This is a genomic window from Caproicibacterium sp. XB2 (genome assembly GCF_044880635.1).
Taxonomy (GTDB): domain Bacteria; phylum Bacillota; class Clostridia; order Oscillospirales; family Acutalibacteraceae; genus Caproicibacterium; species Caproicibacterium lactatifermentans.
This window is the reverse complement of record NZ_CP173227.1, coordinates 57,672-115,342: the sequence shown is the minus strand read 5'-3', so window position 1 is coordinate 115,342 and position 57,671 is coordinate 57,672. Positions and strand designations below refer to the sequence as shown.

The following is a 57,671-nucleotide window of genomic DNA, read 5'->3' as shown; positions in this document are numbered from 1 at the left end:
CCGTATTCTTTCAAACTTTTATAGTATATCATATCCACTTTTTGGGGTCAATCGGCCTTTCCCGCATACTGCCGCCCCGTACAGGCAATACTGCAACTGGAAGGGAGCGGTAAGATGCAGAACAATAAAGTGGAAATCTGCGGTGTCAACACCGCGGACCTCAAGGTACTGACAGAGGCCGAAAAAATGGATTTGCTTAAAAAAATGCACGCTGGTGACAAAAGCGCCCGTGATAAGCTGATTCGCGGCAACCTTCGTCTGGTGCTAAGCGTTATCCAGCGTTTCACCAACCGAGGTGAAAACCTGGACGACCTGTTTCAGGTCGGCTGTATTGGCCTGATGAAAGCTATTGACCACTTCGATACCAGCCAGGGTGTCCGCTTTTCAACCTACGGGGTTCCTATGATTATCGGTGAAATCCGGCGATATCTGCGGGACAACAACTCCATCCGTGTTTCGCGCTCCCTGCGCGACACTGCCTACAAAGCCATGAAGGCGAAAGAAGCGTTCCTCACCAAGCACGACCGGGAACCAACCACGGACGAGCTGGCCGCCATTTTGGATATAAAGCGGGAGGATATTGTGCTGGCACTGGAATCCGTTGTGGACCCTATTTCCTTATATGAACCGGTTTTTTCGGATGGCGGGGATACCATTTATGTCATGGACCAGGTGGGCGATAACAACGATGACAATAATTGGATTGATGAAATTATCCTGAAACAGGCTATTCATGATCTTTCGGACCGAGAAAAAAACATTCTGTCCATGCGTTTCTTTCACGGAAAAACACAAATGGAAGTTGCAAAGGAAATCGGCATCAGCCAGGCACAGGTTTCTCGGCTGGAAAAAGCCGCCCTACAAAAGGTGAAAAGGGACCTGTAAATTCTCCTGATGTCCCGTTAATGGTCAGGCAGTTTCTTTACGATAAAAACCAGCAAATGGTCTTTCCTGCCCGCTGTGCTCATGATTGAATCGTGAATCTCCGTTTTTTGGGAACCCGCATGAAGAAATGATGATTGCAGGAAAAAGCAAAAATATGGCGGGCCGGGCCCGCGTTCTGGGTTCTTTTGGGCATCCTTGCACTGTCCTTTTTCTTGGATCTCTGGAACATCGGGCAGAGCTGCATCACACAGGCAATTCGAAAATCCGCTGCCAGCAGTACAACAGAGAACTGCCCCGCAGAATGGGTAGTCCGGCAGCACCCAGCAGAGTGGATAGCCGCAGAAATCTTCTATGGACAGCAGCCCTTCCTCTTCCGGGAAAAACGCCGGTACGCTCTATCCCTCCTCCAGATAAACCGCATATGGGGCCAATTTTGAAAAAGGACCGGCCCTTTTGCTGCTCTGACAAAAAGCGATGCTTTTTATCCAAAAAATCCTGTAGAATAGCAGGCAGGAGTTGATGGACAAAATGCGAAACGTCTGGATTCTGCTGAGAAAAAAATGGATACAGCAAAAACAAATGCTGCACTATGGCCGCCGCAATTCCCCGAAGGAATGTGCCGCGCGTCTGCGCCGCAAATGCTTAAGCCTTCTTCTGGTAAGTACCGTCGGTTTCGGCACACTGGGATTTTTCCATGCCAGCGCAATGCCCCGAACCGGCAGTGAAAAGGGAAGCCGCCCCGGAACGCCGCCTGTTTCACTGCAGCTGCAGCTTCCCTACTGCAGCGCCACGAACCTGCTGCCGTGCGGCAGTGAATCTGTCAGTGAGCTGATGCTGCTGCACTACTGGGGCATTCCGGCTAGTTTGGACAGCGTCGTGTCTTCTCTGCAAAAGGCACCGCTGCAACAGGCAAAAAGCGGTGGTCTGCTCGGTCCAAACCCCAATACGGCCTTTGCCGGTAACCCGCGCAAAAAAGGCAGTGCCGGCTGTTTTGCCGATCCTGTCGCCGCGTCGCTATCCCAGCTGCTGCCGCCGCAGCTGCGGGCAAAGGACGCAACCGGTGCCTCACTGGACAGTCTTCTGCAAAAATATGTTGCGAATGGTGAACCGGTGCTTTTGTGGGCAACGGTCAATATGGACAAGCCCTCTGTCCCGCTCAAATGGAATACACCGGAGGGTGGCACCTGCTGCTGGCCAAGGAACACCGACTGCATGGTTCTGGTCGGCTATGACCAAACCTGCTGCTGGCTGGAGGACCCGGAAAACACCGCCGGTCCCACCCGCCTGACACGGCAGCTGACCGAAGAACGCTACAATCAGCTTGGCCGCCACTGTGTAACAGTAAGCCGGACAAGGGAATGACCTTCCCGGCATTTTCCATATCCCTTTTGCATAGGCATTGATAAGAGGTGATTTGCGTTGCACAGCAGAGTATATGACCTGCACCGCAAGGAAGTAATCAATGTACGTGACGGAACCCGTCTGGGAAATGTTGGGGATGTGGAAATTGACACCGACACGGCCTCGGTGCTGGCGCTGGTCATTTACGGCAGGCTGCGCTTTTTCGGTTTGTTCGGCCGGGAAGACGACAAAATTGTGCCGTGGTCGGACATTCGGCTGATTGGGCAGGACATCATTCTGGTGGATACCTCATCTCCGCTGCGTGACAGCAAAAAAAAGGGTTTGGCCGTAAAAGAAGAAGGGCCGCCCTCTCCGCATGACTCCTCTCTTTAAATGATGCACATACAAAAGCCCGTTTTGAACTGCACCCCCAAAGTGAAACAGTATGGTATGCTGTAACTACTTTGGGGGTGTTTTCTATGCTGTCACGAAATCACCGTGAAATATCAAATGCCATGTTCGCGTGTACAGTTTTGTCAGCTTTACCGTATGGCATAAAAAGTTTTCTGCACTTACTTGACAAATTTCCTGCAAGTATATACAATCATATATAAATTTATATATTACCATTTTGCTTATAATTTAGATTGTCAGGAGTGGTACACAATGATATGCCAAAAAAGAATTACAGAAGCCTTTTGCAGCTTGACGAAAATTGACAGCCCGTCTTTTGGGGAACGCGCCATGACGGACTTCCTGACAAAACGCCTACAAGAATTGGGGCTGACCGTTGTGGAGGATGATGCCGCCAAAAAGACAAATGGCACCGCCGGCAACCTGCTGGCAACCCTGCCCGGCACGCAGGAGGGTGAGCCGCTTTTGTTTGCTGCGCATATGGATACTGTGGCACCAGCACTTGGGAAAAAAGCAACGGTTCACCCGGATGGCACCATCACCAGCGATGGCACTACCGTGCTTGGTGCGGATGATGTCAGCGGGCTTTCCATCATTCTGGAGGCACTGGAATCCATCAAAGAGGACTCTCTTCCCCATCGCCCACTGGAGATTCTATTCACGATTGCGGAAGAACCCTATGACTGCGGCAGTGAAGTATTCGATTACAGCAAGGTCCACGCAAAGGAAGCCTATGTGCTTGACCTCAGCGGCGCGGTGGGTGGCGCAGCTTATGCCGCACCCACCATCTGCTCCTTTACGTTTGAGCTGACCGGCAAGGCCGCGCATGCCGGATTTGCCCCGCAGGAGGGTATTCATGCGGTTGCGGCGGCGGCCTTGGCAGTCAGCAAGTTGAAAATGGGAAAATCGGATGAAGAAACAACGCTGAATATCGGCACCATTCAAGGCGGAACAGCAACCAACATTGTACCGGATAAATGCGTAGTCAGCGGAGAACTGCGCTCCTACTCCCACCAAACTGCCGAGCGGGTTCTGCAAAATGTGATTACCGTGTTTCAGAATGCTGCAAAATCATTCGGCGCGTCCTGCCGTGTCAGCAGCCGCTTTGGCTGCTATGCCTATGAAATTTCCAAGAGTCATCCGGTTGTGCAGCGCTATGCCGCTGCCTGCCGCGCATCCGGCGTGGAGCTAAATCTATTTCGTACCTTTGGCGGCAGTGACGCAAACCAGTTTGCGCGGCACGGCATTTCGGGGCTGGTCATTTCCAGTGCCATGTATCGCTGCCATTCCTGCGATGAATACACAACCACGAAAGATTTGCAGAAAGCGGCGAAAGTTACACAGAAACTCATGACAGCGAAAATTTAAAAATTTTTGCTTATGGTGGATTTTGCTCCAACGTTCCAAACATGGCGGCGAACGAAACCGCCAAAGTAGTACAAGCTCCCATAAAGACAACAAAACGAAGCGGCAGCCGCAGTTTTCGAGTATTGCGGTTGTCGCTTCGTTTTGAGAATAATATGGAAAAGTGTGTTAGAAGCGTGCTTTATTTCTTGCTGTAATCAGGTACCGTCCACAGACCGTTGTTGTTTTTGTCGAGGTATGTCTTAAATTCATCAGACTGGTAAGCGGCGGCAATATCCTTTGCCCACTGGCTGTTTTCATCGGAATCTTTTACAACCAGATGCAGCATCAGGTCGGGCAGAATGTCCTCCTCAAGCAGTGCGGTGGAGGGGTCAATTTTTGCATTGTATACGATAGAGCCGGTAATAACAATGAAATCAAAATCGGAGCGCACAGATGGAATATTTAGGGATTTCATTTCTACAAACTGGATGTGGTACGGGTTTTCTGCAATATCCTCCTGTGTGGCCTTGGTAGGTTCTATACCGGCTTTCAGTTTAATCCATCCAGCTTTCTGCAGCAGCACATAGGCGCGTGCGGTGTTGGCAGCGTCATTTGGAACAGCAATCTTGGATCCATCGGTAAGCTGTTTCAGCGCAGTTTTGGAACCGGAATAGATACCGGCCGGAACCGTTGGAATCGGTGTGACCGCCGCAAGATGTCCGTTTTGCGTTTTGTTAAAATTGTTCATATAGGCTACATGCTGTTCTACATTAAAGTCAACCTCGCCGTCATTTAGAGCAGAATCGGCCTGCGAAAGGTCAGACATATCGACGGCGTTAATTTTGTATCCTTTTTTCTCCAGAATGGGCTGAACTCCTTTTTGGAAAAGTTCGCTGTACGGCCCCTGCGATTTACTGAATTTTAATTCCTTTTTTGCCTGCGCGGTAGAAGCAGTGCTTCCGGACGACGAGAAGGCAGTTTCACCGCAGCCGGTAAGGGAAACGGACGCAAACAATGCAGCAAGTCCGAGTGCGGTAATTTTACGGATGATAAAATCCTTTTTCATAATGAAATACCTCTCCTCTCAAATTTCTTCTGTGTTTTGAAAATGTGCATTTTTATATCATGACTTTGCGTTGTAAAAAGTCTTGAGAACCTTCCTTGCAGGTTCTCTCTGTCTTGTTGCTTCCTGTTTTGCTGTTTATTTATGCCGCAGCCTGCGGGAAAGAAAGTTTCCCAGCACTTGAATCAGCTGCACAAAAACAATGAGCACAATGATAGTGAACAGCATCAGCGGGAAATTCATACGCTCATAGCCGTAGGTTAGCGCCAAGTCACCAACACCGCCTGCACCGATAGCACCCGCCATTGCGGTGGCACCCAAAAGGCCAATGGCGCCGTTAGTCAATGCAAGGATAAGCGAACCGCTGGATTCCGGCAACAGGAAATGCCAGATGATTTGAAATGTGGTGGCACCCATAGACTGCGCCGCTTCTACAATGCCACGGTTTACTTCCAGTAAGGAACTTTCCAGCAAACGCGCAAGGTACGGAGCAATGAACACGACCAATGGAACAATGGCGGCTGTTGTACCGATACGTGTGCCAACAATAGCCTTCGTCAGCGGCATAATAAAAACCATTAAGATAATAAACGGAATACTGCGCACCACGTTAATGACAGCATTCAGAATGCCGTACACGATTTTGTTTGGGCGGATGCCGCCTTTTCGAGTCAGCACAAGGATAACTGCCATGGCGGCGCCAAGAATGGTGCCGATAATTAAAGCAATGCCGACCATATAAATAGTCTGCTGTGCCGCCAGCAGGATTTTTTCATTTGGTATGTCAAGGTCAATCATACGGCTACCTCCTCAAAGTCAACATCCGATTTTTGGATATACGTTTCCGCTGCCGCAATTTCTTCCCGCGGGCCAACCAGCTGAAGCACCAGTGTGCCAAGCACGGTTCCTTGCAGTTCATGTACAGAAGCAAACAGAATGTTGGTTTCCACATCAAATTTTTTATTGATGGCGGAAATCAGTGCTTCACGGGAATTGCTGCCAAGAAAGTGCAGTCGCATAATGGTGCTGTTCCGTGTCTCGGTGGCAATGGATTTTTTAATACTTTCCGGTATGTGGTCATCAATGACCGTGGAAACGAAATCTTTGGTAATGGATTCTTTCGGGTGGCTAAAAACATCCAAAACCGTCCCCTGCTCAACAACACGGCCGCTTTCCATAACAGCAACACGGTTGCAAATTTTTTGAATAACGTTGATTTGATGCGTAATAATCAGGATAGTAACGCCCAGCTCCCGGTTGACCTTTTGCAGCAGTTGTAAAATGGAATCGGTCGTTTTGGGGTCGAGCGCGCTGGTGGGTTCGTCACATAACAGGATGGACGGCTGTGTCGCCAGTGCGCGGGCAATGCCGACACGCTGTTTCTGCCCTCCGGAAAGCTTTGCGGGGTAGGCATCCCACTTATCAGAAAGTTCAACGAATGTGAGCAGCTTCTCCACCCGGTCGGCGATTTGTACTTTGGATATATGGTTTAATTTCAGCGGCATGGCGACGTTGTCAAAGACCGTGCGGGAATCCAGCAAATTGAACTGCTGAAACACCATGGCAATCTTCTTGCGTTCCTTGCGCAGTTCGGCAGGGGGAATCTTTTCCAAGTCTTTTCCCTGCACCAATACCTGACCGGCAGTTGGTGTTTCCAGTGCGTTTACCATACGCAGCAAGGTGGATTTTCCCGCGCCGCTGAAACCGATAACACCGAAAATGTCGCCCTTTTCGATGGTAAGGTTCACTCCGCGCAGTGCATTAACATTTTCGGTGCTGCTTGAAAATTCCTTGCTGACATTTACAAACTGAATCATGCTATCTGGCCTTCTTCGTTTCGCTAATCTATACAATTATTATATGAATTGTCTATATTGTATGTAAAAGTGGAGCGTCTGTCAAGTAAAAAATCCCAAATAAAAGCACTGAGAATTTATATACTATTTTAGTAATGTATCAAATGGAAGCGAAAACAGTCTGCAAAAATACATTTTACAGCTGTTATAAAATACTTTCATGAATCATGATTACACAAACAAAAAGGCAGGGCCTGCTAAACAGGGCCTGCCTTTTTGTTTGTATCCGTTTGTATCAGCCGTCTTGTCTGGCGGCCGCAATCACTTTTTCCGCAATCTGCGGCGGGCACTGTTCATACCTTGCGAAAGCAAAAGTATAAGTGCCCTGGCCCTGAGTCACCTGACGCAGGAAGGTAGAAAAGTCCGCCATTTCTGATACCGGCACTTCTGCTTCAATCGTTTGGTAGCCGGTCTGTGCCGGTTCCATGCCCTGCACACGGCCGCGGCGCTTGTTGACAGCACCCATTACATCGCCCATATTGCCATCCGGAACGGTTGCTTTCAGCGTACCGATTGGCTCCAGCAGAACCGGGTCCGCCTGCGGCATACCGGCTTTATAGGCTAAGCTGGCCGCTGTCTTAAAGGCCATTTCAGAACTGTCCACCGGATGGTAGGAGCCGTCATACAGGGTCGCGTGCAGTCCCACCACCGGGTATCCGGCCAGCGGCCCGCTGGAAATGCACTCCCGCAGCCCTTTTTCTACGGCGGGGAAATACCCCTTCGGCACGCTGCCGCCGACAACGTGCTCGTCAAAGACCATATCTTTGCTGTCGCAGGGGCTAAACGCAATCCATACATCACCGAACTGCCCGTGGCCGCCGGTCTGCTTTTTGTGGCGTCCCTGTACCTTTACAGTCTTGCGGATTGTTTCGCGGTAGGGCACACGCGGTGTTTTTAGAACCGCCTCTACGCCGTAGCGATTCTGCAGTTTGGAAAGCACAACGTCTAGATGCTGTTCACCCAGACCGGAAATAACCATTTCATGTGTTTCCACATTATTTTCATACCCAATGGTCGGGTCCTCTTCCATCAGGCGGAAAATAGCCTGCGCAATTTTATCTTCCTCGCCCTTCTGCTTTGGCAGAATAGCCATGCGCAGCGGCGCGTTGGGATAGTCCACGCCGTCCAGCGTCACCTTGCGGGCAGGCGCACACAGGGTATCCCCTGTAGCAGTTCCGGACAGCTTCAGCACTGCACCGATATCGCCGGCGGGAATCACACGCATATCTTCCTGCTTTTTGCCGCGCATCAGCACCACCTTGCCGATATGCTCACTTCCACCTGTACGCATATTGATAAGGATGCCGTCCTGTTCCACTTTTCCGGAAACGCACTTGAGGAAACTGACCTTGCCGACAAAGGGGTCCGCAATCGTCTTAAAACAAATTGCCGCCGTTGCCGCTTCTTCATTTACCTGCAATTCCACCGGGTCGTCGTTGACATCCGTGCCGATTTCAGCGGCTTTTTCCGCCGCGCTGGGCAGCAGCCAGACAATCCCATCCAGGAACTGTTCCATGCCGCGCATCAACAGTGCATCGCCGCAAAATACCGGCATAATGGTGCCGGCCTTTACGCCGTGGGACACGCCGACAATGACTTCCTCCGGTGTAAATTCTTGTCCAGAAAAATACTTTTCGAACATCTCGTCACTTGTTTCAGCAACAGCCTCACAGATGGCCGTGCGTAGTCCCTGCAAACGGTGGTCCCCCATATCCGGCATTTTCACCTCGACCGGTGCGCCGTTGGAGTAATCATAGGCCTTGTATTCCAGTAAATTAATATAAATATTTGCCTGCCCGTCCTGTATGTACGGCACGACAACCGGGCAAACCGCCGGACCGAAGCTCGCTTTCAAATCCTCAAACACATGGTAAAAGCGAGCGCTCTCATCGCACAGTCCATTGACAAAGAAAGCTTTGGCCAGCCCGCGGCTGTCTGCCGCGGCAACGGCCTTTTTTGTGCCGACACACACGCCGTCACGTCCACTGACGGCAATGAGCACACTGTCCGCCGCACGCACCGCTTCGGCAGCTGCACCGGCAAAGTCGAACAGCCCGGGAGCGTCCAGCAGATTTATTTTATATCCCTTCCACTCCAGCGGTGCCACTGCGGCGGAAATGCTTACCCCGCGGCGAGCCTCCTCCGGGTCGTAATCACATACGGTATTGCCGCTGTCCACTTTGCCGAGGCGGTCAGTCGCGCCGGAAAGCTTCAGCATAGCTTCCGCAATACTGGTCTTGCCGGCGCCGGAATGGCCTGCCAGCGCAATATTTAAAATGTTTTTTGCAGAATACGATTTCATTGCTCTTTCTCCCTTCACGGGTAGTTGTTTTTAATAAATATCTATTATCATATTGCCATAATTATATATCATATTACCACACAAGGCAAGAGATTCAGCAACATTTGATAACTAATACATATGTATATAATCCTTTTTGTGCAAAATATCAAAATGCATTCCGTGTGCAGCGTCTTTCGTGGGCAAAAGCAGGCCGCTGCTAACCATAAAAAAAGCCGGTGACCCACACGGGGCCATCAGCTTTCCTATATTCGATTGGTTACGGTTTCCGCAATTTTGGTACCAGCCAAATAGCCAAACACCAGAACGCTTCATAAATAAATATGCCCAAGGTACTGACCTGCTGCATACCTTTCTGCCAGCACAGGAAGGCTACCAGAACAAAGCCCAGCACTGCACTGACGTTCTGCAAAACCACGGCAAGCGAGATGTTCGACCGCTGCCGCACACAGGCTGTTACCAGACGCATCATCGTTGTGGTGCGCCCTCTGGTCGCAATCAGCGCATTTGCTTCCTTCTTCGGCTGCTTTTCCATGGACTCATATACCTGTCCCAACCGGTCCGGCAGGACACGTACCGTATGCGTATCCAGCCCAAACAGAGCCGCCAGAAACGGTGCCGTCACATTGGGGTCATTGCTGCGCACAATCAGGGAAATGCCATTATCTTCCATGCGCTGCAGTTCCTGTGAACGGTGACGGTCCGCTTTATAAGTGATGATAAACATAGCAGACAGCTCACCGCTGACTGAAAGGTAAACAACCTGACGGCCGCCCTTCATGTATTTCTTTTCCAGTTCTTCACTGGACGGCGTCACATTGTGGTGGGACAGCAGCTTCCGGCTGCCAATCAGCACACGGCGCCCGCCAACCCAGCCGGAAATGCCAAGGCCGTCCTCATACTGGATATTTTCCACTTTGGGCGCACCCGCCATCTGGCTGCGGGTAATTTGACTGAACAGACTGCTCAGCGGGCCGCCCGCTGCCTGCAGCAGGGCCGCCGCATCGATAATAGCAGAATCCATCTGCTGGCCGCGGAACGTTTTAATGCCGTTCAAAACAATGCTTCCGCGCGGGAATAAGTCCTTTGCGTCTACCAGCACTGCATTGGCACCCGAAAAATACTGCACAGCCGGGAAGCCGATAATCATGCCGCCGCACTGTGTCGCCACATGGCTGACACGCGACAGCGGAAGGTTAACTGAAAGCATATTCATCAGCGGAATGCTTGCACAGGTTGCCGCCGCAAAAGCGGTCAGCGCGCTGCCCACGTCCCCCGGCTGAATGAACAGCAGCATCAGCAGGAACAGTATCAGGCTGGCACAGAACAAAACCGGCGCAAGGAACTGGCTGCTGCGGTCACTGGGGTCATCGCTGTAAGACAGGCGGAGGAAGTTTTTCAGGAATCCGGTTTCCCGCTGGCAGGCAATTTCCGGTGTATCTATGGTAACACCTTCTGCCATCTGCAGGGCCGTGTTGTGGTCATCAAACTTTTCCACCGCATATTTTTTACCCGGTGACGTGATATAATGGAAATTCTTATTTACGCGGCGTACCATCAGCAGTTTCCCAAGCGTATTGAGGAACAGCGCTGCACAGACAACCACTGTATACAGGTACAGCTGACCCTTGCCAAAGGCGTTTTGCGCAAATAAAGAATACACGCCCTGTATCAAACCGACGATACTGGCAACTGCCACACCGCTGTCCGCGTTGGCCCGCAGTCGGACCAGTGCTTTCAGTCCGCCAAACACGGTGACACCGCAAAAAGCGACCGCCACTGCAAGGAACACAAGGCTACTTAATAGGTAAACGGTTGTTCCAAGTGCCGAAGTACCCAGAATACCAAATTCACCCATCACACCGAAAATCAGTTCCAGCACACTGCAGATTCCGGTAATGGAAAGCCGAAGCGCCAGCTCCCGCAGAGCCCCGCCAAGCTGGTGGAAAATAGCTGCTGCGTCTTCCGGCGCATTGTAGTCGTCCAGTTCTTCCGGCCTTCCCGCAATATGCAGCGGCTGCGGTTTTCTCGCTGCGGGCTTTTCCACGGGTGGTGTTCGGTGCTGCGGTTCCTGTATCTTTTTGTCCGGCTGTACAGGTGTACGGCTGGATGACTTCTTTTTGGGCAGCTCCGCTTCTTTAACCGGCTCCTGCGGCTGATCGGCCGGTGCGCTTTTTTCTGTCAGCTGTACAATCGGACGGCCAGACGCCTTTTTCTTCAGCGGCTTTTCCTTCACATCTGTTTTGTCTATCGGGACAGCCGCGTCTGCAAAGCGGTCCGGCACCTTCGCCGGAACAACCGGCCTGCTAACCGGTATCGCTGTTTCTTCCTGTTTCTCCGCTGCCGGCGCCGCAATCACTGGGCGGGAAGCCCGTTCCTCTTTGCGGGGCATCTTCTCCTCTTTGGGTGCGCTGCGGCTGACACGCGGATAAGCGCGGGACTCATTAAAAACAGGCGTTGTCAGGTCATTCAGCGGTACAATATGTACCGGCGTACCAGTGGGCCGGTACGTTGTCTTTTCACCTTCCGGCAAATGTGCATCTATCTGCGGATTCTGTACCGCCTGCATAGGCAGTGGCCGTTCCTGCGGGTCCTGTATGGACGGCTTGTCTTCTTCTTTCCGGGGACGTTCCCGCGGTTTCTGCGGCTCTTCCAGCGGAATTGGCTGCTGGCTGATGTCCACGCCCTTTTTTGCCGCCTCTTTGCGGATATCATCTAAGCTGATGGCCGTTGTAATGGAATAAATATCTTCTTTGGCCACGTCATTGGTGCCGGTTTCTTTGACCACTTCATTGACACGGCGGCGGCGCTTTTCATGCAGGTTCTTCAGTTTTTCCCTCATGGCCGGGTCAATACCGGTATCGTCCTTATCAAACAGGTAAGTAAAGGTGCCTGTCTTTTCGCTATCCTCTTCCGGACGAATGGGTTTAAAGGAGAGGGTTTCCTCATACTCTTTCTGGTATTCCTCGCGGGACTTGAGTTTCAGGCCATAATAAGGGTCTTCCTCCTCCGCCGTTTCTTTTTTGTTCCGGCGGCGAAGTTTGTCCTGCTTCCTAAGGCTCATCTCTTCTTTTTTCTTTTTTCGGCGGTTCTTTTTCTCTTCGTGCTTCTTTTGCTTTTCTGTAGCAGCCGATTCTTTGGCTTCCTGACGGACACGCTCTTCCTGTTCTTTTTTCTGTTCGCGTTCTTCTTCTGCCTGTTCCCGCTCCCGGGCACGCTCTTCTTCTTCCTGCTGCTGCTTTTTCTGCAGTGCCTCTTGGCGCTCCTTCTCCTCCCGCTCTGCTTTTTCACGGGCTTCATGATCCTGTTTTTCCTGCAGTTCCTGCCGATGTTTTTCCTGCTCTTCGCGCTGTTTCCGCTCTTCCTGCGCTTTTTTCTCGCGGGCTTCCCGTTCTTGCTTTTCCTGCAGTGCTTTGCGGCACTTCTCTTCTTCCTGACGCCGCTTTTCTTCCTCTTCCCGGCGTCTTTGCTCTTCCAGCTTTTGCTCCGCCTCTTCGCGGCGTTCTTTTTTGGCAGTAGAAGAAAAAGCCATGGCATCTGCCATTGGTTCTTCCGGTTTTTGAAGGGAATTCTCCGGTGTATCTGCTATATGATTTTTGTCCTGGTTCTCCATCTTACTCCCCACTTTCTACTTAGCGTTTAGAGTGGATCCCCGCGCGCTGCCGCAGAACTTCATAACATACGATTCCACAAGCGACAGAAGCATTCAGGGAATTGATTTTTCCTTTCATGGGCAGGGAAATGACAAAGTCACACTTTTCTTTTACCAGGCGGCTGACACCAAAGCCCTCACTGCCGATGACCATGGCACACGGTCCGGCGTAATCCACGGTGCACCACGGCTCGCCGTCCATATCGGCGGCATACAGCCACACCCCGCGCTTTTTCAGCTCCTCCAGCACAGTTGGCAGGCTATTTACCCGCACGACCGGCACATATTCCACTGCACCGGCGCTGGCCTTACCGACCGCATAGGTCAGCCCAACGCTGCGCCGCTTGGGGATAATCACACCATGCGCGCCCGCGCACTCTGCCACCCGCAGCACTGCGCCCAGATTATGCGGGTCTTCCAGACCGTCTGCCACAATAAGGAACGGCGGCTCTCCGCGGGATTCTGCCAGAGCAAACACGTCGTCCAGCGTTGCATAGGGCTTAACCGATGCAACCGCAACGACACCCTGATGGGCAGCCCCACCGCACATAGCGTCCAACTTGCGGGCATCGGCTTCCTTTACCGGTATGCCAGCTTCCCGGGCTTTTGCCGTCAAGGTGCCAAGGCTTCCGCCGTGCACACCGCGGGCAAGGTACAGCGCCTCCAGCGGGCGTCCGCTTTTCAATGCCTCCGCAACAGCGTTGCGGCCTGCTATCACATCATCGCCGCGCACGCGGCCGTCCTGCTCCAAGCGATTCGGTTTCATTCTGGTTCCTCCATATACATTTCCCATAATATTTGATTATACCACAAGGGTACTACTCCTGCACGCGCTTTCCAAAAAAATGTTGGAAAGTTCATGGTTTCGCCATACTCGGCAGCCATTCCGCAGAATCCGCGGCGTCCCTATTTTCGGCGCAAAAGGATACTCTGTCGAAAAAGCGTTGGGCACCAAAAATTGGAACCCACTTTCTGCTTTTTTCCCGCTGAAGCCCCCCGTTATACAAACTGTATTTCCACAGGTTTACATAATTTAAGTTGAAAACTTGGTGGAGAATGTGGAAAACTCAGTTGAAACTGTGGATAAGTCAGTACAAAAAGCCGGTGGAAAGGTTATTCACCTCTGGTAAAAACTATATTATGTAAACGAAATTACATGAATTCTTCAACTTTCCGTATTTTCGTGATATACTGTGCAGGAAGAATCGGCTTTCTGCAAATTGGTGAAAGTCCGCCTTAAATTTACATAATTATGCTCTTTATACATTTAGTTGATTCCTTTTACTATTTCATGCAAAGGAGAAAAAATGTTGAATCTTCGCAAAACACTGCTGTGCGGGCAGTGCTTCCGCTGGCAGGAAACCGCACCGGGTGTGTTTTCGGGCACAGCGGGCGGACGCTTCCTGACCGTCTCCCAAAAAGACCTGCCGCTGTTAAAAGCAGACCCTTTTTGGTGCAGCTATTTTGACTTGGGCACCGACTATGACACACTGCAGCGGCAGCTTGCCGTCCTGTATCCCACCCTGCGGGAAGCTGCTCAGCTTGGTATGGGTATCCATATTCTGCGGCAGGACCCGTGGGAAGCACTATGTTCCTTCATTCTCTCACAAAACAATAATATCCCCCGCATTCAGGGAATTATCAACCGGCTGTGCGGCGGCCAGGAAGAATCCCTGCCCCCAATTATGTCCGGCCTGCGTCAGCAGAAAAGCCTGCACCCGTTTCCTTCCGCCGAAACACTCGCGGGCCAAACGGAGCAAGACCTTGCGCCGCTGCGATGCGGCTTCCGGGCACGGTATCTGTTGGACGCCGCCGAAAAAGTTGCCAGCGGTACGGTGAATCTGGAAGCGCTGCGCACCGCACCGCTGGAAGAAGCACGGCGTCAGTTGATGACAATTATTGGTGTCGGGCCAAAAGTGGCCGACTGCACCCTGCTGTACGGCCTGCACCGTATGGAAGCTTTTCCAAAAGATGTTTGGATTAAGCGAGCCATGGCACAATGGTTTCCCGGTGTGGCGCCATCATCTTTCGGACCGGCGGCCGGTCTTGCCCAGCAGTATATCTTTTGTTGGGTTCGGCAGCAGGCGGGCCGAACTGTTTCGCACAAGTAAGCCGTCTAGCTGGAAGTTTGTCCTTCTTAATGTTTCTTTTTTATTTGGTTTGTTGTATAATAAGATTTGCCAAAATAAAAGTTAACAGGAGTGTGAGACCCATGGCATTAGTAAACACCAGGGGAATGTTTAAAAAAGCATACGACGGCGGTTACGCAATCGGTGCTTTCAACGTAAACAATATGGAGATTATCCAGGGCATCACCGAAGCAGCCGGCGAGCTGAACGCGCCCGTCATTCTGCAGGTTTCCAAGGGCGCCCGCGCCTACGCCAACCCTACCTATCTGGTTAAGCTGGTAGAGGCTGCTGTGGCAGAGCATCCGGAAATCCCGATTGTGCTGCATCTGGACCACGGTCCGTCCTACGAAATGTGCAAAGCCTGCATTGATGACGGCTTCACTTCCGTTATGTTTGACGGCTCTTCCAAGCCTTATGAAGAAAATGTTGCTGAATCTGCAAAAGTCGTGGAGTACGCACATAAGTACAATGTTACCGTAGAAGCGGAACTGGGCACCCTGGGCGGTGTGGAAGATGACGTTTCCGTTGAAGCGGACAAGGCCATGTACACAGACCCCGACCAGGTGCAGGATTTTGTAAAGCGTACCGGCGTGGACAGCCTCGCTATTGCCATTGGCACCAGCCACGGGGCCTACAAGTTTAAACCTGGCCAGAACCCGAAGCTGCGTCTTGACATTCTGGAGGAAGTTTCCAAGCGTCTGCCCGGCTTCCCAATTGTCCTGCACGGTGCTTCCAGTGTCCCGCAGGAATTTGTAAAGGTTGTTAACACTTACGGCGGCAATATGCCAAATGCAATCGGCATTCCTGAAAGCGAGCTGCGCAAAGCCGCAAAGATGGCTGTCTGCAAGATTAACGTCGACTCCGACATTCGTCTGGCTATGACTGCTACCATCCGCAAGTGCTTCCATGACCATCCGGATTACTTCGACCCGCGCCAGTACCTTGGACCTGCACGTGAAGCAGTCAAGGACATGGTTTCTCACAAGATTACGGATGTTATGGGCTGCAACGGCAAGGCCTAATGTCCGCTCTCTAAATCGCTTTATTTCGTATAAACAAAGCTGCCCACTGAAAGGGATTCCTTTCGGCGGGCAGCTTTTTGTACCAGCAAATGATAGTGCTGGCTTTCGCCGACGTGTTTTAGGGAAAGAATCGAAAATGGTTGGGACAATTCTCGTATCAAATGGTTATCCGCATAGAAATGTGGAATGCCATACTCAGGCCCAGATTCGCGTGTCCTCGTCCACAGCTGGACTGCAGCACGTGATACAGTTCCGCAATGTTTTTCTTTGCCCTGACTGGTGCAGTCCTTCCTTTTTTTACCCTAATAAAAAAATCCACAGGCAGCGTGTCTGCGGATTTTCTTTATTCTTTTACTCTACATACGGCTGGCTGCCGTCTTGCGGATGATACTTTGCACAGGTGCACTTCTTCCACTTCAGGCCGCTGCCGCACGGGCACAGCTCGTTGCGGCCGATTTTATGGCCTTTGTGCTTTTCCGGTGCCGTATGGTCGTCCGTTGTTCCCTCTGCGCCGGAGGCAGCAGTCGGGTCCATGACCTGTTCCCGCTGCGGTTCTTCCGCTGTCTGCAGGCGAACGGTCAGCAGCATACGGGCAGTATTTTCCCGAATGGCATCAATCATCGCATCAAACATATCATAGCTTTCCATGCGATACTCTACGACCGGGTCTTTCTGGCCGTATGCACGCAGACGAATGCCGCGCTGCAGTTCTTCCATAGAGTCGATATGGTCCATCCACTCTGTATCAACGTTTTTCAGCAGAACCACACGTTCCAGTTCGCGGCAAACGTCCTTGCCGAATTTCTCCTCACGCACGCTGCAGATTTCTTCTGCCTTTTCGTACAGAGTTCCGGTCACATCTTCCGGCTTCAGCGTTTTCAGCTCGTCTTCCGTGTAGGAAAGGTCGCCCTGTTTCAGCAGCCATCCCATATAGCGGTCACGCAGGCCATCCATATTCCAGTCGTGCCGCGGGTTATCAATATTGGTTTCATCCATCGGCAGGAAAACCTTCACCTGATTTTCGATTGCCTGCTTGACCATACCCATGATCTGCTCATGCACGTCGGCGCCATCCAGTACCTGGTCACGCTGTTTATAAATAACTTCGCGCTGGCGGGAGTTGACATCGTCATACTTCAGCACGTCTTTACGAATAGCAAAGTTGCGGCCCTCAATCCTGCGCTGTGCATTTTCAATGGTCTTGGTCAGCATCTTGTTTTCAATCGGTGTATCTTCGTCGACCTTCAGTGTTTCCATCATAGCGGATACACGTTCGCCGCCGAACAGACGCATCAAGTCGTCTTCCAGAGAAATATAGAACCGGGACATACCGGGGTCGCCCTGACGGCCGGAACGACCGCGCAGCTGGTTGTCAATACGGCGGGATTCGTGGCGTTCGGTGCCGATAATGTAAAGGCCGCCCGCCTTGCGCACTTCGTCCGCTTCCGGTTTAATTTCCTTTTTATACTTGTCTTCCAATGTGCTGTACGTTTTACGGGCATTGAGGATATCTTTGTTATCCGTTTCCCCATAAGCCGTCGACTGCGCAACCATCTCAGAGCTGAAGCCCATACGGCGCATTTCGCTCTTTGCCATATATTCGCTGTTGCCGCCCAGCATAATATCGGTACCACGGCCTGCCATGTTGGTGGCAATGGTGACGGCGCCTTTTTTGCCGGCCTGTGCAACGATTTCTGCTTCTTTTTCGTGGTACTTTGCGTTCAGGACAACATGCTTAATACCGCGCTGTTTCAGCAGCTTGGACAGCTGCTCACTCTTATCAATAGAAATGGTGCCCACCAGAACCGGCTGGCCGGTTTTGTGGTGTTCCTCAACATCATCAATAACCGCGTTGAACTTCGCCTTTTCTGTTTTATAGACTACATCATGCAGGTCTTTGCGAATCATCGGCTTGTTGGTCGGAATTTCGACAACGTCCAACTTATAGATTTCGCGGAATTCGTCCTCTTCGGTCATGGCCGTACCGGTCATACCGGAAAGCTTGCTGTATAGACGGAAATAGTTCTGGAAGGTAATGGTTGCCAGCGTCTTGCTCTCACGGGCGACCTGCACGCCTTCTTTTGCCTCGATTGCCTGATGCAGTCCCTCATTATAGCGGCGGCCATACATCAAGCGGCCGGTAAATTCATCGACGATAATGACTCCCCCATCTTTGACCACGTAATCTACATCACGCGTCATAACGCCGCGGGCCTTAATCGCCTGGTTCACATAGTGCTGCAGGCCGATATTTTCCGCGTCCGTAAGGTTGTCCACATGGAAGTAGGATTCTGTCTTTTTTACACCGGAGGGCGTTAACGTCGCAGTTTTCGCTTTTTCATCTACAATGTAATCCGCGTCCGTGTACAGCGCGTCATTGTCTTCTTTATCATTCAGTTCCGCAACTTTAACCATTTTCAGCGTCTGGACAAAACGGTCGGCAACTGTGTACATTTCCGTGGACTTTTCACCAGGGCCGGAAATAATCAGCGGAGTACGCGCCTCATCAACCAGAATGGAGTCCACCTCATCGACAATGGCAAAATGATGACCGCGCTGTACCTTATCCTCTTTATAGATGACCATGTTGTCACGCAGATAGTCAAAACCGAATTCGTTGTTGGTGCCGTAAGTAATATCCGCGTTATATGCTTCCTTGCGGGCAGCGCTGTCCATTTCGTGGGTAATCAGACCAACGGAAAGGCCCAGGAAACGGTAAACTTTTCCCATCCACTCACTGTCGCGGCGGGCCAGATAATCGTTGACCGTAACGATATGCACGCCCTTGCCTGTAAGACCGTTGAGGTAAGCCGGCAGCGTGGCGACCAGTGTTTTGCCTTCGCCGGTCTTCATCTCCGCGATACGGCCCTGATGCAGAACAATGCCGCCGAGCACCTGCACCGGGAAGTGACGCATTCCCAGCACACGGGCACTTGCCTCCCGGCAGACGGCGAAAGCGTCCGGCAGAATGTCCTCTACGCTTTCGCCGTCTGCCAAACGTTCCTTTAGGGCGGGAGTCTGTGCCTGCAGCTCTGTGTCTGACAACGCCTTATACTTGTCTTCCTTGGAGATGACAGCATCACACATCGGCTGAATCCGCTTCAGTTCACGCTTGCTGTAATTTCCAAAGAATCTGGACAGAATATTATTTGGCATATCTTCACCTCATAGCGGTTATTAAGAACTATAATTTCCTAAATATTTACATTCAAAATCTCTACATTCTTTTAGATTATAGCATAGAGCGGTTCAAAAGGAAAGGTATTTCAAGGAAACGAAAACAGAAAAAAGCGCGCTCCTGCAGGGAAAGCAGGCGCGTGCCTTTCGGAATTTCTAACGGCAGTGAACTGACTGGCGAAAACTTGATAATTTTGAAAATGTATTTTCTGTCCGGCAGTTAGTCCACTCTCAATATCAATGCATGTGTTTCCGATAAATATAGTTTATGGGAATCCTGGGATAAATAAGAGTCTTTCTCCGGATTCGGCATTAAAATATGGTATTGTTCGCTCTGCTGCAGATTTTCCCTTTTCAGAATCAGTCCTGTTTGCAATTTTTCAGCAGATATTCTTCCGCTTCTGGGCACCAAAGACCATTATGTGCCTCGGTAATCTCTGCCAGTGCGGCAAAGCGTGGGTCTTTTTCTCCAATCTTCGGGAAATCTGAAATAGCAGTCAACGGCATATTCAAATGCGTATAAATCAGCTTTTTTCCACCCGGGATTTTCGGCAGGTTCAATGTTGTTTCCGCTGCAACATTCAAACCTCCAACATGAGTAACCATCACGGCAGGATTGGTCTGCCCAGCAGAGGACAGGCGCAGGGATTCCTTTAAATCGCTCATATTTCCGCCGGTTGTACCAATAACATGGGCCGAATTATAGTGGACATCATAGTAGTTGAGTTTTGCCGAAAACTTTTTATCTGTCGGACCTGCAAAGAAATTAAGGCAGCCATCGCGGCCCAGCACTGCAGAGGCCAGCTCACACACAGAAGTGACCGGCGCAAAGGCAAACACATCGTCATATCCATCCGGTGCATACTTCCGCAGCAGAGCCGCTGGATTATCTTCTCCGGCAATATTTACAAAATGAATTTCCGTTCCGATTTTCGCAGCATCCTCCGCAGAAAACATTCTTGATGCGCGCTCCAGACGTTCTTTGCTGATATCAGCAACCACCAACAAACGGGGGTTGCGGCCACTGTGCAGTGCATAATCAACAGCGCCCATACCCATTGGTCCAGCCGCCGCCAGCAGTGCCATGGTGCCATTCTCCTTTGTTCCCATACTGTGTATATAGCTGCCCATTTCTGTATGGAAGCAAGCGTGCATAGCGCCAATGCAGCACGACATCGGCTCCGCCAAAGAAGCTTCATAATAAGCACGGCCGGTATACGGAATCAGGCAGCCCAGCTCCATCACCTCCGGCGGAATGATGCAATATGTGCAGTCGCCGCCAAAAAATTCATAAGAATATCCCGGGCTCCACATGGTGCCTTTATAGTTTAAAGCCGGCTGCTGTGCGAATTTCATACCCGGCTGGAATTCATTCTGATGTTTTTTGCCGACCTTGACAATATCACCGGCAAATTCATGTCCCATAATTGTCGGGTGTGTATCCACATTCTGCGGCACACGCTTATGTGCCTTTCCCAGAATCGCGCATTTATAAGTAGACATGCAAATGCTGTCAGAAACAACTTTCACAAGGATTTCATCGTCTTTAATATCTGGAAGGTCAAATTCTTCTGTACGAAGATCATTTGCGCCGTACAAACGCACTGCTCTTGTTTTCATTGTATTATGCTACCTCCGTAATGACAACTTTTTTATATAATTTCTTGACTGTTTTCAGTTCCGGAGCCTGCGTGCCGTCACACATAACGCTGGCCGCACTGAAGGCTACCGACAGCTTCGCCTGTTCTTCCCAGCTCATTCTCTGCATGGAACCATAGGCCAGTGCCGCAACCATAGAATCGCCGGCGCCAACTGTGCTCTTTACCGGCACCTGCAGGGCAGAAGCCCGCAGCGTGCTTTCCGATGAACAGAACAGTGCACCGTCGCTGCCCAGTGAAACCACAACACGGCCGACACCATGTTTCATCAGCATTCGTGCCGCACGCAGAATATCCTTTTCACCCAGCAGATGTGTCCCCACCAGTGCCTCCAGTTCTTCTTTGTTTGGCTTGATAAGGTCTGGTTTTGCTTCCACTCCCAGTTTCAGTGGTTCACCGTCTGCATCCAGAAAAACCTGCGCGCCTTCCTGTTTGCAGCGCACCGCCCAGTCCCGATAAAGGGAAACGGGCGCCTCTGTCGGCAGGCTGCCGGCCAAAACAACTATATCCCCCGGCTGCAGACGTTCCAGCAGCAGATTCTGCAAATCCGCAAATTCTCTGCCGGAAACCGCTGGTCCCGGTTCGTTAATATCGGTATTCACACCGCGCACCGAGTCGATAATTTTCAGGTTTGTGCGCGTTTGTCCGGCAGTTTCTATTGACAGCGGCTCTATATGGGGCTGCTGCTGCAGGAAAGCAAGCATCCCTTTCCCCACGCTGCCACCCAGCAATGCCAATGCGGTGGTATCACCGCCCAACACAGCAATACATTTGGAAACATTAATTCCCTTGCCGCCGACATCAGCACGCATGGTCTGAATGCGGTTTACTTCCCCCACGGAGAAATTCGGAATTTCCACGGTCTTGTCCAAAGCCGGATTAACGGTTACAGTATACAGCATGTGCAAGCAGCCTCCATTTAAAAGACACCAGATGTCTGTTTTTCATTATTTTTTCTTCTTTTATAAAAGACCAACAGAATCATTCTTTGTTTTTATTCTGATAGTCCTGCAGGACCAGTCGTACCTGCTGTGCGGTGCGGCAGGACATCACCTGCTCAGTCAAGCGGCGGCAGCTGCCTGCTGACAGCCGGCCCATCAAATACTTTACCTGTGGAAGCGACCCGGCCGGCATACTCAATTCATTCAGTCCCAGCCCCACTAGTAACGGTACTGCCAGCGGGTCTCCCGCCATGGCACCACACATACCCAGTGGAATGCCGGCTGTGTGCGCAGCCTGTGAAGTATGCTGTATCAGACGAATAACTGCCGGGTCAAAATAATCATATAAATAGGATATGGTCTCGTTTCCACGGTCCACTGCCAATGTATACTGCACCAAATCGTTTGTACCGATACTGAAAAAGTCAACTTCTTTTGCAAGAATATCCGACATAATAGCCGCGGCAGGAACTTCTACCATAATTCCAACTGGAATGGACTCATCAAATGGCAGGTGCAATGCCTTCAGCTGTTCTTTTGCTTTTTGCAGCATATCCTTTGCCCGCCGTAGTTCCTGCAGGCCGGAAATCATAGGGAACATAACCGCAATGCTGCCATAAACAGAAGCCCTTAAAATGGCCCGCAACTGTGTAAGAAAAACATGCTCGTTCCTTAAACAGTAGCGAATGGCGCGGCAACCAAGAAACGGATTGCTTTCCTTGGCAATTCCCAAATAATCTACTTCTTTATCGCCACCGATATCCAGTGTACGCACAATCACGCGCCGGTGGCCATAAATTTTTGCTACCTTCTTATAAACGGCAAACTGTTCTTCCTCTGTCGGGGCAGAACTGCGGGACAAATACATCTGTTCTGTACGGAACAAGCCTGCGCCTTCTGCACCCATTGCAAGTGAATTCTGCGCATCCGCGGCCGAACCGATATTGGCTGCGGCAACTATGCGCTTTCCGTCCAAGGTGTGTGCATTCTGTCTGGATGCCTGCATATACCGCTCTTTTCTCTCCTCCTCTCTTTTTATTCTTGCGGAATAGACCTCAGTAGTTTGTGGGGTCGGTGACAACGTAAAAGTTCCTTGCTGTCCATCTAGAATCACCGTATCTCCGGTTTTTATCTGCTCCAGTAAATTTGGGATTCCAACTATGGCTGGAATGCCCAGCGACTTCGCAAAAATAGAGGTGTGGGAGGTTTTTCCCCCTTTCTGTGTGGCAAATGCAAGGATACAGCTGCGGTCAAACTGAATGGTGTCGGACGGCGAGAGGTCGTCTGCGACCAGGATAACCGGCTCGGTCAGATGTTTTAAATGCACTGTTTCACTGCCCGTAAGGTACCGCAGCAGACGCCGGCCAGCGTCCCGTACATCTGCGGCACGTTCCCGCATATACGCGTTGTCCATATTTGCAAATAAAGAAGCATACTGTTCCGTGACGGCTCGGACGGCTTTTTCTGGTGCGTATTGTTTCTCTTTCACCAGTTTTTTCATCGCCGGGCAGAAAGCCGGGTCCGACAAAAAGGTTTTTTGTCCCCGAATGACCTCCGCTTCAGTTCCTTTCAGCTGAGATGAAGCGCAGACAATAAGCCGGTCCACTTCTTTTTTCGCCTGTTCAACAGCGTTTTGCAGGCGTTCCAGTTCCGCCGGTACTTCTTCCGCTGTAATGGTCCGGTCCGCATGGGGCAGGACCCTGCTGCCATACACCAGCGCCTTTCCAACACGGATTCCCTCAGAAACACCGATTCCGTGATAGATTTTTTCTTTCATTCTTCTCACACCTCGCCGATGGTTTATTCGCCGAAATTTGTCTGGAACAGCTGCTCCATTGCAGACATGGCCTCCGCTTCATCGCTTCCGCTGATTTCCACTTGCACGCTCTGTCTGTCTGCCAATCCCAAACTCATCAGGCCCAGCAGACTTTTAGCATCCGCTTCGGAATCATTTCCTGTCTGAATATGGATATCTGAAGCAAACGGTGTCATCGTCTCCACCATTACTTGTGCCGGACGCAGATGAAACCCGTACTGGCTGTGCAGTGTAAATGTCTTTTGTATCATAATCGCAGTGCCTTCCTTTCTTTTCTGTTTACTTACTGCCCTCGTTGATAATATCCAGAATTTCCTGCGGTGTTTTCGCACAGCGCAGGCACTCAATATTTTTGGTGTCCTGCACAGTCAGTGCGATTTTTGTCAACAAGTCCAAGTGTTCATCACCTTTTCCGGCGATACCAATGACCAGATAAGCAATTTTATCCTTGCCGAATATCACGCCTTGCGGGTACTGTACCACAGCAAGGCCTGTGGAAAGAATCTCTTTCTTATATTCATTGACACCATGCGGAATCGCAATTCCTCCGCCAATATAGGTTGTAAACTCCTCTTCCCGTTTCTTCATGCCCCCAATATATCTGGGAGTAACATAGCCGCTGTCTACCAGCATTTGTCCAACGCGCTCGATTGCCCGCTGTTTGCTTTCCGTTTTTTGTCCGATTACAATATTCCTCAGCTGCAAAACCTCTGCTGCCATAACCTTATTCGCTCCTTTCAGTGTCCGCTGGCTGCGTCAAAATACAGCACAGTTTTGTCTTCAGTTCCCCCAATGTGCCCGTGCGCAGCATTTTGGGAAAGGTTTTATCTTCAATCAGCGCCACACTCATGCGCCCCATTTTTTCAAGTACAGATGCTGTTTCGCTGGACCGTGCCAACATAACCAAAAACGTATTTACCGGTTCCCATACGAATCCGACACCCCGCATACATATTTCTCCCTCCGCAATGCGGTATACACCAACAAATGGGGAGTGAACTAAGTCTGAACGGACATGCAGCAGGGACACCTTTGTCTGTGGTACAACAATACTGCCGGTCTTTTCTCTCTGCAAAATCAAATGGGTGATTTCTTTTGGGTCTGCAATTCTGTGCTGCCGAAAAAGCTCGGCAGCAATACGGTCGACCATCTGCTCAAATGGTTCTTTGGGTATTTTCTCCAGCTGCAGGGAGTCGACCATCTCGAAAATCAGTTTCTTTTCTTCCGCTGTTTCTATCGGTTGATTGTCAGCGGCAGGCCTTTTCTGAAGTGAATAATCCGTTTGGCTGCGAATGCGGTCTACACATGTATGAATACGCGTAATATCCTGATTATTTAGGAACTGTGAAACAACCAAAATGTTTTGTCCCTCGCGTGGCTCTATTTCAACGGTTGATAAGACCAAGTCATAGTGTTGTGTGCTTTCTGACCATTCTTTCAACGATGCCACTTCGATTTTGTCACTGGCACGGACGATTCCTTTTACCTTGTCATAAAGAATGTGGGAAGCAAACAAACCGTTTGGACAAATAATCAAAATGGAGAGATTCTTTTCCAAATAAGCCCGCGTTTCCAGTGCGTTGCCGATTTCCATCGTCAGAAAACCGACTTCATCAGCTGGAAAGCACAAATTATATTTTAAAAATACCAATTTGCACGCTCTGCTGACTGCCTGATAAAGGCGCCCATAGTGCTGCATCACCTGCGGCAGCAGTTCATTTTTTACTTGTATTCCCATGTTCGCGCGATAAACAGCCAGTGTAATGTCATGTGACAAACCTCTTCGCAGCCGACCACTAATTTCTGTATCCACGCCTAAATTTTTTCCTACTTCATACAGAACTTCTTTCGCAAGATTATCCGCTTTTACGTCATAGCCCTGCAGAATCTCCTCTTCATTATTAGAAAGACATTTCCCTGGCAGATGAAGCGCAATATAAACAATCTCATCCGCTGAGGCTGGGATTTCCCTTTGCTGTAGGATTGCTCGTACTTGCCAATCAAAAGATTCACCGCCGTTCGACAGGAATCTTTGTGTCAGTTTCCGCGGCAAAGAAATAGGCCGGCCGTCCGCCATACTTTTCACGGAAATCATCGTATGCAGTAAGGAAGTTAGGTATAAAATATCGTCCGTCTGCTCCTGTGAAACCAGATTTAGAATATCCCGCGATATTTGTATAACAGCTGTGCCAAACAAAGCATGAAAGAAAAATTGCTGAACTGGGTCACTGTCAACACCGTAAATATGGGCTAAAATCTTATTGACCGGCTTATACTCATAAATAAGTGTCACCAGTGTGTTGCGCTTGTTCCATTCCGTACCTTCCACTTTCAATCCGCACCGGCATTCTCGGTTAAGCGTTAATCCTTTCTGTTTCATCCACTGGGCAATGCGATTCATATACAGGCTGACCGTACCCGCCGTAATATGCAGCTGATAACTGAAAAAAGCTGATTTATACGCCTCATCTGTCAGAAGCAGCTGTGCCGAGATAAACAGCATTCTCTGCCGCGGTGTTAAAAGCATACGCCGTGGAATATCCTGCAGCATCTGCGCTAATTCTTTCCTCTGCTTCGGTCCAGCCTCCACTTTTAAAACAGACCTGCTTACTGCAATGCGAACCATCTTTTCCTCCAAAACATCATTGATAGCTGACATTTCGCGGAATACAGTACGCTCGCTGATTTCCATTCTCCGGGCCAGTGCACCAATCTCCATACCATTTGGTTCCATTAGCAGCCGAAGCATCAGCTTCTGCCGGGCTGAGAGCTCTTTCATTTTTCCACCTCTTTTCCGGTTGACTGCTATTTTTCTATAAGCAGAGGAAAGGAGGCAGCATTCCTTTCTGTATGCCGTCCCCCTCATCTTTCCCTTGCTTATTTCTGCTGTGCGATTGCTTTCTTTAGGGAAGCAATATAGGCGTCATATGGCGCACTATCCAAGAAGTTGTCCACAGTTCGTATCTCGGCATGCGGGACGACCTGACGCGCGCGGTCCGCTAAGCTCACCTGTGTAAACACCACCTGTGCATCCTGTGGGATTTCACTGACAGGCGCATGGTGTACCGTAATGTCAATTCCAGCCCCCTGCAGCTTTTTGCGGAGAATGGTTTCTCCCATAGCAGAAGAGCCCATTCCAGCATCGCAGGCAAAAACAATGACGCTGGGAATTTCGCCAACAGCAGCCGGCTCCACCGCTGCCTGTGTATCCATTGTTTCCGTATCTTTTCCTTCTGCCTTCATTACATTCATTTTCTTCCGCGCATCATCAAAAGCTGCATTATCCGCGTCTTTGGCACTAGCGCGCTTAACAATCGGTATGGAAATCAGCAGCGAAACAACCGTACCTGTCAGGATTCCTGCCAGCACCGGCAGAATGCCTCCTTTCGGGCACATTGCAATTTCTGCAATGATGCTTCCGGGGGACGGAGAAGCGACCAGACCTGCTCCGGTAATGACAAACACAAAGTCAGCCGACATGCCCCCGAAAATAACGGAGAGCAGAAGCAGCGGGTTCATAAGTACATAGGGGAAATAAATCTCATGGATGCCGCCGAGGAACTCAATGATAACGGCACCAGGGGCAGAACTTTTGACCTTACCTTTACCGAAAATCCAATAAGCAAGCAGTACACCCAGTCCAGGACCAGGGTCAGACTCCAGCAGGAAGAAGATAGACTTGCCAAACTGTTTCACCTGTGAAATGCCAACCGGGTCAAAGATTCCGTGATTAATGGCATTATTGAGAAATAAAATTTTGCCAGGTTCCACCACTGTTGCAATGAGCGGCAAAATTTTGGCCTTGGTAATCCACATAGCGCCGTTGCCGAGGGCAATCGTCAGCGCACTAACCACCGGTCCAATCGCAAGGAACCCGAGAATTGCAATCGCGCCGCCGATAATGCCGGCAGAAAAGGTATTAACCAGCATTTCAAATCCTGCCTTAACTTTTCCTTCTGTCAGCCGGTCGAACTGTTTTACAACAAACGCACTGAACGGACCAATAATCATAGCGCCAAGGAACATGGTCACCGAAGAACCAACAATGACACCCATGGTCGCAATGGCACCCACCACAGCGCCACGCTTGCCATACACGATATGGCCGCCCGTGTACCCAATCAGCAGCGGCAGCAAATATGTAATCATTGGCGCCTGCAGCTTGTTGAGCGTTGCGTTGGGAATCCACCCAGTTGGAATGAACAGGGCCGTTATAAGGCCCCATGCGATAAACGCGCCGATGTTCGGCATCACCATTCCGGCAAGGAATTCACCAAACTTCTGAACCCCTGCCCTTGCTCCCTTTTTCTTTTGGGGAGCGTTTTCAATGTTTTTTGCATCTACCATGAAAACTCCTCCTATTCTCTTTCTTTTTTGTGAATAGCAACAACTCCTGTTTCCAATATAACATTCCCCGGGTACACCCGCAAGAGGGAATGCTTTAAGGCTGTCAGACTTATGTTATGACAAAATGACAATTTCAAATAAAATATATATAAAAATCTGTTCATCATGCTATCCATTCTTTCGGTGAATTTGCCACTTATGCGAAGTTTCTGCAAAGAAATGTGCAGATAACTGTGCAAAAAAGCTGTCCTTCCGGTGAAACAGTGGAAGGAGGCTCTTTTTTGGCAGGAACGGTCCAACCAATTCTCTCCTTGCGCCGATATTCCTGCGTTTTTTGGCCGTTTTGCCCGTTTCCTTTTTTCATGAGTTCTGTTGCGTGTCCGCAGAAAATGGCCTATAATATAGGCATCATTGGTTTTTGTATCCGCACCCTGTGCGGGTGCTTTGTTGTTCTGCAAACCAAGGACTTGAAATCGAAAGGAGTACCGCTATGAACTATTCCGCTGAAGTGGAAAAAATGTGCACAGTCACGAAAGGCCCCAAACACGGCCCGGCTCCCATCCCTGAAGAGGGCAAATGGGTAAAGGCATATGATATTAAAGATATTTCCGGCCTGACACACGGTGTTGGCTGGTGTGCCCCGCAGCAGGGTGCCTGTAAGCTGACGCTGAACATAAAGGACGGCGTGGTAAAGGAAGCACTGGTCGAAACCATCGGCTGCTCCGGCATGACACACTCCGCTGCTATGGCAGCAGAAATCCTGCCCGGAAAGACCATTTTGGAGTGCCTGAACACCGACCTCGTGTGCGACGCTATCAACGTTGCCATGCGTGAACTGTTTAAGCAGATTGTCTATGGCCGCAGCCAGACTGCTTTCTCCGAGGGCGGCCTGCCTATCGGTGCCGGCATGGAGGACCTGGGCAAGGGCCTGCGCAGCATGGTCGGTACCATGTACAGCACCGAAGCCAAAGGTGTCCGTTATATGGAAATGACAGAGGGCTATGTGCTGAAAATGGCTCTGGACGACAATGACGAAGTCATTGGATACCAGTTTATAAAGCTCGGCAAGATGATGGATGACATCCGCCACGGTGTATCCCCGGATGAAGCCTTTAAAAAGAACGTTGGTCAGTACGGCCGCTTCGACGGTGCCGCCAAGTACATTGACCCCCGCGAAGAATAAGGAACAGAAAAGGAGGATTCAACACAATGGCAAATGATGTCATGTTTGAAGGGAAAGAAAGAAGAATGCCGAAAATTGAGGCATTCTTGAAAAAATACGACCTCGGCAGCCTGGAGGAAGCACGTGACCTGTGCCTTTCCAAGGGCGTTGACGTTGAAAAAATCGTAAAGGGCGTACAGCCTATCGCTTTTGATAACGCCGTATGGGCCTATACACTGGGCACCGCACTGGCACTGAAAACCGGTGTTTCTTCCGCTTCGGAAGCAAGCGAAAAAATCGGTGTCGGTCTGCAGGCATTCTGCGTTCCCGGTTCCGTTGCCGAACACCGTAAAGTCGGTTTGGGCCACGGCAACCTCGGCGCCCGCCTGCTGCACGATGAAACCAAGTGTTTCGCGTTCCTCGCCGGCCACGAAAGCTTCGCTGCCGCTGAAGGCGCAATCGGTATCGCCCGCACTGCCAACCGTGCCCGCAAAGAGCCACTGCGTGTCATTCTGAACGGCCTCGGCAAAGATGCCGCCTATATCATTTCCCGTATTAACGGCTTTACTTATGTACAGACAGATTATGACTTCTACAGTGAGAAGCTGAATATCGTCAAGACCATTCCTTTCTCGGAAGGTGAGCGCGCACAAATTAAGTGCTACGGCGCAAACGATGTTCAGGAAGGTGTCGCTATTATGCGGGAAGAGGGCGTCGACGTTTCCATTACCGGCAACTCCACCAACCCGGTCCGCTTCCAGCACCTGGTGGCAGGCACCTACAAAAAGTGGTGCATTGAGAACAAGCGCCCGTACTTTTCCGTTGCTTCCGGCGGCGGCACAGGCCGTACCCTGCACCCGGACAACATGGGCGCAGGCCCTGCTTCTTACGGCCTGACCGACTCCATGGGCCGTATGCACAGTGATGCACAGTTTGCCGGTTCCTCCTCCGTTCCGGCCCACGTTGAAATGATGGGCCTTATCGGTATGGGCAACAACCCGATGGTCGGCGCAACCGTCGCCTGCGCAGTTGCTGTTTACGAAGCCTGCAAGAAAAATTAAGCTTTCTGACGTAATTAAAAACAGACAGCCAGCTTCCCTGAAAAGGAAAGTCGGATGTCTGTTTTTTTGCGCATGGTGGTATTTGACCATCTCGCTTTTCTCTAAAGGTTTTGTCTCTGTTTGTCTGAAGCACCTGCCGCAAATTTCGCAGGTACTTTTGCGCTCCGTGCAGTTACCGTGCCCTGTACATTTTCTCCAATAGCGGGCTCTCTGCCACATTTCGACTATGCACAATTCTATTATTCACCAAACAAGTTCATTTTTATTGTTTATACGTTTTTGTATAATAAATAATGATATTTTGCGCGGTAAGAAAAACATATTCCATTATATGATACCAGAAAGGGAAATGCTGGTCACAAATCGCCTTCTTTTCCGAAACAGTCTGGAAAAGCAGCCGGATTCGAGTTAAAATAAAGGCAGAGGATTGCAGTTTGGAGGAGGGAATGACATGCCGAACATTATCCTGCGGGACCTTGTCAAAAAATACAGCCGTACCAATACAGCGGTCAGTCATCTTGACCTTGCAATTGAGAAAAATTCGTTTGTCACGCTTCTTGGTCCGTCTGGCTGCGGAAAGACAACCACATTGCGAATGATAGCCGGTTTGGAGCAACCAACAAGCGGTACCATTCTGATAGACGGAAAAACCGTCTTTTCCTCAGAGGAGGGAATCAATATTCCTCCGGAAAAACGCGGCATCGGTTTTATTTTTCAGAACTACGCCCTATGGCCACAGATGACCGTATACAAAAACATCTCCTTTGGCCTGGAAAACAGGAAGTGGAAACCCAGCCGCATTCGGGAACGAGTGACCGAACTTTTGAAAATGATGCAGCTGGAAGGCTATGAAAATCGGTATCCCGCCGAACTTTCCGGTGGTCAGCAGCAGCGTGTTGCCATTGCACGAACACTCGCGGCCGACCCGAAAATTCTGCTCATGGACGAGCCACTCTCCAATCTGGACGCCAAGCTGCGCATGGAAATGCGGATGGACCTTAAAAACCTGCATGCCAAAGCCAAGACCACTATTGTTTATGTGACGCATGACCAGCTGGAAGCCATGACTTTGTCCTCTCGAATTGCGCTGCTGAAAGACGGTATTCTTCAACAGTATGGCACACCCTCTGAAATTTACAGCGAACCTGCTAATTTGTTTGCTGCCAACTTTGTCGGAAGCCCGTCCAACAACCTGATTTCTTTTACCGGTGACAATGTTAATCTGGACGAAATTGCACTGTCACGGGACGAAATGCAGCTTCTCTTTACACCCGTCAGCGGCGGGGCCGCCATCATGAATGGACAAAAGCTGGTTATCGGCATTCGTCCGGAAGACATTTGCCTGCTGGCGCACGGACCGCTTGCAGGAAAAATCTATTCCACACTGCCATCCGGCATGGAAACCATTATCTGCGTAACCATTGGCAAGGTAAAGCTGAACTGCGTACAATTCGGCCGAATGGACTATCACATCGGGCAGACCTGCACCGTTGATTTTAAGAACGAGGACGCTTTCCCCCTATTTGACGCCGAAACTGGAGACCGGATTGCGCTTGGCCGCATTGAAGTTGTTTAACTTGATAAAAGGAAAGGCACAGCCTAAGAGGAAATTTTCATTCCTCGGGCTGTGCCTTTTCTTCTGTGACAGGGAAACGAACCGTGAAGGTACTTCCCTCATTGAGCTTGGAATACACCGATATCCTGCCGCCAAGCTCATCTACAAGTTCTTTGGTAATAGCCAGCCCCAGTCCGGAGCCGCCCCGTTTCGTATTGCGGGATTTCTCCACACGGTAAAAGCGCTCAAAAACATGCGGTATTTCGGACTGATCCATACCAATGCCGTTGTCCTTTACTTGAAAGATAAAGTCTCTGTCGTTTGCCTGCGCAGACAAAGTCACTTTTCCACCGTCCTGGGTGTATTTAATAGCGTTTTCGCACAGATTGGTAACAATCTGTGCCAGCGATGTTTTATCCCCAAAGATTTTCCGGCCCAAATGCGGCAAAGAACTCGAAAAGGTAATGTTTTTCTTTTCCGCCAGCACAATAAAGGAAGCGCAAAGCGGCTCCACTGCCTCAATAGGGTCCACGGGGGACAGATGACCGGCATCAATCCGGCTTTCCATATGAGATAAATCGAGCAGCTGAGAAATCATGTGCCTTAGGCGGTTGGATTCAATACCGATAATTTCAAGTGCATGCTGACAGTCTTCATCGTCAAGGTCCTGCCGGTTCTGCAGCGTTTCCGTAAACCCGCAGATTAAAGTAAGCGGCGTGCGCAGTTCATGAGAAACGTTGGAAACGAACTCGTCTCGAATGCGCTCCATGCGCCGCTTCTCTGTTACATCTGTAATAAAGACCTGAATGCCGGAAAATGTGTAGGGAACATATTTGCTGTACACAACCGTTGTACGAATAAAAAAGATACGGCCGTCGGCTGTCGGCAAGTCCTCTTTTTGGGGCTTTTTCTGCTGCATGCTTTCCCGTGCCATTGCCTGCACATGGGAAAAAACCGGTGAAACCCAGTCAGAACTTGCGCGGTGTTTTGGGAAAAAGAGGCTGCTTTTCGCCCCGGTCAGATGCTGTGCTTTGGGATTCATTAACAGAACGAAACCGTCTGCGTCAAAGAACAAAATGCCGCTTTCCGTATTCGTCAAGACGGTGCTCAACAGATTGATTCGCTCATTGTAGTAGTACTTCATTTGGTCGATATGATTCCGGACGCTGGGATTCAGCCGAGGTTTTTCGTTTTCCCGTGCTGTCTGCGTGTCCTTCCGGTTTTTCCAAAGAATCAGCGATGCCAGAAAAAAAGCCGCCCCCGTACCAATCATCACGAATTGTATGATATGGATTTTCCACAAAGCATCCAGCGGTACCGTCATGCAAAGCACTGCGGTTGTGAAGGAGGTCAGCTGAATCGGATAAAATTCATTGACAACATAGCGGCCGTCCTGATTGGAAACAGAACTGGTCACCAGTTCCTTGGGACCGCGGATACGGCTGAGCGGGAAATAAAGTGCCGGCTTGTCCTGACCGGTTGGAATGGAATCCGCCAGCATTTCGCCGCTGGACGAAAAGAAGCACGTCCGATTCCCTGTCAGGCTTGCCAGTTTCGCTGCCTCTTTGTTCAGTCCCAGTGGTTTTCCGCTGCTGCGTTCTTCTGTCAAATAACTGTCTGCAAACCGCATGAGATGGGCCGCTTTGTCCTGTGCGTCTGCAAGGTAAAGCGTCCGAATCCAAAAGGAAAGGGTCGTTAGGAGGACCAGTAAACAAGCTGAAGCTGCAATAAAGAAAATACTGTGTTTTTTTGTCATTTCTATCTTCCTGAATAAGGTCAGGCGTCTTTGGGGTTTACCATCTTATAGCCAAGTCCCCGAATCGTGACAAAGTATTGTTCGCCGACTTTCCTGCGGAGATTCAGCATATGCACATTAATGGAGCCAATCTCAAGGTTCATGGTCCCGCTCAATGCTGTTACAAGCTGTTCACGCTGAATAACGTGTCCGGCATTTTCCGCCATGTATTTCAGAATCTGATACTCCGTCAGAGTAAGATTGACCGGCTTTCCGTTGATAGTAACCGCATGGGCAGACGAATCAATCTGGAGGTCGCCGACACATATTTTTTCATCTTCCGGCTCGGACACAGCTGTACGCCGCAGGTGGGCATTGATACGGGCAAGAAGTTCGCGGATACCAAACGGTTTTGTCATATAGTCATCTGCCCCAACACCCAGGCCAATCACTTTATCGGTTTCCTCACTTTTCGCCGAAAGAATAATAATCGGCACCTTTTGCGTTAAGTGATTTTCCCGCAGTTTCCGGCAGGTTTCCAGTCCATCCATATCCGGCATCATGACATCCAGAAGGATTAAATCCGGTTTTTCCGCCCACGCTTTTTCAAGCGCCTCCTGTCCGGAATAGGCGCAGATCGGCTGATAGCCTTCTCTTTTTAGATTCATCCGAATCAGCTCAACGATATATTCTTCATCGTCCACAATCAATATCTTTTTTGCCAAGTACAAACACCAGCCTTGTTCCTTTACTTTTAATACAAACAGCATTTCCCCAAACAAAGCGTTTCTGTGAAATGCAAGTTTATTATACACCCCACTCGGATAAAAATAAACAAAAGCCCGTCTTACTTCCGCAGGAGGTCGATAATCTCCAGAATATCCTCTGCCCGATAATCCGTAAGGGCCGCTTTCCGTGCGTCACTGACACCGACCGCTGTCATGCCGCCCCGTTTGGCCGCTTCTATTCCGGCTGCCGCGTCCTCCACGACCAAACAGTTTTCCGGTCTTTCCCCAAGCTTTTCCGCCGCTTTTAAATAAACTTCCGGGTCAGGTTTCGCTCGTGTAATCTCGTTGCCGTCAACCACCGCATCAAATGATTCGCTCAGGCCAATTCTTTGAAGCGTCTGCTGTGCGTTTCGGCTGCTGGTCCCCACCGCCGTATGCACACCCATTGCCCGCAGTGCCTGCAACAGTTCTGGTACATGCGGCAAAAGATCCGCCGGCGTCAGCTGGTCAAGCAGCCCAAGATAATAGTCGTTTTTATAGGCCATCATTTCGGCAGCCTGCTCCTCGGAACAGGTGCGGTGCGCGCTTTCGAGGATTACATTTAGGGACGCCCTCCGGGAAATGCCGCGCAGCCGGTTGTTCAGCGTCCGGTCAAAAGGGATTCCCTCGCGGTCTGTTAAGTGTTTCCATGCCCGATACTGCAAATCATCTGTCCGTACCAAAACGCCGTCAAGGTCAAAAATGACTGCTTTCATGTTGTTTCCTCCAAAGTCATTGTGCTTTTTTGCAAAGGAAGAGCCTGCCTTATGAAAAAGACAGGCTCCAGCTTTTGAATCTGTATGATGTATTTTAATAATGGAAGGTCAGTAAAAAATGAATACGCAAAAAGTCTTTTGTTTCCGCTTCAGCAGATTTTTTCTGGTCCGTGAACTCTCGGGATTTCCTTTTTCAGGGCATGCACCATAATATGTGCAATAGCAAAGCCAACCACACCGCCGGCGATAAGTGCCAGATACCAGAGGCCTTTCGTCACGACAAATGGCACTCCAACACAAAGGGCCAGGCACAACAGGCTCCACGGCCAGCTTCTCAGTGCGTGCTGCGCTGCCTGCAGAATGGTTTCCTTAACGGTATTCCGGTAAAGCGCCGTCATTGGGAACGCATAGCAGCCAACAATAATAACCACAGCAAGCAGGCAGAGGATGGCAATCTCCAGCCCCCGGTAAGTTCCCGCACGCACAGCTAGCCGTGAATAGTACCAGGCATCCATACTGAGAACCAAGGAAACCGCAAGTTCCGTTATCCAAAGTCCCGTGGATTTCCGAAAGTTCTCTTTGAAAGCTGCAAAAAACGGTTTCACATATCCCTGGTATCTGCCATCCTTTTTCATCTTACGGAAAAGGACGGAATACATGGCGGTTGTCGCCGCCCCTGCTGTTACAATCGGAATTGTACACAAAAACCAGAGCGCACCTATTAGGCAGATTTCCGTCAGACTATCCCCTAGTTTCCATAGATTATCCGGGTCATTTGTCGCCGTCATTTGATTCATATTGTTCATAATCAATTACCCATCCCGAAGGTATTTCTTTCTGTTTTGAATCAGTCCGCTGCCAAAGACAGTCTTCCCCTTGCAATCAGGCGGCCGGTCTTCCGGCTAAAGAGCAGGACATTGCCGGTATCAATCGTAAACTTCATCTTCTGTCCAATCTGATAAAGCTTGCCGCCGAACATAACGGATGTCAGCAGATACTCCCCAATGCGGATACGAACCATCGTCTCCATACCAGTTGGCATGGCACTGTAAATTTCACAGTCCATGGGGCCTTCACTGTCGATGTTAATGAATTCGGGACGGACACCGACCACAAGGTCGTCATCCTGCGGCGGTTCCTTCTCCTCAAATCCTTCCAGTGTGTTGACTTTGGAAATATGGTACTGGAAAATGGAATCCTTGTTGCTCTTTTCAGTTTTGTGACGCTTGGCCGCGTCTTCCGCCTGTACCTTTACATCGGCGTCCGCCTGTTTGCACCATTCCCGAAGGTTCACCGGCTCCTCCGGCAGGAACTTTATCTTCCTGCCGTCAAATACCGTCAAATCAACGGAACCGTTCCCTTCCTGCACACCTTTGCCTTCAATGAAATTGATGGAGGGATTGCCGACAAAGTCGGCGATAAAGAGATTAGCCGGCCGTTTGTAAACTTCCAGCGGTGCGTCATACTGCTGCAGGACACCATTTTCAATCAGACAGATTTTTGTCGCCAGCGTCATAGCTTCCAGCTGGTCATGGGTGACATAGATGAACGTGGAACCGGTCTCGATATGTAAGCGCTGCAGTTCGGACCGCATCTCAATACGGAGCTTGGCGTCCAAATTGGAAAGCGGTTCGTCCATGAACAGGACCTTCGGCTTCGGGGCAAGGGTACGGGCAATCGCGACACGCTGCTGCTGGCCGCCGGAAAGTTCACTGGGGTAGCGGTCCATGAACATACCGATTTTAACAATGCGGGAAACGCGGCGCACCTGAAGGTCGATTTCTTCTTCCGTCAGCTTGCGTACCTGTGTTTGGACTTTTCCATCCTTGACGAGCTCAAACTTTTCGTTCAGTTCAAGCCCTTCCTTTTTATATTTGTTCTGAATTTCACCGATTTTGACGGTCAGTTTGCGGGCTTTTTCCTTTGCGGCGCTTTCACAGTCGGACGCATCCTGCAAACGATAGTCAATCAAAATCTTCGCTGTCTTTTCTGAAATGTCATACTGGTCTATCAGCCGAATGGAAGCCGCTTTTTTATCGAACTTTCCCTTTTTGTCCCGGCACTCTTCCAGTACTTTTTTTACCTCTTTTGCCTTCGGCAGAATGTGCAGCAGGCTGTCCGCCTGATGGGCCTCAAAGTCGATTTTGGGCATTTCCTCCTTGATATTAGAAAGGCCGAACGCGATGTTTTGGTAAACGGTCATATTCGGCCACAAGGCATAGTTTTGAAACAGGAAACCGACTTTGCGCTTATTGGCGGGGATATTGATGCCGCGCTCACTGTCAAAAACCGGCACACCGTCTATTGTAATCGAGCCACTGGTCGGCGTTTCCAAACCCGCAATCATGCGGAGTGTCGTTGTTTTGCCGCAGCCGGAGGGTCCCAGCAGTGTAACGAAGGCGTTGTCCTCGATAACCAAATTCAGGTTATCAACTGCATAAAACTTATCAAAACGTTTGGTTATATTTTCCAATACTATCTTTGGCATACTTCAGTTTCCTCCAATTCCCTTGTCGATGCTGGCCCCGGTCAGTTTGTTGACCACGGCGTTGCAGATGAGGATAGTAACAATCAAAATGAGATTGATGCCGCTTGAGAACGCGTACAGGCCCATCTCATCAAAATAATCGAGCAGAGTTGTCAGAATCTTCGTCTGCGAGCACAGGAGCATGAACAGGGTCAGTTCTCTCAGGGTGGACATAAACGGCAGCATATAGCCGCTGATAATAGACGACTTCTGGATTGGAATGATGATTTTAAACATTCGTTTGTGCCACGGAATGTTTTGAATCACAGCCGCCTCTTCGATTTCTCCGCTCAGCTGCAGCATAGAGTTGAGCGCACTGCGGCTGGCAAACGGAATGTATTTGACGGTACCTGCAATAATCAGCAGCAGATAAGTGTTATAGATGCCGATATTGGAGCCAAAAACATAGAATGCAACACCAACGGACAGTGCCGGCAGCAGGTACGGCAGGAAAGCCATGCTGTTGACGTAATTGGCCCATTTGCTGTGACGGTTTTTGCTGCAGGCATAGCCAACCAACGTGCCAATCGTACCGGCAAGCAGCGAGCAGCAGACCGCCACAAACAGAATGCCGAAGTAGGCGTTCCAAATGGTTGTGTTGTGCAGAATGCCACACTGACCGAACAGGCTGGAATCGGTGTTGGTCGATGTTGTCCACCACTTAAGCGTCAGGCTGGACCAGTTTCCCTTGGTCAAGAAGCTGTAGTCGCCCGGGTTCGGAAGAAACGTTTCGGTTGCGAAGGAGATAATCGGGTAAATGCTTGTAAAGAGTGTCAGGACAAGGAAGATAATCGCCGTTACATATTTGCCGTGCCGGCCGAGATTCACCCTGCTGATTTGCCCTGATTTGCCGGTGACGGTCGTGTAATTTTTTCGCCCGCTTGTCGCCGCAATGTTTAGGCTTAGTATCGCAATGCCGAATACCATCATGATGACTGCCAATATAGAAGCCTCGCCGGCCCTTGCCACACTCATTTCAACATATTTTGTTGCGAGTGTCGTATAGGTCAAGTAGTACGGGACCGGGAAGCTGCCCATCGCGCTGCTGAAAACCAAAAGGACTGTTGACAAAACCGCCGGCATAACCATGGGCAGTGTCACCCGGAAGAAAATCCGGCGTTTTGGCGTATTGAGAATGGTTGCCGCTTCCTCAAGGTTGGCGTCCATATTGCGGAAAATGCCGCCAATCAGGATGTAGGCAAACGGCGCATAGTGAATGGCCAAAACGGTAGCACTTGGGAACAGGCCCTTGCACCACCACAGCGGCATTTGTATACCGGTAAGGGCTACCAGCAAGCCGTTGGAGCCGCCCGTCACTGCCGAGCTGTAGAACAGATTTTTCCACACAACCGCCAGTGTCCACTGCGGCATGATGTACGGGAAAATGAAAATGGAACTTAATAATTTTTTGAATTTCATGTTCGTGCGGGTTACAAGGTAGGCAAAGATGCCTCCGTAAAGAACCGCACCGATACAGGTGAAAACTGCCAGCAGCAGTGTGTTTTTCAACGGCAGCAGCAGGTTTGCCTGGCTCAGGCGTCCCGTGAACAAATCCGCCCAGTTGTAAAGCGTGAAACCGGAAAGCAGGCCGGTGTTCGTTGAGTCAATCGAACCGGTGTGTACCATCACCGTATCGGCCACAATAGAAATAATTGGTCCAATCGTCGTAATAGAAAGAACAACGCCGAGAATCAGCAGCACGAGGTTCTGCGGTTTGGAAAGGTATGTCAGAACCTTATTCATGCGAATTTTAAATTTACTCGGCTTCTTTTCTGTAATTGCTTGCTCCATACTTCCCCCAAAGCCGTGTCACTAAAGTCCTCATGCGGCTTTATCATCTCGGATAATGTTTTTCAGAAAATCAGCCCTTGCTGCTGACAAAGGAATCAACCCAATCGCTCATCTGTGAGGATGTCTTTGCACAATAGGCTGGGTCCTCAACCACCAGGCGGCCGCCGTTATTGGAGGTCCACCAGCTAAATGGCTTATCATTCTTAACGGCAAAGGTATTCACACCATTCACATAACCATCCTTGGAGTGGTCCTGCATGATGCTCGGGTTGGAGCAGTAGCTGCCCATATCTTTGCCCCATGCCACATAACCGTCTTTATTGGTTGTCATGTAGGCAATAAAGGCGCAGGCTGTCCACGGAAGCGGAGATGTCTTCAGGACCTGGAGGTAATGTTTATAGGAAAATCCGCCGATACCATGGTATCCGTCCTGGTATACGGCAATGGTAACATTCTTTTTGGAAGAGGATGCGGATTCCTCAATGGAACGGAACTTGGAATTCACCAGAAGTGCACTCTGGTTAGCTGCCGACTTCGTAACCAGCTGTGTGCAGGTCGGGCCGTCATCGGTTTGCTTGTTGTACTGCTGGCACCAAAGTTTAATCCACGCGAGCGAATATTTGACGTTATCCCCTGTAAGGCCAAGCTTGGAGCCTTCACCTGCCATAGAGTTTACAATCGGCTGGAAATAGGCTTTCTTGTCCGCCGATAAAGAATCAAAAGCACTCTTCATCATGTCGGCATACTGACTGTCGGTCAGCATATACAGGAAGTTCTTGCCAACCGGCTCTGAGTTGACGCCCATAAACATTGGATGCTGGTCTTTGTAAACAAAATCCCAGCAGTTGTTGAATTTAGCTCCGCCGACATTATTAAAGGCAAAGACCTTTACCTGTGACTGCAATGCAAACGGGTGTCCATTTGTCTTTTCATCTGCTCCGTTCGCCGCCAGCCAGTCTTTCGGAATAAAGTTTTTAAGGTAGCCGGTATTGAGCATCTTGGACTGAATCTGGTTGCCGTCCTGAATCAGTGTCATAGAGTAGGTATGCTGTGCACTGGCAATATCGGACGTCAAAAGGGTAAAAATAGAGTTGTTTTTCGGCTGGGACCATTCAACCTTGCCGTCATAGGACGAATCAATCGTTTTCAGCATTTTGACGAAGTTTGTACCGGCCGTTGCGCCGCGGCTGGAGTTGCCAATACCATACATGGTCTTTCCTTTGGACTCTTCAATAGCCTTCTTGTACAATTCCTGGTTAGTCATTTTTTCCGCTTCGGCAATGACCTTATCCACATTGGTCTGGGAAGAGGCCGCCGCCTGATTTCTCGGGCTTGCGCTGCCGCAGGCCGTGAAGGAAACGCCAATCATGGCCGCTGCAAGAACGGATGCAATCACTCTTTTCATACAACAAATCCACCTTTCAAATTATCGGTCCATTTCCCGCCCCACTGGCAGGTTTTTTATGAAACCGAATGCAGACAAAACGCCTTCGTTCATTTTCTTGCGGAATCGCCTCGTTTCTTAATAATAGATTAGCGTTTGGTTAATTCTTCATTATAATATCATTAACATTTTACTTTGTCAATGATATTGTTATCATAAAATAAATATTTTTGTTTATTTTGTTAATAAAAGTGAGACTTCCTCTCTTCGCTTCACGAAAAAAGAAAAAGCGACACGATTCAAGGGGAAATCCTTAAATCATGTCGTTTCTTTTGGTACATATATAACAGAGTAGGAAATACAAAAAAAGCCGCACAGTCAATGACGAAGCATTAACTGTGCGGCTTTCGCTTTGGTGCGCCCGCGGGGATTCGAACCCAGGACCTTCTGATTCGTAGTCAGACACTCTATCCAGCTGAGCTACGAGCGCATATCCGCTGCCTCTCTTATAAAAGACAGCTTCATTATTATAGGGGATGTCAAGCCAAAAGTCAAGTCTTTTTTTGTATTTTTTTCAAAAAGTCCATCAATTCGTCTTTCATCTCCGGCTCTTGTTCGATATTTTCCATAATTTTATCTTTAATAGACTCCAGCGCTTCTTCCGGTGTTTCCGGCTTTCCCAGTGGAAACGGTCCGGAGGGAGAAGGTCTCTTCTGCCGTACCAGCGCCGTCACGCTCAGGGGATGCAAATGGATGCCGCTGTTGCGGTCCGGCGCCTCACCGAAAACAGGTTCCGCCGTGCGCCACTCGTCCGGCAAATACAATGCATACGGATTCTCTCCCGCATTCAGTGCCACCAAAATGGCATCAATCGAATCTTCCCTCACATACACCAGTGTATGGTCATCTGCTTTCAGCGGCGTAAAGGTTCCCTCTTTTAGGCAGGACAGCAGCCGACGCAGCTTTCCCAGTTTCCGGTACCACGACAGCAGCTCTTCGTTTTCGTGGCCCCATGGGAATGTACCGCGGTTGAACGGGTCTTTGTAGCCCTCCATGCCGACTTCATCGCCGTAGTAGATGCACGGCACGCCTGGCAGCGTAAACTGCATAACTGCTGCCATCTTCAAACGCTTTAGTCCAAGTTCCCGCTGTTCCGGCGTCAGCTTCTGTTGTGCCTGCCACGCCCGGCCGTGGTCACCGGTCGGTTCTCCGCCCAGCACGGTCAACGCACGTTCTGTATCATGGGTACCAATGTGGTTCATCAACAGCCGAACAACCTGCGGCGGATAATTCTCCAGTACATTCATAATAATTTCCAGCATCTTTGCTGGGTCATGTCCCAGCAGATAGCCCAGAATGGCATTGCGGAATGGATAGTTCATCACGCTGTCCAGCTGGTCACCAAGCAGATAACGGCGGCGTTTGCCGTAGGCGGATTTGGTGCTAGCGTCCTCCCAGACTTCCCCCAAGACCAACGCATCCGGATTTTCCATCTTTGCTGCTGTACGCAGATTGTCCAAAAAGGTGTCCGGCAGCTCATCGGCCACATCCAGCCGCCAACCGGAGGCACCCGCAGCAATCCAGTGCCGCACAATGCCTTTGCTTCCATTGATGTATTGGTCATACTCCGGATTTGTCTCTATAACGTCCGGCAGTGTTTTAAAATTCCACCAGCACTCATAATCGTCCGGCCAGCTGCAGAAATTGTACCAAGATGAATAGGGGGAATTCTGGCTGTTGTAGGCACCCTGTGTCGGATAGCGGCCTTCTCGGTTAAAATAGACGCTGTCGCTGCCGGTATGGTTAAAAACGCCATCCAGCAAGACATGGATACCTCTCTTTTTTGCCTCGGTGCACAGCAATCTGAAATCCTCTTCATTGCCAAGCAGCGGGTCAATTTTTTCATAGCTTGCCGTGTTGTACCTGTGATTGGAGTGCGCCTCAAAAATAGGGTTCAGGTACAGGCATGTGACGCCCAAACTTTTTAAGTAGTCCAGCTTCTCCATAATGCCGGCGAGGTCCCCACCAAAATAATCAGAATTGGTTACTTCCCCCCGACTGTTCGGCTTCCATTCCGGCTCTTCTTCCCAGCTGCCGTGCAGGGTGCGGTCCGCCGGCACGCCTGTTTTCGGTTTTCCAGAACGGAAAAAACGGTCTGGAAACACCTGATACATCACGCCGCCCACCAGCCACTCCGGTGTATGAAAAGAACGTTCATACACGGTCAGCTGCCAGTCATCCTTTGCTTCCGGGGACATGGTATCCGTTCCGCCAAAGGCACGGTGCATCTGCATAACACCGCGCCATGTTGTCACCTCAAAATGGTAAAAATACAAGCCTGGCCGCTGTGCGGCAAAGTGGCATTCCCACCACTCGTGGTTGTCGCCGTTCATGCCGCACCAGAACATATCCAACTTCTGGGTTTCTCCGGTACTGTCCTCCCGTACCAGCAGACGGGCAGCACTGCAGTGCAGGTCACGCGGCATATCAATTTTAAAATGAACAGGTAGGCAGTTCGCCACCGCACCTGTCGGATAGCGAAAAGCCGGATTGCGTGAATTGAACATACTTCGTTCTACTCCTTTAAGTCCTTTAAGAAAAGAACTGACCAGAATCTCTACCGTAGTTTATTTGGTGGCAAAAGCATCAGTACCGGGTGCCGTACTGCTCGGCACAGGCTTGCAGTGCCAGATGTTGTCCGCATATTCGCGGATAGCACGGTCCGCGGCAAAGCGGCCGGCGTTTGCGATATTGATAAGGCACATCCGCTGCCATGTTTCTGGATTGCGGTACAGCTTGACAGCGCGCCCCTGTGCCTTCTGATAGCTGTCAAAGTCGGCCAGCACCATATATGGGTCATTTGTCGTCAGGGAATGGACAATATCACCGAACTCAACGCCGTTCACACCGCCGCGCATATAATCAATGGCACAGTGCACGGCCGGATTGTTATAATAAATCTGTTCCGGATGATAGCCATCTTTGCGCAGGATTTCCACTTCCGGCGTCGTCATGCCAAAGAGAAGCATATTGTCGTCACCCACCGAGTCGTGAATCTCCACATTGGCACCGTCCAGCGTGCCCAGTGTTACCGCACCGTTAATCATAAACTTCATATTGCTGGTACCGGAAGCTTCTGTGCCCGCAAGGGAAATCTGTTCACTGATATCCGCGGCCGGAATCAGCAGCTCGGCCAGTGTCACACGGTAATCTTCAATATAAATAACCTTCATCTTCTGGTTGACCGCAGGGTCGTTGTTAATGAGCTGTCCCAGTTTATAGATGAAGCGAATCATCTGTTTTGCAAAGTAATAGCCGGGAGCCGCTTTGGCGCCAAATATGTAGGTATGCGGCACAAAGTCGGCGTTCGGGTTGTCTTTCAGCCACAGATACGTTGCCAGAATATTCAGTGCGTTCAGGTGCTGCCGCTTATATTCATGCATGCGCTTAACCTGTACATCAAAGATAGAATCCGGGTCCACCGTCACATTGTTTTCTTTCTTGATATAGGCAGCCAGCCGCTCCTTGTTGTGGTGCTTAATTTCGGCCAGTTCTTTCAGGACCGCCTTGTCGTCCTTAAACGCTTCCAGCTTTTTGAGTTGAGAGGCGTCATAAATATAACCTCTGCCTATCTTTTGAGTCAGCAGGTTCGCCAGTTCCGGGTTGGACTGGTTTAGCCACCGACGGTGCGCAATGCCGTTGGTGACATTGGTAAACTTTTCTGGCATTTCTGTATAAAAGTCATTAAAAACGGTCTTCTTCAAAATATCACTGTGCAGGGCCGAAACGCCGTTGACGCTGTGGCTGCCCACTACAGCTAGATTTGCCATCTTGACATAGCCGTCATTCAGCGGTGCCATGCGGCCGACTTTATAGCCGTCCACGCCTATATCATGCATCTGCTGACAGAAGCGGCGGTTAATTTCCTCCACAATCTGATAAATACGCGGCAGCTGCATTTTAAATAGTTCCTGACTCCAGCACTCCAGCGCTTCCTTCATAACCGTATGGTTTGTATAAGCAACAGTACGGGTAGTGATGTCCCATGCGTGATCCCAGTCATATCCGCACTCGTCCAGCATAATGCGCATCAGTTCCGGAATAGCCAGCACCGGATGTGTGTCATTCAGGTGGATTGCCACCGTGTCCGGCAGGTTATCCAGTGTCGCATACTGGAACAAATGCGTGCGGATAATATCCTGAATGGAAGCGGACACCAGAAAATACTGCTGCGTCAGGCGCAGACTTTTTCCCTCTGGGTGATTGTCCTCGGGGTACAGCACTTTGGTGATGGATTCAGCCATGGCGTTCTGCTCCATCGCGCGCATATAGTTGCCGGAATTAAACAGCCCCATGTCGAAGCTTTCTCCCTTGCTTTTCCACAGACGCAGGCGGGAAACGCCCTTGCCATCCATGCCGGCAATATACATATCGCAGGGGACTGCCATAATCGTTGTATAATCTTTATGAATGCACTCATGGTAGTTGTTGTGCCAGCGTTCTTCCACATGGCCGCGGAAGTGCACCTCCACCGCCTTTTCCGGAATCTCATGCATCCAGATGCGTCCGCCGGGCAGCCAAAAGTCCGGAAGCTCTGTCTGCCAGCCATCCACCAGTTTTTGGCGGAAAATGCCGTACTCATAGCACAAACTGTAGCCCATAGCAGGGTAACGCTGAGTTGCCAGCGCATCCATAAAGCACGCGGCCAAACGACCCAGACCGCCGTTTCCCAAACCGGCATCTGGCTCACAGTCATATAGGGAATCCAGCTTTACGCCCATTTGACGCAGAGCCTCCCGAAAATCGTTTTCCACACCGAGGTTAAAAAGCGTGTTTTTCAGGCTGCGTCCCAGCAGGAATTCCATGCATAGATAGTAAACTTGTTTGGTCTTTGTTTTCTCGGCTTCCGCCATAAACTCACTGCACCCTTGCTCCATCATCTCACGAGCAATTAGCGCTACTGATTTATAAATCTGGTCGTTGGTTGCATTCTCCAGACCGACACCATAGCCGTGTTCCAGCTTCGCCAAAATCTGTTTTTCTATCTGTGGGACCGAATGCTTATACTCCATGAGCGAATTCCTCCGTTTCAGGCAGGGCACACTTTTTGTTTTTTCTGACTGGACCGTTATGAAAATATTTGATTTATATTATATGCCAAAATACACAGCTTTTCAATGACTACATATGATTTTCCCTTTTTCCGCCAAAATTCATGAAATACGGTGAAATCATGCGGTTTTTCCGTGTTTTTTACACGTTCTTGTGACAGAACCGCTATGTAGAAATATGGGCGTATTATTGTGTATTTTGTACAAAACTGCGTTTTTTAGGCGACAGCGTTCCGGGTAAAAAGATACTGCCTCTAAATTTGCCGAAAATGCTTTCTTCCAGACGGAAAATAGGGTATAATAAAATAGATATTTTAGAAAGAGAGGTCTGCCAAATGAGTAAACACAGTGTCCGCCTGACCATATGCGGTACAGAATGTGCGGTTGGCACAGAAAACAATGAAGCCTATGTCCGTTCTCTTGCGGCAGAAGTACAAACCTGTATGCTGCAGCTTTCCCGTCAAAGCGTGCGCGCCTCCGGGACAGTCACCGCCATTGTTGCGGCACTTTCTTTCTGTGACGATTATCATAAAGAAAAAGAGGCAGCAGAAGCTCTGCGCCAGCAGATGCAGCGCTGTCTTGCCGATACTGCCAAAGCAAACCAGCAGGCCCGTGAGGCCCAGCAGGAAGCCAACCGTCTGCGGCAGGAGACCGCCTGTCTGCGCGCACGCTTGGGGCAGGAGGAGCCTGACCCCTCTGCCCGCACCGCCCAGCAGGCCCCTGTGGAGCGTGAAACCTCCGGTGTGTTCTCGCGCCCGCAGCCGAAGACGGAAAAAAGCGGTGCGGATTTTTTAAGCCTTTTTGAGGATAAACATGAAAAAAATAATGAAACCTGAAGTTTTGGCGCCTGCCGGCAGCCCGGAAGCCCTGACTGCTGCTGTGCGTGCCGGTGCGGATGCCGTATATTTGGGTGCCAGCTCTTTTTCCGCCAGAGCCGGTGCCCACAATTTTTCCAAAGAAGAACTGAAGCAGGCAGTTGCCTACTGTCATGGACGCGGAGTGCGGGTACATTTGGCCGTAAACATTCTGCTGCATGAAGCGGAACTGCCCGCCGCGCTGGAACTGGTGCAGTACGCCTGCTCCCTGCCGGTAGATGCGGTTCTGGTACAGGACCCCGGCCTGCTGTACCTGCTGCGCCGGTGCTGCCCGGACCTTCCGCTGCACGCCAGCACACAGATGAGCATTCACACGCCCGCCGGTGTGCGGGCCTGCCAAACCGCCGGTTTTTCGCGTGTCGTACTGTCGCGGGAACTGAGCCTTACGGAAATAAAGCAGATACACCGCGCCTGTCCTAATGTGGAATTGGAATCTTTCGTTCATGGTGCCCTGTGCATGAGTGTTTCGGGACAGTGCTGGTTCAGCGCCGTGCTGGGCCGCAGAAGCGGAAACCGCGGACAGTGCGCCCAACCCTGCCGACTGCCGTTTGCGGCGCCGGGCGGCACCGGCCATGACCTGTCCCTCAAGGACCTTTCTATGATTCCGCGCCTGCAGGAACTGCGGGATGCCGGAATTGACTCCTTCAAAATTGAAGGCCGCATGAAGCGGCCCGAATATGTAGCAGCGGCCACACACGCCGGTCGGCTTGCCGCGGACGGACAGCCGCTTCCCCCGCAGCTGCTGCGGGACCTGCACCATGTCTTTTCCCGCTCCGGCTTTACAACGGGTTATCCGGACGGAAAACGCGGCCGCACCATGTTCGGCACACGCAGCAAAGAGGACTCTTCCGATACATCGGAAGCCTGCGCTCATCTGCGCGGGCTGTACCGCCGGGAATTTTCCCATATCCCGGTTTCCTTTGTTCTGACCATACAGGAAGGAAAGCCGGTACAGCTGCAGGTACGCGATGAAGCGGGCCATACGGCCGCCGCAGAAAGCCCTGTACTGCCGCAGCCAGCACGCACACGCCCGCTGACAAATGCTTTCTGTACAGAACATCTGCAAAAAACCGGCAGCACCCCGTTTCTGGCCGCAAATGTACAGTGCCGTATTGGGGACAGCCTCTCTGTGCCGGTATCCGTGCTGAACCACCTGCGGCGGGACGTGCTGGAACAGCTGCTGGAGCAGCGCAGCCAGCACTCGCCCATTCCGTTCACTGCGGTCCCACTTTCCACGGAACCGCACCGGGCGGCGGCGTTCACGCTGCGTGCCCGTTTTCCGGACGGACAGGTGCCTGATGAAGCGGCTGTATGCGAAAGCATTTTGGTTCCCTACAGCCTGCCTCTTTCCGCCCTGAAAGAACTGCGGCGGCGCGGCTTTTCCGTTTGGCTGGAACTGCCCCGCGGAATGTTCGGCACAGAGGAATCCGTGCGCCGCTCGCTGCAGGAAACCGCCGAAGAAGGGTTTCGGGACGTATGGACCGGCACCCTTAACAGCGTCGGCCTTGCGCGGGAACTGGGCCTTACCCCGCACGGCGGTTTTTCGCTGAATGTGACAAATTCTGCTGCCCTTCGTTGGTATACTGAATTTGGTCTGACTGATACGGAATTAAGCTTTGAATTAACGCTTCAGCAGGCAGCGGCTCTGGGCGGCAGTCTGCCGCGCGGGCTGCTGGTATACGGCCGCCTGCCGCTGATGCTGACACGCAATTGTCCAATTGCAAACGGCGGCGGCTGCCGCCACTGCAGAACAGCACAGTCCCTGACAGACCGCATGGGTATGCAGTTCCCGGTGCAGTGCTTTGGTGGATGCAGTGATGTGCTGAACAGTGTCCCGCTGTCTCTTTTGGGCCGGCTGAGCACGCTTTCCAATATGGACTTTGGCGTTCTGCGCTTTACGACAGAAACGCTGCCGGGACGTGCCAAAATTCTCCGAATGGCAGCGGCCGACCAGTCCATTGGCGGCAGCATAACACGCGGACTGTACGACAGAGGTATTCTATGACAATATTGATTAAAAAAATGCGCACGGAGGCCATTCTTCCCGTGCGTGCAACAGTGGGTTCCGCCGGACTGGATTTATGTGCCTGCTTGCAAAAGCCGCTGACCATTGCGCCAGGCGACCTCGTACAGGTACCCACCGGCATTGCCGCAGCACTGCCGGAAGGCACCGTCGGCCTTTTGTGCGGACGCAGCGGACTGGGTGTAAAGCACGGCATCACCCTCAGCAACTGCGTGGGTGTGATAGACAGTGACTACCGCGGGGAGCTGGCAGTCGGCCTGTGCAACGTGGGGGACAAGCCCTACACGCTGCGCCCGGGTGAGCGTTTCGCGCAGCTTCTGGTCCTTCCGGCACTGACACCGGCCCTGCAGGAAGTGCAGGACCTGCCGCCGACGCAGCGCGGAACCAGCGGCTTTGGTTCCACAGGGAAATAAACCGCCGCTGTTTCAGCCGCTTCTTTTGTTTACATAATTTTTGGCGGCGGTTGAGAAGTTCCCTTCTGAGATGTATAATGAAAAGAATCCACGTGCGCATTCTGCGCCGAAAGGGGTAATTGACAGATATGGCGAAAGAACTCGGCATTGACCTTGGCACAGCGAACACGCTGGCATATATGAAAGGAAAAGGCATCCTCATGCGCGAGCCGTCTGTGGTGGCGGTAGATGTGCGTACAGACGCCGTGGTAGAAGTTGGCAGCAAGGCAAAGGACATGATTGGCCGTACACCTGGTTCCATCGTGGCCGTCAGCCCGCTGAAAGACGGTGTAATTTCCGATTTTGATATTACTGCAACCATGCTTAAGCATTTTATTAAAATGGCCGCAAAGACCGGCCGTTTTTCCCGGGCGAATGTCGTTGTATGCATTCCATCCGGCGTTACCGAGGTGGAACGGCAGGCTGTCGCGGACGCAATCGACAAAGCCGGCGCGCATGTGCTGGACTTTTTACCGGAACCGAAAGCGGCGGCAATGGGTGCCGGCCTGCCTGTAGAGGACCCAGTCGGTTCCATGGTACTGGATATCGGCGGTGGTACCAGCGAAGTGGCCGTCATCTCGCTGGGCGATATTGTTGCCTATGAAAGTGTAAGGGTAGCTGGAAATAAATTTGACGATGCAATTATTCAGTATATCCGCAAGAAATATGACCTGCTCATTGGCCAGCAGACCGCTGAAGAGATTAAAAAACAGATTGGTTCTGCCTATCCGACAGACGAAACGACCAATGCTGCCCTGCAGGTAAAGGGCCGCAGCTTGGTGGACGGCCTCGCCAAAAATATTACTGTCACGGCCGAAGAGATACGGGAAGCACTTTCCGATTCTCTGCAGCTGATCGTGGAGGCCGTTCACGCAACGCTGGAAAAAACGCCACCGGAGCTGTGCGCCGACATTATCGACCATGGCATTACCATTACCGGCGGCGGCGCGCTGCTGCACGGCATTGCGCCTCTTCTGCATCAGGAAACCGGTATGCCCGTGCGGGTAGCGGAAAATCCGCTGGACTGCGTCGTCACCGGCGCCGGCAAATACCTGGAGCTCCACACGCACAGCCGTTCCAGCGAGCGGCCGGCTGAAAAGCCTGCCGAAAAGCCAGAAGAATAAAACCGGTACTGCCGAAATACCGGACGAAGGAGGCTTTTCGTGAACCGGTTCTTTCAGTCTAATCAATTCAGGGGCCTGATTGTTGTGCTGTTCCTGCTTTCCAGCCTGACACTGTACACCAGCACCGCTGGCCCGGGTGCACTGGGTGACCTGCTGAACAGCGCCGCCATGCCCATGCAAAAAGTGCTTTCCACCGCGACCGGCAAAGCGGCCACCGGCGCCGAAACCATCACCAAAAGCAAAGAAGAACTGCTGGCGGAAAACAAAAGCCTGCAGCAGCAGGTAAATACCCTCAATCAGAAATTGACCAACTACTATACTGCCCTGCAGCAAAACGAACAGTACAAGCAGTTCCTGGGCATTAAAAATCAGCACAAAGATTATCAGCTGTTATCGGCTACCATCATTGCGCGTGACCCGAACTCTGTTTCCGGCAGCTTTACCATTGACCAAGGCTCTACTTCCGGTATTACCAAGGACTGTCCGGTTATCACTTCGGCCGGCGTGGTCGGCTGGATAAGTGAAGTGAGTCCCCTGTCAGCTAAAGTGACGACAATTTTCGACACCAGTGCACAGTTTGGTGTGCGGGACACCGCAAATCGGGATACCGGTGTATTTGCCAATGATTTAAAGTTGGCGGATAAGGGCCTGACAAAAATGGAGTATCTGGCTACCGGAACGACCGTAAAGGCTGGGGACCAGATTGTAACCAGCGGCCTTGCGGTAGAAAACGGCTTCGGCGGCAAATTCCCGCGCGGGCTGCCGGTAGGCACGGTTTCCGCCGTAAAGAGCAGTCCCTACGATGTTTCTCTGTATGCGGAAATAAAGCCATATGTCACCCCGGGCAAAATTCGTGATGTGATGGTCATTACTGACTTTGCCGGAAAAGCGGAGGCTGCCAAGGCCGCGTCGAGCCAGAGCAGCAGTTCCTCCTTAAGCGGGGCCTCCAAATGAAGCGGGGCAAGCGTATACGCTTTCTGGCGTATTTTCTGGAAATTTTGCTGTTCTTCATTTTACAGCAGGCACCGGACCTGTTGCCGGTTATTCACTACGCACGGCCGCTGCTGCTGATTCCAACTGCCGTGACCATTGCGCTGTTTGAACCGCAGGTGGCCTCCACCGCTTTCGGCCTTTTCTGCGGACTGCTCATCGACGCGGGCACAAACGGCGGCGTACTGGGTATGCACGCCATCATTTTAACGGTCATTTGTTTTGTGGTCAGCTACCTTGCGCATGACTTACTGCAAATCAATGCTCTGACCGCTTTTCTTGTCTGCGGTATTGCCGCGGCTATCACCATTATACTGCAGTGGCTGTTGTTCTACGTTTCGCTCGGTTATGCGGACCCAGCCTACGCACTGGTGGAACACTACCTGCCGCGGTTCCTGTACACCATTGCTTTGGGTCTGCCCATTTATGCGCTGAACCGCACAATTGCACTGCGCATATAAAAAATCTCTTCCCGTACAGCTGCCGCCATTTTGCAAGCTGCCCGGGTTTCTTTTTACAGAAAGGAGAGCACCCCATGCTTCATCATGCAAAAAAGAAGCGCACTGTTCAGGCCCGTTATGTGGTCTGCGGTGCAGTTGCGCTGCTGCTGGCCGCGGTATTCGTTGCCCGGCTGTTCCAGTGGCAGATTATAGAGGGCGCCACAGCCCTGGAGGAATCCGACAAAACCAGTAAAACCAATGTGACCATGCCCACTAACCGCGGCGAGATTGTGGACATTCACGGTGTGGGCCTGGCAACCAACAAAACGGGCTATGCCCTGCAGTTTGACCACGCCTATATGACCACCGCAACTGAAAACGCCACCATTCTGCGGCTTATCAATCTGCTGGAAAAGCGTCAGGAGAAATGGCTGGACACCCTGCCCATTGTCATGGACGACAGCGGGAATTACGCGTTTAAAGGCAACTCCCCGAAAGAAATCAAATACTTAAAATCCAAAGATTTTTTGAATGTAAACGATTATGCAAATGCCCAGACCTGTATGCAGAATCTGATTAAAAAATATTTTAAACAAACCACAAAAGACCAGAAGAACCCCACCGCCGGCTACAGCAAATCCGACCTGCGCAAGGTTATTTCCGTCCGTTACGCCATGACGCTGGAAGGTTTTGACTATTCCCTGAACACTCCCTACACCTTTGCGGAGGATGTCAGCCGTGACACGGTGGAAATCGTGAGTGAAAACAGCGAAAACCTGCCGGGTGTGGTGACAAAAGTGACCACAACCCGTGAAAATCCCAACAGTACGCTGATTCCACAGGTGGTAGGTACCATGGGTGCTATTTCTGAAAAACAGTATGCCTCACTGAAAAATAAAGGCTACCACCTGAACGACCGGCTGGGCACCTCCGGCATTGAAAGCGCCATGGAAAGCATGCTGCGCGGTACAGAAGGCGAAAAGAGTCTGACGATTGACTCCAGCGGCAACGTAACCGGTGACAAGGTTCTGAAAGCACCGGTAAACGGCAAAACCGTTTTTCTGACGATTGACTCCAAACTGCAAAAAGCCGCTTCCGATGCACTGGCCTCCAGTGTGAAAGCCGCCCATGCGGCACAACCCATGTGCAAGTCCGGCGGTGTGGTTGTGCTGAACGTAAAGGACTTTTCCGTACTTGCTGCGGCTTCCTTCCCTTCTTATGACCTTTCTAAGTACCCCTCGGACACCGCCTATACCAAAAAGCTTCTCGCCGACAGTGCCAACCCGCTGGTGGACCGCACCTTCGGCAGTGCCTACACCCCTGGCTCCATTTTTAAGCCCTCGGTCGCGCTTGCGGCACTGCAGGAGGGCATTATCAACGAAAATACCACTTTTGTCTGCAACCACCGCTACCTGCGTTTTGAAAGCAGCGGCTACACCCCGGTGTGTGAAGGCAACCACGGCGCCATCACCATTATGGACGCCTTGGCAAAATCCTGCAATATCTTCTTCTTTGAAACCGGCTACCACACCAAAATCGCCAACATGAACGTCTATGCCAAAAAGCTGGGACTGGGCGACAAAACCGGCGTGGAAATTCCAGAAAACACCGGCACGCTTGCCGGCCCCGGTGAAAAGAAAGCCAGCGGCGGTGTTTGGTATGAAACTGACACGATTCAGGCCGCCATCGGCCAGAGCGATAACTCCTTCACGCCGGCACAGCTGGCTACCTATGCTGCAACGATTGCCAACAACGGCACCCGCAAGCAGGTGCATCTGGTGGACCACGTGACCGACTACAGCCGCAAGAAAACGGTTTCCACTGTTAAGCCGGAAACCTACACCGACAACAGCGACTACAGCTTTCTGTCCAAAGGAAACCTGGACATTGTAAAGGCCGGTATGCGCAAAGTCTGCACCAGCGGCACCGCTTCATCCTCCTTTGCCGATTATCCGATTGCCGTTGCTGCTAAGACCGGTACCGCTGAAACCAGCCGCGCCGACAACACCACTTTCATTACATTCGCGCCGTATGACAATCCACAGATTGCCGTTGCCGTCGTGATTGAACACGGTGAGAAAGGTAAATACAGCCAGGATGTAGCAAAGGCTATTTACAATTCTTATTTCAAGGTTAACCAGTCCTCCAGCAGTGCAGGCTAAAGCAGAAAAAGCAGTTGGGATTTTTTGTGCAACTTGCTTCACAAAAAAAGGATAGCTATTTTTATGGTCTTTTCACAAAGAATTGAAAACGAATGATAAAATCTTTGACTATATCGGTTTGTTGTGTTAGTATTTAGTATGAGGTTATTAGTATGGGAGCAGTCACAGTCATTACATCTGGAAAAGGCGGAGTGGGCAAATCCACAACAACGGTACATATGGGCCTGGCCCTTGCGGCCCGCGGCAGGCGTGTCCTGCTGCTGGACTGCGACGCGGGTCTCGGCTGTCTGGATATGCTGCTGGGGGTTTCCCAGCGGCGTGTATTTGACCTTTCCGATGTTGTGTCTGGTACGACCTCTCCGGACAAGGCAATTTACCAAAGTCCGCTAATGCCCGGCCTGTTTTTGATGCCCGCACCGCTGCATGAAGAGGATTTAGTCAGCACCGGTGTCATGCGGCAGCTGGTTCCGGCGCTGGCACATCATTACGACCATGTTCTGATCGACTGTCCCGCCGGCATTGGCACTGGTTTCCGCAGTGCCTGTGCCGCGGCGGATCGGGCTGTGGTTGTTTCCACACCGGACGGTATCAGTACCGCCGCTGCCGCAAAAGTGCGCGGACAGCTGCTGACGCTGGGTATTTCTGAACAGCGTCTGGTCATTAACCGCTTCTCCCTGAAGTTTTTCCGGCGGGCGCACTTTTTCAGTGACCTGGACGCTGTGATTGACACAACGGGCATTCAGCTGATTGCAGTCATTCCAGAGGACCATGCGCTGTGTGCCGCCGCTGTAAACGGGTTGCCGCCGAAAAACAGTCCTGCTGTGCTGGCATTTGCGCGGCTGGCCCTTCGGCTGGAAGGCCACAATGTTCCTTTGCCGCCCCTGCAGAAGCTGTAATGCTTTTGCTGTAAAATTGAATCATCTTGTCTTTCTTTTTATCCTATATATCTCCCTCTGCTGTGCAGAGATGCCTTTGAAGGAGGCTTTCGTTCCATGAACATTGCATTGATTGCGCATGACGCAAAAAAAGAATTGATGGTGCAGTTCTGTATCGCCTACTGTGGTGTACTCAGCCGACATGACCTGTGCGCTACCGGTACCACCGGGAAACTGGTCAGTGAAGCCACCGGTCTGCCAATTCAGAAATTTTTGAGTGGCAGCCAAGGCGGCGACCAACAGATTGCTGCAAGGATTGCCTGCAATGAAGTGGACTTGCTGCTCTTTTTCCGCGACCCGCTGACCGCAAAGCCCAGTGAGCCAAACGATATGAATATGCTTCGGCTGTGCGATATGCACAACATTCCGGTAGCAACCAATATCGCTACCGCAGAAGTACTTATCCATGGTTTGGAACGCGGTGACCTTGACTGGCGCAATATCCTTAACCCCAAAAATTAAGCGTCTGCTTTCCGGCAGCACTTTTCAAATGAGCCGTACAGGGAATTGGGCCGGCAAGGCTCCCTGTGCGGCCTTTTTCTGTTTTTCGGCGATTGTGAGAAAGTTGTCAATTTTCTTTTCTTTGCTGTTTTAATATGTTATAATGAGTTGGTCAGCATACAGGAGGAATGACAATGAATTTGATTACAAAAGTGCCCCGCGGCACACAGGACATCCTGCCCGGGCAAAGCAAAAACTGGCAGACAATCGAAACCGTACTGCGGCAGGTCGCGTCCCTGCACGGCTTTTCCGAAATCCGCACACCGGTTTTTGAACATACGGAACTTTTTCAGCGCGGTGTAGGGGATACAACCGACGTCGTGCAGAAAGAAATGTATACCTTCCAGGACAAGGGCGGCCGTTCCATCACTCTGCGCCCGGAAGGAACCGCCGGTGCCACGCGCGCGCTGCTGGAGCACGGCCTGTACGCGGCGGCTCTTCCGCAGAAACTTTGGTATGAAGCCTCCTGCTATCGCTATGAAAAGGCACAGAAAGGCCGCCTGCGTGAGTTCCACCAGTTTGGTGTGGAAATGTACGGTTCGGCGGACCCGCTGGCCGACGCAGAAATCATCTCCATTGCAAGTGCCATCTTCAGCCGGCTGGACATTCACGGCCTGACGCTAGAACTAAACTCTATCGGCTGCCCGACCTGCCGTGCGGCCTACACCAAGGCGCTGCAGGAATATTTCGGCCAGTACAAGGACCAGCTGTGCGAAACCTGCCAGTCCCGCTTGGAGCGCAACCCCATGCGTATTTTGGACTGCAAATCGGAAATTTGTCATAAAATCGGCGAAAAAGCGCCGTCCATTCTCGACTATCTCTGTGATGACTGCAAAGCACACTTTCAAAAAGTCTGCTCCGCCTTGGACACACTGGGTATTTCCTATCAAATCAATGACCGCATTGTGCGCGGACTTGACTACTACACCCGCACCGTCTTTGAGTTCACCACCAACGACCTCGGCAGCCAAGGCACCGTCTGCGGCGGCGGCCGCTATGACGGCCTTGTGGAGGAGCTGGGTGGACCGGCTATGCCAGCCCTCGGCTTTGGGTTGGGACTGGACCGTCTTCTGCTGCTGATGGAAGCACAAAATATCCGATTCCCGCAGCAGCCCGCCTGTGACCTGTACATCGCCAGCATCGGTGAAGCGGCCCGGCTGAAAAGCCTGGTCTTGGCCACCGCTCTGCGTTCCGCTGACATGATTGCTGCTTTCGACGACCTTGGCCGTGGTCTGAAGGCACAGATGAAGTACGCAAATAAAATTGGCGCCCGCTACAGCATGGTACTGGGTGATAACGAACTTGCCGCCGAACAGGCTTCTGTCAAAAACATGGAAACCGGCGACGAGGACAACCTGCCCATTGATGAAAACTTTGCAAAGGCCTTTGCAGGCATGGAGCGCCGCTCCAGCCTGTTCACTACGCTGTAAAGTTTTTTGAAACACGCCGGGCGGAACCAAACGGCCATGTTTCGTTTTATGGACTATTTTTACGGGACACAACAGTCCTGTGTAGGATAGAACCAATTTTCTGGAGGTATATTATGGCAGAATTTATGACCGGACTGAAGCGCAGCTGCTACTGCGGCGAACCGCGTCTGTCCGATGTCGGAAAAACCTTGACTCTATGCGGCTGGGTACAGCGTCAGCGTGACCTCGGCCAGCTGATTTTTATAGATTTGCGCGACCGCTCCGGCATCGTGCAGCTTGCATTTGATGAGTCGACCGATAAAGAGGTTTTTCATAAAGCTTTCACCTGCCGCAGCGAGTATGTGCTGGCTGCCACCGGCGTTCTGCGGGAGCGCACCAGCAAAAACGCAATCCTTCCCACCGGTGATGTGGAGTTGGAAGTAAAGGCACTGCGTATCCTGGCAAAAAGCGAAACCCCGCCTTTCGCCATTGAAGAAAACTCCAACGTATCCAATGAAACACGGCTGCGCTATCGTTTTCTGGACCTGCGCCGCCCCGATATGCAGAACATCCTAATGGCACGCCACCGCATTACCAAATGCGCCCACGACTACTTTGACAACAACGGATTTTTAGAGATTGAAACACCGGACCTTATCAAATCCACACCGGAAGGCGCCCGCGACTATCTGGTACCCAGCCGTATTTTTGACGGCAAGTTCTTTGCTCTGCCGCAAAGCCCCCAGCTATACAAACAGCTGCTGATGATTTCCGGTTTTGACCGCTATATGCAGATTGCACGCTGTTTCCGTGATGAGGACCTGCGCGCTGACCGTCAGCCGGAATTTACCCAGATTGATTTTGAGATGAGCTTCGTCGAACAAAACGACGTCATGGCGATTGGCGAGGGCTTCATTCAGAAGGTCTACAAGGATTTATTGAATATCGACATTCCCACACCGCTGCGCCGCATGACCTGGCAGGAAGCAATGGATCGCTTT

Annotated in this window: 44 protein-coding genes and 1 tRNA gene (1 of these 45 only partly in view); 20 read left to right on the top strand and 25 right to left on the bottom strand. The window is 51.0% G+C overall.

The features are described 5' to 3' along the window. Positions 1-114: 114 nt before the first annotated feature. The 4 genes from sigG to ACIHKT_RS00450 all read left to right on the top strand — a co-directional run bounded on the left by sigG (position 115) and on the right by ACIHKT_RS00450 (position 4,008). Positions 115-885, top strand: coding sequence for an RNA polymerase sporulation sigma factor SigG (sigG, locus tag ACIHKT_RS00465; RefSeq protein ID WP_086034905.1), 771 nt, complete (start codon positions 115-117; stop codon positions 883-885). A 519-nt stretch (positions 886-1,404) separates the two neighbouring features. After that, positions 1,405-2,247 (top strand): C39 family peptidase, encoded by an 843-nt coding sequence (locus tag ACIHKT_RS00460; RefSeq protein WP_174192601.1) that lies wholly within the window; start codon positions 1,405-1,407, stop codon positions 2,245-2,247. Between the two features lie 57 nt (positions 2,248-2,304). Further along, positions 2,305-2,619, top strand: a complete 315-nt coding sequence (locus ACIHKT_RS00455; protein ID WP_086034902.1) for a YlmC/YmxH family sporulation protein — start codon at positions 2,305-2,307, stop codon at positions 2,617-2,619. Positions 2,620-2,892: 273 nt separating this feature from the next. After that, complete coding sequence (locus tag ACIHKT_RS00450) at positions 2,893-4,008, top strand: M20/M25/M40 family metallo-hydrolase (protein WP_086034901.1); 1,116 nt, start codon at positions 2,893-2,895, stop codon at positions 4,006-4,008. Between the two features lie 178 nt (positions 4,009-4,186). On the opposite strand, the gene ACIHKT_RS00445 is transcribed toward ACIHKT_RS00450, so the two are convergent. The 6 genes from ACIHKT_RS00445 to rlmB all read right to left on the bottom strand — a co-directional run bounded on the left by ACIHKT_RS00445 (position 4,187) and on the right by rlmB (position 13,626). Continuing rightward, the gene (locus tag ACIHKT_RS00445) at positions 4,187-5,053 is read right to left on the bottom strand and encodes a MetQ/NlpA family ABC transporter substrate-binding protein (protein ID WP_174403094.1); all 867 of its coding nucleotides are present in this window, start codon (positions 5,051-5,053) and stop codon (positions 4,187-4,189) included. Positions 5,054-5,188: 135 nt separating this feature from the next. Beyond that, positions 5,189-5,848 (bottom strand): methionine ABC transporter permease, encoded by a 660-nt coding sequence (locus ACIHKT_RS00440; RefSeq protein WP_174192599.1) that lies wholly within the window; start codon positions 5,846-5,848, stop codon positions 5,189-5,191. Further along, a complete protein-coding gene (locus tag ACIHKT_RS00435) occupies positions 5,845-6,867 on the bottom strand; it encodes a methionine ABC transporter ATP-binding protein (RefSeq protein WP_174192597.1) in 1,023 nt (340 codons plus the stop codon). Before ACIHKT_RS00435 ends, ACIHKT_RS00440 begins: the two co-directional genes overlap by 4 nt. Before the next feature lie 274 nt (positions 6,868-7,141). Then, positions 7,142-9,208, bottom strand: a complete 2,067-nt coding sequence (locus ACIHKT_RS00430) for an elongation factor G (RefSeq protein WP_086034897.1) — start codon at positions 9,206-9,208, stop codon at positions 7,142-7,144. A 259-nt stretch (positions 9,209-9,467) separates the two neighbouring features. Continuing rightward, complete coding sequence (locus tag ACIHKT_RS00425) at positions 9,468-12,821, bottom strand: hypothetical protein (protein ID WP_404352507.1); 3,354 nt, start codon at positions 12,819-12,821, stop codon at positions 9,468-9,470. Positions 12,822-12,840: 19 nt separating this feature from the next. Then, positions 12,841-13,626, bottom strand: a complete 786-nt coding sequence (rlmB, locus tag ACIHKT_RS00420; RefSeq protein ID WP_086034895.1) for a 23S rRNA (guanosine(2251)-2'-O)-methyltransferase RlmB — start codon at positions 13,624-13,626, stop codon at positions 12,841-12,843. Positions 13,627-14,167: 541 nt separating this feature from the next. Here rlmB and ACIHKT_RS00415 point away from each other — a divergent pair. After that, positions 14,168-14,971: a DNA-3-methyladenine glycosylase family protein gene (locus tag ACIHKT_RS00415; RefSeq protein ID WP_086034894.1), complete on the top strand. Its 804-nt coding sequence runs from the start codon at positions 14,168-14,170 to the stop codon at positions 14,969-14,971. A 101-nt stretch (positions 14,972-15,072) separates the two neighbouring features. Beyond that, positions 15,073-16,011 (top strand): class II fructose-1,6-bisphosphate aldolase, encoded by a 939-nt coding sequence (fba, locus tag ACIHKT_RS00410; protein ID WP_086034893.1) that lies wholly within the window; start codon positions 15,073-15,075, stop codon positions 16,009-16,011. Positions 16,012-16,031: 20 nt separating this feature from the next. Here fba and ACIHKT_RS00405 read toward each other — a convergent pair whose 3' ends face one another. The 9 genes from ACIHKT_RS00405 to ACIHKT_RS00365 all read right to left on the bottom strand — a co-directional run bounded on the left by ACIHKT_RS00405 (position 16,032) and on the right by ACIHKT_RS00365 (position 27,950). Further along, positions 16,032-16,172, bottom strand: a complete 141-nt coding sequence (locus ACIHKT_RS00405; protein WP_174192588.1) for a hypothetical protein — start codon at positions 16,170-16,172, stop codon at positions 16,032-16,034. Between the two features lie 190 nt (positions 16,173-16,362). Next, the gene (gene secA / locus ACIHKT_RS00400) at positions 16,363-19,167 is read right to left on the bottom strand and encodes a preprotein translocase subunit SecA (RefSeq protein WP_404352504.1); all 2,805 of its coding nucleotides are present in this window, start codon (positions 19,165-19,167) and stop codon (positions 16,363-16,365) included. Between the two features lie 381 nt (positions 19,168-19,548). Further along, positions 19,549-20,808 (bottom strand): zinc-binding dehydrogenase, encoded by a 1,260-nt coding sequence (locus ACIHKT_RS00395; protein ID WP_086034890.1) that lies wholly within the window; start codon positions 20,806-20,808, stop codon positions 19,549-19,551. 4 nt (positions 20,809-20,812) lie between these two features. Further along, a complete protein-coding gene (gene pfkB, locus ACIHKT_RS00390; protein ID WP_086034889.1) occupies positions 20,813-21,748 on the bottom strand; it encodes a 1-phosphofructokinase in 936 nt (311 codons plus the stop codon). Between the two features lie 79 nt (positions 21,749-21,827). Next, positions 21,828-23,564, bottom strand: a complete 1,737-nt coding sequence (gene ptsP, locus ACIHKT_RS00385) for a phosphoenolpyruvate--protein phosphotransferase (RefSeq protein WP_086034888.1) — start codon at positions 23,562-23,564, stop codon at positions 21,828-21,830. Between the two features lie 23 nt (positions 23,565-23,587). After that, the gene (locus ACIHKT_RS00380) at positions 23,588-23,854 is read right to left on the bottom strand and encodes an HPr family phosphocarrier protein (protein ID WP_086034887.1); all 267 of its coding nucleotides are present in this window, start codon (positions 23,852-23,854) and stop codon (positions 23,588-23,590) included. 28 nt (positions 23,855-23,882) lie between these two features. Then, on the bottom strand, positions 23,883-24,323 hold the full coding sequence (locus ACIHKT_RS00375; protein ID WP_086034886.1) for a PTS sugar transporter subunit IIA: 441 nt from the start codon (positions 24,321-24,323) through the stop codon (positions 23,883-23,885). Positions 24,324-24,327: 4 nt separating this feature from the next. After that, a complete protein-coding gene (locus ACIHKT_RS00370) occupies positions 24,328-26,382 on the bottom strand; it encodes a PRD domain-containing protein (RefSeq protein WP_174192586.1) in 2,055 nt (684 codons plus the stop codon). A 98-nt stretch (positions 26,383-26,480) separates the two neighbouring features. Beyond that, entirely contained in the window at positions 26,481-27,950 is a 1,470-nt protein-coding gene (locus tag ACIHKT_RS00365; RefSeq protein WP_086034884.1) for a PTS mannitol transporter subunit IICB, read from the bottom strand. Positions 27,951-28,440: 490 nt separating this feature from the next. On the opposite strand from ACIHKT_RS00365, the gene ACIHKT_RS00360 reads away from it, so the two are divergent. The 3 genes from ACIHKT_RS00360 (at position 28,441) to ACIHKT_RS00350 (ending at position 31,749) form a co-directional block, all read left to right on the top strand. Then, complete coding sequence (locus tag ACIHKT_RS00360) at positions 28,441-29,133, top strand: iron-sulfur cluster assembly scaffold protein (protein ID WP_086034882.1); 693 nt, start codon at positions 28,441-28,443, stop codon at positions 29,131-29,133. A gap of 26 nt (positions 29,134-29,159) precedes the next feature. Continuing rightward, positions 29,160-30,173 carry a GGGtGRT protein gene (locus ACIHKT_RS00355; protein WP_086034881.1) on the top strand — a complete coding sequence of 338 codons (1,014 nt, stop codon included), beginning with the start codon at positions 29,160-29,162 and terminating at the stop codon, positions 30,171-30,173. A 451-nt stretch (positions 30,174-30,624) separates the two neighbouring features. Then, the gene (locus tag ACIHKT_RS00350) at positions 30,625-31,749 is read left to right on the top strand and encodes an ABC transporter ATP-binding protein (protein ID WP_086034880.1); all 1,125 of its coding nucleotides are present in this window, start codon (positions 30,625-30,627) and stop codon (positions 31,747-31,749) included. 37 nt (positions 31,750-31,786) lie between these two features. Here ACIHKT_RS00350 and ACIHKT_RS00345 read toward each other — a convergent pair whose 3' ends face one another. The 10 genes from ACIHKT_RS00345 to ACIHKT_RS00300 form a co-directional block, all read right to left on the bottom strand. Further along, complete coding sequence (locus ACIHKT_RS00345; RefSeq protein WP_086034879.1) at positions 31,787-33,484, bottom strand: ATP-binding protein; 1,698 nt, start codon at positions 33,482-33,484, stop codon at positions 31,787-31,789. A gap of 20 nt (positions 33,485-33,504) precedes the next feature. Further along, positions 33,505-34,188: a response regulator transcription factor gene (locus ACIHKT_RS00340; RefSeq protein WP_236849694.1), complete on the bottom strand. Its 684-nt coding sequence runs from the start codon at positions 34,186-34,188 to the stop codon at positions 33,505-33,507. 122 nt (positions 34,189-34,310) lie between these two features. Continuing rightward, positions 34,311-34,946 (bottom strand): beta-phosphoglucomutase, encoded by a 636-nt coding sequence (gene pgmB, locus ACIHKT_RS00335; protein WP_086034877.1) that lies wholly within the window; start codon positions 34,944-34,946, stop codon positions 34,311-34,313. Between the two features lie 149 nt (positions 34,947-35,095). Further along, complete coding sequence (locus ACIHKT_RS00330; RefSeq protein WP_086034876.1) at positions 35,096-35,752, bottom strand: YesL family protein; 657 nt, start codon at positions 35,750-35,752, stop codon at positions 35,096-35,098. Positions 35,753-35,793: 41 nt separating this feature from the next. After that, a complete protein-coding gene (locus ACIHKT_RS00325) occupies positions 35,794-37,434 on the bottom strand; it encodes an ABC transporter ATP-binding protein (RefSeq protein ID WP_086034875.1) in 1,641 nt (546 codons plus the stop codon). A gap of 3 nt (positions 37,435-37,437) precedes the next feature. Continuing rightward, a complete protein-coding gene (locus ACIHKT_RS00320) occupies positions 37,438-39,264 on the bottom strand; it encodes an iron ABC transporter permease (protein WP_086034874.1) in 1,827 nt (608 codons plus the stop codon). A 70-nt stretch (positions 39,265-39,334) separates the two neighbouring features. Beyond that, positions 39,335-40,669, bottom strand: a complete 1,335-nt coding sequence (locus ACIHKT_RS00315; protein ID WP_086034873.1) for a hypothetical protein — start codon at positions 40,667-40,669, stop codon at positions 39,335-39,337. Between the two features lie 392 nt (positions 40,670-41,061). Next, positions 41,062-41,138, bottom strand: a tRNA-Arg gene (locus ACIHKT_RS00310). A gap of 61 nt (positions 41,139-41,199) precedes the next feature. Then, positions 41,200-43,215 (bottom strand): glycoside hydrolase family 13 protein, encoded by a 2,016-nt coding sequence (locus ACIHKT_RS00305; RefSeq protein WP_404352498.1) that lies wholly within the window; start codon positions 43,213-43,215, stop codon positions 41,200-41,202. Positions 43,216-43,275: 60 nt separating this feature from the next. Continuing rightward, entirely contained in the window at positions 43,276-45,720 is a 2,445-nt protein-coding gene (locus tag ACIHKT_RS00300) for a glycogen/starch/alpha-glucan phosphorylase (protein ID WP_086034871.1), read from the bottom strand. A 374-nt stretch (positions 45,721-46,094) separates the two neighbouring features. On the opposite strand from ACIHKT_RS00300, the gene ACIHKT_RS00295 reads away from it, so the two are divergent. The 11 genes from ACIHKT_RS00295 to aspS all read left to right on the top strand — a co-directional run. Then, positions 46,095-46,595 carry a cell division protein ZapA gene (locus ACIHKT_RS00295; protein ID WP_157658871.1) on the top strand — a complete coding sequence of 167 codons (501 nt, stop codon included), beginning with the start codon at positions 46,095-46,097 and terminating at the stop codon, positions 46,593-46,595. Beyond that, a complete protein-coding gene (locus ACIHKT_RS00290) occupies positions 46,573-48,639 on the top strand; it encodes a U32 family peptidase (protein WP_086034869.1) in 2,067 nt (688 codons plus the stop codon). The genes ACIHKT_RS00295 and ACIHKT_RS00290 overlap by 23 nt, the downstream gene beginning before the upstream one ends. After that, complete coding sequence (gene dut, locus ACIHKT_RS00285; RefSeq protein ID WP_086034868.1) at positions 48,636-49,070, top strand: dUTP diphosphatase; 435 nt, start codon at positions 48,636-48,638, stop codon at positions 49,068-49,070. The genes ACIHKT_RS00290 and dut overlap by 4 nt, the downstream gene beginning before the upstream one ends. Before the next feature lie 128 nt (positions 49,071-49,198). Then, positions 49,199-50,233: a rod shape-determining protein gene (locus ACIHKT_RS00280; RefSeq protein ID WP_404352495.1), complete on the top strand. Its 1,035-nt coding sequence runs from the start codon at positions 49,199-49,201 to the stop codon at positions 50,231-50,233. Between the two features lie 39 nt (positions 50,234-50,272). Continuing rightward, complete coding sequence (gene mreC / locus ACIHKT_RS00275) at positions 50,273-51,187, top strand: rod shape-determining protein MreC (protein WP_086034866.1); 915 nt, start codon at positions 50,273-50,275, stop codon at positions 51,185-51,187. Next, the gene (gene mreD, locus ACIHKT_RS00270; protein WP_086034865.1) at positions 51,184-51,684 is read left to right on the top strand and encodes a rod shape-determining protein MreD; all 501 of its coding nucleotides are present in this window, start codon (positions 51,184-51,186) and stop codon (positions 51,682-51,684) included. The genes mreC and mreD overlap by 4 nt, the downstream gene beginning before the upstream one ends. A gap of 74 nt (positions 51,685-51,758) precedes the next feature. Beyond that, positions 51,759-53,825: a peptidoglycan D,D-transpeptidase FtsI family protein gene (locus ACIHKT_RS00265; protein ID WP_086034864.1), complete on the top strand. Its 2,067-nt coding sequence runs from the start codon at positions 51,759-51,761 to the stop codon at positions 53,823-53,825. A 152-nt stretch (positions 53,826-53,977) separates the two neighbouring features. Next, positions 53,978-54,721: a P-loop NTPase gene (locus tag ACIHKT_RS00260; RefSeq protein WP_174403100.1), complete on the top strand. Its 744-nt coding sequence runs from the start codon at positions 53,978-53,980 to the stop codon at positions 54,719-54,721. A gap of 96 nt (positions 54,722-54,817) precedes the next feature. Beyond that, entirely contained in the window at positions 54,818-55,222 is a 405-nt protein-coding gene (gene mgsA, locus ACIHKT_RS00255; protein WP_086034862.1) for a methylglyoxal synthase, read from the top strand. A gap of 173 nt (positions 55,223-55,395) precedes the next feature. Then, a complete protein-coding gene (gene hisS, locus ACIHKT_RS00250; RefSeq protein ID WP_086034861.1) occupies positions 55,396-56,691 on the top strand; it encodes a histidine--tRNA ligase in 1,296 nt (431 codons plus the stop codon). A gap of 113 nt (positions 56,692-56,804) precedes the next feature. Beyond that, positions 56,805-57,671: the 5' portion of an aspartate--tRNA ligase gene (gene aspS / locus ACIHKT_RS00245; protein WP_086034860.1), read on the top strand. 915 nt of this gene lie beyond the right edge of the window; the window shows 867 of its 1,782 coding nt (coding positions 1-867); its start codon is at positions 56,805-56,807; its stop codon lies beyond the right edge, outside the window.

Excerpts from the sequence above, each read along its gene's own strand:
- sigG (WP_086034905.1), top strand. The coding sequence starts at position 115 with ATGCAGAACAATAAAGTGGAAATCTGCGGTGTCAACACCGCGGACCTC.
- ACIHKT_RS00460 (WP_174192601.1), top strand. The coding sequence starts at position 1,405 with ATGGACAAAATGCGAAACGTCTGGATTCTGCTGAGAAAAAAATGGATA.
- ACIHKT_RS00450 (WP_086034901.1), top strand. The coding sequence starts at position 2,893 with ATGATATGCCAAAAAAGAATTACAGAAGCCTTTTGCAGCTTGACGAAA.
- ACIHKT_RS00445 (WP_174403094.1), bottom strand. The coding sequence starts at position 5,053 with ATGAAAAAGGATTTTATCATCCGTAAAATTACCGCACTCGGACTTGCT.
- ACIHKT_RS00440 (WP_174192599.1), bottom strand. The coding sequence starts at position 5,848 with ATGATTGACCTTGACATACCAAATGAAAAAATCCTGCTGGCGGCACAG.
- ACIHKT_RS00435 (WP_174192597.1), bottom strand. The coding sequence starts at position 6,867 with ATGATTCAGTTTGTAAATGTCAGCAAGGAATTTTCAAGCAGCACCGAA.
- ACIHKT_RS00430 (WP_086034897.1), bottom strand. The coding sequence starts at position 9,208 with ATGAAATCGTATTCTGCAAAAAACATTTTAAATATTGCGCTGGCAGGC.
- ACIHKT_RS00425 (WP_404352507.1), bottom strand. The coding sequence starts at position 12,821 with ATGGAGAACCAGGACAAAAATCATATAGCAGATACACCGGAGAATTCC.
- rlmB (WP_086034895.1), bottom strand. The coding sequence starts at position 13,626 with ATGAAACCGAATCGCTTGGAGCAGGACGGCCGCGTGCGCGGCGATGAT.
- ACIHKT_RS00415 (WP_086034894.1), top strand. The coding sequence starts at position 14,168 with ATGTTGAATCTTCGCAAAACACTGCTGTGCGGGCAGTGCTTCCGCTGG.
- fba (WP_086034893.1), top strand. The coding sequence starts at position 15,073 with ATGGCATTAGTAAACACCAGGGGAATGTTTAAAAAAGCATACGACGGC.
- secA (WP_404352504.1), bottom strand. The coding sequence starts at position 19,167 with ATGCCAAATAATATTCTGTCCAGATTCTTTGGAAATTACAGCAAGCGT.
- ACIHKT_RS00395 (WP_086034890.1), bottom strand. The coding sequence starts at position 20,808 with ATGAAAACAAGAGCAGTGCGTTTGTACGGCGCAAATGATCTTCGTACA.
- pfkB (WP_086034889.1), bottom strand. The coding sequence starts at position 21,748 with ATGCTGTATACTGTAACCGTTAATCCGGCTTTGGACAAGACCGTGGAA.
- ptsP (WP_086034888.1), bottom strand. The coding sequence starts at position 23,564 with ATGAAAGAAAAAATCTATCACGGAATCGGTGTTTCTGAGGGAATCCGT.
- ACIHKT_RS00380 (WP_086034887.1), bottom strand. The coding sequence starts at position 23,854 with ATGATACAAAAGACATTTACACTGCACAGCCAGTACGGGTTTCATCTG.
- ACIHKT_RS00375 (WP_086034886.1), bottom strand. The coding sequence starts at position 24,323 with ATGGCAGCAGAGGTTTTGCAGCTGAGGAATATTGTAATCGGACAAAAA.
- ACIHKT_RS00370 (WP_174192586.1), bottom strand. The coding sequence starts at position 26,382 with ATGAAAGAGCTCTCAGCCCGGCAGAAGCTGATGCTTCGGCTGCTAATG.
- ACIHKT_RS00365 (WP_086034884.1), bottom strand. The coding sequence starts at position 27,950 with ATGGTAGATGCAAAAAACATTGAAAACGCTCCCCAAAAGAAAAAGGGA.
- ACIHKT_RS00360 (WP_086034882.1), top strand. The coding sequence starts at position 28,441 with ATGAACTATTCCGCTGAAGTGGAAAAAATGTGCACAGTCACGAAAGGC.
- ACIHKT_RS00355 (WP_086034881.1), top strand. The coding sequence starts at position 29,160 with ATGGCAAATGATGTCATGTTTGAAGGGAAAGAAAGAAGAATGCCGAAA.
- ACIHKT_RS00350 (WP_086034880.1), top strand. The coding sequence starts at position 30,625 with ATGCCGAACATTATCCTGCGGGACCTTGTCAAAAAATACAGCCGTACC.
- ACIHKT_RS00345 (WP_086034879.1), bottom strand. The coding sequence starts at position 33,484 with ATGACAAAAAAACACAGTATTTTCTTTATTGCAGCTTCAGCTTGTTTA.
- pgmB (WP_086034877.1), bottom strand. The coding sequence starts at position 34,946 with ATGAAAGCAGTCATTTTTGACCTTGACGGCGTTTTGGTACGGACAGAT.
- ACIHKT_RS00330 (WP_086034876.1), bottom strand. The coding sequence starts at position 35,752 with ATGAACAATATGAATCAAATGACGGCGACAAATGACCCGGATAATCTA.
- ACIHKT_RS00325 (WP_086034875.1), bottom strand. The coding sequence starts at position 37,434 with ATGCCAAAGATAGTATTGGAAAATATAACCAAACGTTTTGATAAGTTT.
- ACIHKT_RS00320 (WP_086034874.1), bottom strand. The coding sequence starts at position 39,264 with ATGGAGCAAGCAATTACAGAAAAGAAGCCGAGTAAATTTAAAATTCGC.
- ACIHKT_RS00315 (WP_086034873.1), bottom strand. The coding sequence starts at position 40,669 with ATGAAAAGAGTGATTGCATCCGTTCTTGCAGCGGCCATGATTGGCGTT.
- ACIHKT_RS00305 (WP_404352498.1), bottom strand. The coding sequence starts at position 43,215 with ATGTTCAATTCACGCAATCCGGCTTTTCGCTATCCGACAGGTGCGGTG.
- ACIHKT_RS00300 (WP_086034871.1), bottom strand. The coding sequence starts at position 45,720 with ATGGAGTATAAGCATTCGGTCCCACAGATAGAAAAACAGATTTTGGCG.
- ACIHKT_RS00295 (WP_157658871.1), top strand. The coding sequence starts at position 46,095 with ATGAGTAAACACAGTGTCCGCCTGACCATATGCGGTACAGAATGTGCG.
- ACIHKT_RS00290 (WP_086034869.1), top strand. The coding sequence starts at position 46,573 with ATGAAAAAAATAATGAAACCTGAAGTTTTGGCGCCTGCCGGCAGCCCG.
- dut (WP_086034868.1), top strand. The coding sequence starts at position 48,636 with ATGACAATATTGATTAAAAAAATGCGCACGGAGGCCATTCTTCCCGTG.
- ACIHKT_RS00280 (WP_404352495.1), top strand. The coding sequence starts at position 49,199 with ATGGCGAAAGAACTCGGCATTGACCTTGGCACAGCGAACACGCTGGCA.
- mreD (WP_086034865.1), top strand. The coding sequence starts at position 51,184 with ATGAAGCGGGGCAAGCGTATACGCTTTCTGGCGTATTTTCTGGAAATT.
- ACIHKT_RS00265 (WP_086034864.1), top strand. The coding sequence starts at position 51,759 with ATGCTTCATCATGCAAAAAAGAAGCGCACTGTTCAGGCCCGTTATGTG.
- ACIHKT_RS00260 (WP_174403100.1), top strand. The coding sequence starts at position 53,978 with ATGGGAGCAGTCACAGTCATTACATCTGGAAAAGGCGGAGTGGGCAAA.
- mgsA (WP_086034862.1), top strand. The coding sequence starts at position 54,818 with ATGAACATTGCATTGATTGCGCATGACGCAAAAAAAGAATTGATGGTG.
- hisS (WP_086034861.1), top strand. The coding sequence starts at position 55,396 with ATGAATTTGATTACAAAAGTGCCCCGCGGCACACAGGACATCCTGCCC.